This is a genomic window from Streptomyces sp. NPDC030991 (assembly GCF_055571235.1).
In genome coordinates, this window is sequence record NZ_JBVIFR010000027.1 from 57672 (window position 1) to 102306 (window position 44635).

Here is a 44635-nt window from a genome sequence, read left to right on the forward strand (position 1 = left end):
CGTGTCCCGGCGCCGGTAGTCGGCGAGCGGTGCCTCATGGGTGCCGGCGAGGGCCGCGCGCAGCCGTCCGGCCCGCTCGTCGTCGAGCCCGTGCGCCGCGCACAGCCCGGCGGCGCCCACCTCCAGGACCTCCCGGAAGCGCAGCACGTCCTCGATGTCCACGCCCCTGATCCGGCGCCGCAGCTCGTCCTCGCCGGCCGCGCCGGGACGCGGCAGCACGAACGTGCCGCCGTAGCGCCCGCGCCGCGACTCCACAAGACCCTGGTCCTGGAGGACCTTCAGCACCTCGCGCAGGGTGACCCTGCTGATGCCGAGCCGGTCCGCCAGCTCCCGCTCCGACGGCAGCCGTTCGCCCCCCGGCACCAGGCCGAGCCGGACGACCTGGAGGATCTGCTCCAGCGCCTCCTCGAAGCCGTTCCCCGCCCGTACCGGACGCAGTACCGTCCCGAGGCCACCGTCGGCGTCCGGGTGCGAACCGGGATCCGTGTGCGACATCTGGCCCCACCCCCTTCCCAAGCAATGGTTCTCCGCAATACCTTATGGCTCTCGGCCGACCCAAGGGACCCCAGGGGCCCAAGGAGGTTTTCCCGTGGCAGACCGCACACCCCCGCTCTCCGTGGAGGAGCTGCACGCCCTCGTCGCGGGCGGCGACATCGACACGGTCGTCCTGGCCTTCCCGGACATGCAGGGGCGGCTCCAGGGCAAGCGGTTCGCCGCCCGCTTCTTCCTCGACGAGGTCCTCCACCACGGCACCGAGGGCTGCAACTACCTCCTCGCCGTGGACGCCGAGATGAACACCGTCGAGGGCTACGCCATGTCGTCCTGGGACCGCGGCTACGGCGACTTCGCCATGCGGCCCGACCTGACCACCCTGCGCCGCGTCCCCTGGAACGAGGGCACGGCCATGCTCATCGCCGACCTCGCCTGGGAGGACGGCTCACCGGTCGTCGCCGCGCCCCGCCAGATCCTCCGCCGCCAGCTGGAGCGCCTCGCCGAGCTCGGCCTGAGCGCCCAGGTCGGCACCGAGCTGGAGTTCATCGTCTTCAAGGACACCTACGAGCAGGCATGGGACGCGAACTACCGCGGCCTGACCCCGGCCAACCAGTACAACATCGACTACTCCGTCCTCGGCACCGGCCGGATCGAGCCGCTGCTGCGCCGCATCCGCAACGACATGACGGGCGCGGGTCTCACCGTCGAGTCCGCCAAGGGCGAGTGCAACCCCGGGCAGCACGAGATCGTCTTCCGCTACGACGAGGCCCTCGTCACCTGCGACCAGCACGCCATCTACAAGACCGGCGCGAAGGAGATCGCCGCCCAGCAGGGCGTCTCGCTCACCTTCATGGCCAAGTACAACGAGCGCGAGGGCAACTCCTGCCACATCCACCTCTCGCTCACCGACAAGGACGGCACGAACGTCATGGCAGGGCCCGACGGGATGTCCGAGGTCATGCGCCACTTCCTCGCTGGACAGCTCGCCGCCCTGCGCGACTTCTCCCTCCTCTACGCCCCGCACATCAACTCCTACAAGCGGTTCCAGCCGGGCTCCTTCGCCCCGACCGCCGTCGCCTGGGGCCACGACAACCGCACCTGCGCCCTGCGGGTCGTCGGCCACGGCCGCTCGCTCCGCTTCGAGAACCGCCTCCCCGGCGGTGACGTCAACCCGCACCTGGCCGTCGCCGGCCTGATCGCCGCCGGCCTGCACGGCGTCGAGCACAAGCTCGAACTCCCCGACGCCTGCCGGGGAAACGCCTACGACGCCGGCTACGAGCACGTCCCCACCACACTGCGCGAGGCCGCCGAGCTGTGGGAGAACAGCCCCGTCGCCCGGGCCGCCTTCGGGGACGAGGTCGTCGCCCACTACCGCAACACGGCGCGGGTCGAACTCGACGCGTTCGACGCCGCGGTGACCGACTGGGAGCTGCGCCGCTCCTTCGAACGCATGTGAGGACCCCGCCGTTGCACCCGCCTCTGCAGGTACTGAACCCGGCGACCGAAGAGGTCGTCGCGACCGTCCCCGCCGCCGCGGCCGAGGACATCGACACCGCCGTCGTACGGGCCGCCCGCGCCCAGCGCGCCTGGGCCGCCGCCGCCCCCGCCGACCGCGCCCGGCTCCTGCGCCGCTTCGCCGACACCGTCGACGGGCACGTCGAGGAACTCGCCCGTCTCGAGGTGCGCGAGGCCGGACACCTCATCGGCAACGCGCGCTGGGAGGCGGGCAACGTACGCGACCTCCTGCTCTACGCAGCCGGTGGCGCCGAACGCCTCAACGGGGCACAGATCCCCGCCCCCGGCGGCTGGAACGTCACCTTCCACGAACCGCTCGGCGTGGTCGGCGTCATCGCCCCCTGGAACTTCCCCATGCCGATCGCCGCATGGGGCACGGCCCCCGCGCTCGCGGCCGGCAACGCCGTGATCCTCAAGCCCGCCGAGACGACCCCGCTGACCGCTCTGCGCCTCGCCGAACTCGCCCTGGAGGCGGGCCTGCCCGAGGGCCTGTTCCAGGTCGTGCCCGGCCACGGGGGCGTCGCGGGCCGCGCCCTCGTCGACCACCCGGACGTCGCGAAGATCGTCTTCACCGGGTCCACGCGCACCGGCCGCGAGGTGATGGAGCGCTGCGCGGCCCGCGTCAAGCCGGTCACCCTCGAACTCGGCGGCAAGAGCCCCAACATCGTCTTCGCCGACGCCGACCTGCGCGGGGCCCTCGACCCGTTCTCGTTCCTCGACAACTCCGGCCAGGACTGCTGCGCCCGCACCCGCGTCCTCGTCCAGGAATCCGTCCACGAGGAGTGCGCGGCCCTGCTCACGGACGCGCTCGGCGCCGTCGTCGTCGGCGATCCGCTGGACGAGAAGACGCAGATGGGCCCCTTGATCTCCCGCCAACAGCTGGACCGCGTACGGCAGTTCGTGCCCGACACCGCGGCCGGTATCCGGGGCCACGCGCCCGCAGGACCCGGATTCTGGTTCCCGCCGACCGTGCTCACCGGCGAGGCGGCCGACTCCGCCGCGGCCACCGAGGAGATCTTCGGGCCCGTTGCCGTGCTGCTGCCGTTCACCGACGAGCAGGACGCGATCCGCCTCGCCAACGCCACCCCGTACGGCCTGGCCGGCTCGGTCTGGACCCGGGACCTGGGGCGCGCCCTGCGGGTGTCGGGCGCCGTCCGCGCCGGGAATCTGTCCGTCAACTCGCACTCCGCTGTGCGCTACTTCACCCCGTTCGGCGGCTCCAAGCAGTCCGGGCTCGGCCGCGAACTGGGCCCCGACGCGCTGACCGCCTTCACCGAGACCAAGAACGTGTTCATCAGCACGGAGGGGCCTTCCCTATGACGCAGGACATCATCTGCCGCCGCCTCGTCGGCCGCACCGCCGTCATCACCGGTGCCGGCAGCGGCATCGGCCTCGCCACCGCGCGCCGTCTCGCCTCCGAGGGCGCCCACGTCGTCTGCGGCGACCTCGACGAGACGTCGGGCAAGAAGGCGGCCGAGGAGGTCGGCGGGACCTTCGTCCAGGTCGACGTCGTCGACGCCGAGCAGGTCGAGGCGCTCTTCAGGACCGCCCATGACACCTACGGATCGGTCGACATCGCCTTCAACAACGCGGGCATCTCGCCGCCGGACGACGACTCCATCCTGACCACGGGCCTGGAGGCATGGAAGCGCGTCCAGGACGTCAACCTCACCTCCGTGTACCTGTGCTGCAAGGCCGCCATCCCGTACATGCGACGCCAGGGCAAGGGCTCCATCATCAACACGGCGTCGTTCGTCGCGCGGATGGGCGCGGCGACCTCGCAGATCTCGTACACCGCCTCCAAGGGCGGCGTCCTCGCCATGTCCCGCGAGCTGGGCGTGCAGTTCGCCCGCGAGGGCATCCGGGTCAACGCCCTGTGCCCCGGCCCGGTGAACACCCCGCTGCTCCAGGAGCTGTTCGCCAAGGACCCGGAGCGGGCCGCCCGGCGCCTCGTGCACATCCCCGTCGGCCGGTTCGCCGAGGCCGACGAGATCGCGGCCGCGGTCGCCTTCCTCGCCAGCGACGACGCCGCCTTCGTCAACGCCACCGACTTCCTTGTGGACGGCGGCATTTCAGGCGCCTACGTCACGCCTCTGTAGGGGACGCGTCAGGCAGGTGTACGGTCCCCTGACATGCGTAACAGAAATGTTGCCGCGTGGACCTCGGCCGTGGTCACCACTGTGGTGGCCGCGGCTCTCGTCTCCCCCGCGGCCGCCGCCACGTCCGCGCCCACCGCTTCCCGCGCCTGCCCCCAGCTGTCGAAGAAGCTGTCGTGGTACGGGAAGAACCGGGCCAAGCTTCAACGGATGATCGACGAACGGGGCAGCTGCGACGGGCACCGCGGCCCGCGCCCCGTCGCCGCGTTCGACTGGGACAACACCGTCTCCAAGAACGATGTCACCGACGCCACCATCGCCTGGTCCCTCAGGCACGACAAGATCCTGCGCCCCGCGAGCTGGAAGAAGACCAGCAAGTGGCTGACGGACGACGCCGACAAGGCGCTCACCGCCGCCTGCGGCACGGCCGTGCCCGTGGGCGCCCCGCTGCCGACCGCCAAGGACACCGACTGCACGGACGAGATCTTCAACATCCGTGAGTCCGGCAGGACGATGAGCGGCGCCGCCGCCTTCGCGGGCGACTGGAACCACCGCCGCACCGTGCCCCAGTACGCCTGGGTGCCGCAACTGTTCGCCGGGCACACCGTCCCCGAACTGGAGTCGTACGCGGCCGCCGCCCGCAAGGAGGCCCTCGCCGCGCCCGTCGGCGCCACCCGGAAACTGGGCACGCACACCATCCCCGGCTACGTCCGCTACTACGAGCAGCAGCGCGACCTGATCCGTACGCTCCAGAAGGCCGGCTTCGACGTCTACATCGTCTCCGCAGGCTCCGAGCCGGTGACCGAGGTCTGGTCGCGGGGCGTCGGCATCGACCGCGCCCACACCGTCGCGATCCGCTCCGTCCTCGACCACAAGGGCCGCATCACCACGTACAACGAAGGCTGCGGCGGGGTCCCCGTGAGCCAGGGCGAGGCCATCCCGTACATCGACGGCAAACGCTGCTGGATCAACCAGGAGATCTTCCACGTCAAGGGCAAGTCGGCCTGGAGCAAGCAGCGTTGGGGCAAGCGCATCGCGCTCGGCGGCGGTGACGCCGACACCGACGTGACGTTCGTCGGCGACGCGACCGGCGCCCACCTCGTGCTCAACCGGAACAAGAACGAGATCATGTGCCGCGCCTACGACAACGCCGACGGACGCTGGGTCGCCAACCCGATGTTCATCGAGCCGCTGCCGCGCAGATCCGGCACGTACCCGTGCTCGACGGCCGCCTACAACCTGCCCGCGGGCGGATTCGGACCACTGTCGCGGGACGACGGTTCGGTCGTGCCCGATCAGACGGACTCGGTGTACTGAGTTTCCGGGCCCGGCCTACAGTGCCGGGATGAGCATGACGCCGCCGCCCGGCTGGTACCCGGACCCGCACGCCCCGGCCACCGAACGCTGGTGGGACGGGGCCGCGTGGACCCAGGACCGCAGAGCGCCGGCGCCGGTGGCCCCCGCGCCGTCGCGGGGGCCGGGCGGTGGCCGCGGGAAGGCCGTCGCCGTGGCCGCCGCCGGCATCGCGCTGGTGGCGGCCGCCGCGGCCGGGACCGTCATGGCCGTCTCCGGCGACGGCGACGGCGACGGGGGCGCGGCGGCGCACGACGGGCCGGCCGCCCGGTCCACCTCGGCGCCATCACCGCCCGGCACGAGCGCGGCGCCCACCCCGACCGAGGACGCCTCCCGCGTCACCGACCAGCTCAACGGCATCACCCTGCCCGTCGTCGACGGCTGGCAGAAGGCCGAGAACGTGTCCTCCGCCGACATTCTCCTGACCACACCGGGCACCTACACCTGCCCGTACGACGACGGCCTGTGCCGCCGCGGCACCGTCGCCACCCGCACCGTGACCGGCACGGACGCCGACGCGAACCCGCGCGACCTGGCGGGCGAGGACGTCTCCGCCGCCGCCGATCTCGCCTACGACACCAACGCCGTGGGGGAGCGGCCCTTCGGCGGCATGACGGCCCATGAGGTCGTCGCCGCGCGCCAGGTCGCGCGGTCGCCGGACGCGCCGGCTTCCTCGTCCGCTGGAAGGTCACGACGGCCGAGGGGCCGGGCGGCTACGTGCAGTCCGTCGTCTTCCCCTCCAGCGTCGGATCCCAGTCGCTCGTCGCCGTGCGCTGCACCCTCGACGTGGGCGGCGCCTCCCCGCCGCTCACCGACCTCGACACGATCGTGAAGGGCATCCGCCCGGTCGGCGCCACGGCCGGCGGCGGGGGAGTGGGCACCAGCCTCGGCCCGACCCCGTGACGGGCCCGGCGGGGCGGACGGCTCAGAGGAACGTGTAGCCCTCACCGCGGTACGTGGGCACGGTCGCGGTCACCTCATCGCCCGACACGAGGTGCAACGCCTCGAACCGCTCGCACAGTTCACCGGCCTTCGCGTGCCGGAACCACACCTTGTCGCCGAGGAGCAGATCGTCCGCGGCCGAGCCGAGCAGCGGCGTCTGCACCTCGCCGGGCCCCTCCTGGGCGTCGTAGCGCAGCCCCTCCGGCAGGTACGGCACCGGCAGCCGGTCGGCGCCCGGCGCGCCCGACGCCGGATACCCGCCGCCCAGCACGGTCACGACACCGACGCCCGGCCTGCGCACCACCGGCTGGGCGAACAGCGCCGCCGGACGGCCGCTGAACGACGTGTAGTTGTCGAAGAGACGCGGCACGTACAGACCCGACCCCGCGGCGATCTCCGTCACCGCCTCCTCGGCGGCGGTGTGCTGCACGCTCCCGGTCCCGCCGCCGTTCACGAACTCCAGGTCCGGCGCCACCGCACGCACGGCCCGCACCACCTCGGCGCGCCGCACGGCCAGCTCCTTGCGCGCCGCCGCCTGCATCAGCCGGATCGCCCGCGACCGCACCGGACGCCCCGCCAACGCGTCCCCGACCCCGGCCACATGGCCCTCGTACGCCATGATCCCCACCAGCCGGAACCCGGGCCTGCGCGCCACGGCCCGGGCCAGCTCGGCCAGTTGGGCGGGGGTGCGCAGCGGGGAGCGCAGGGCGCCGATCCGCACCCGCCCGCCGAGGACCTGCCACGACGTGTCGAGCTCCAGGCAGACCCGGATCTCCTCGCGGCCCCCGTCCCGGGCGTCGTCGATCAGCCGCAACTGCGCGGGATCGTCGACCATCACGGTCACGGCGCCCGCCAGTTTGGGGTCGTGCGCCAGCTCGGCGTAGCCGGCCCGGTCCGCCGACGGGTACGCGAGAAGCACGTCATCGAACCCGGACCGCGCCAGCCAGACGGACTCCGCCAGCGTGAACGACATGATCCCGGCGAACCCGTCCCTGGCCAGCACCCGCTCCAGCAGGGCCCGGCACCGGACGGACTTGCTGGCCACCCGGATCGGCTTCCCGGCGGCACGGCGCAGGAGGTCGTCGGCGTTGGCGTCGAAAGCGTCCAGATCGACGACTGCCAGGGGGGCGTCGAGGTGTGCGGTGGCCCGGTCGAAGCGGGCCCGGTCGGCGGCGCGCGGTGTCATGAGCGAAGACTGCCAGACCCGATTACCGCAGGGTAGAGGGACGATCCGGGCAGATCGGCCGGGGCCGTGGACCGCCGGGCCCGGTCCATGGCCAGGCCCGTTAGAGTGACGCGCACGCAGGCTGAGGAAACGGGGAGGCATGAGCACGGAAGCCCGACGTGTCCCGCCGCGTCCCTCGACGCCCCCGCCGCCGGCCGCCCCGCCCCGCCCGGTCCGGCCGCCCGGCCCGCAACTCCGGGACGGCGTACCTCCGTTGCCCGCGACGCCGCCCCCGCCGGCCCCCTCGTCCCGCCTGCCGGACACGCCCCCTCCCGCCGCCACGCCCCCCAGGGGCACGCCCGCGGGCCCTCGCGCGACGCCGGCGCCCCGGGCCGTGCCGCTCCCGCCCGAGGCGATACCCCCCAGCAGCGCGGGGAACGGCACGGCACCCACGCCCGTGCCGCCCACCGCCCCCCGAGCCACCCCTCTCCCGCCCGAGGCACCGTCCCTCAGGGGCGCGAGTGGCCACGACGGCGCACCACCCGCGCACCCGCCCGTGACCCCCCACGGCGCAGTGGCGCACCTGAACGAGACCACCACCCGCCTGCGCCCCGTCCCGCCGGCCCCGCCTACGACGCCCCCGGCCCCCCGGCGGACCCCCGGCACTGTCGACCTCACCCCGCTCCCGGGCTCGGCCGGGCGGCCCTTCGTACGGTTCGCGCGCCCCGAGCACTACGACGACCGCACGGCCCGCCTGCGCCCCGTCGGCGCCCGGCTGCGCCCGCGCGCCGCCGCCGCGGTGGCCTGCCTCGTCCTCGGCCTCGGACTGATCGGCGGCGCCGCGACCGGCACCCTGCTCACCGGCGACGACGGCGAGGGCACCGTCTCCGCGCAGAGCGCCTACCGGGACGCCGCCGAGCTGTGGCACGGCATCCCCGTCGACCAGCTCTTTCCCCGCACGCTCAAGGGAGAGGGCGCGGGCCCCGGCGGCGCCGACCGCACCTGGACCCGGATCGGCGTCGCCCCCGACAGCGGCTGCCGGAAGGCCTTCGACCCGCTCCTGGCCAAGGCGCTGCGCCCGGCCGGCTGTCTGCGCCTGCTGCGGGCCACCTACACCGACGCCACGCAGAGCAGCGTCACCACCGTCGGCCTGCTGTTCACCAGCGCCGACGCCGAGGCGGCCAAGGCGCTGCGGACCCGCTTCACCGACGAGGGCCTCGACGCCCGCGCGGACCTCGTGCCTCGCCCGTACGCCGTGCCGGGCACCGTGGCCGCGCACTTCGGCGACGCCCAGCGCGCCTCCTGGTCCATCAACGTCCTGACCGACGCCCCGGTCATCGTCTACGGGGTCTCCGGCTTCGCCGACGGCCGTACCGTCGCCGACCCCCTGCCCGCCGCCGAGGCGATGAAGCCGGGCGCCACCGCCGCCCCCGCCCAGGCCGGACTCGGCCACGAGGCCCAGGGCATAACCGACCGGGTCGAACGGGCTCTGCGCAAGGCCGTCCAGAAGTCCACGGAGCAACCGTCATGAACCGCCGCCACCGGATCGCCGCCCTCGCCGGCGCCGCCTCCCTCACCCTGCTCCCGGCCGCCGCCGCGCACGCCGACTCGGTCCGCGCCCAGCAGTGGGGCCTCGCGGCCCTGCACACCGAGGAGGCCTGGCGCACCACCAAGGGCAAAGGCGTCACCGTCGCCGTCCTGGACACCGGCGTCGACGACCAGCACCCCGACCTCACGGGCAACGTCCTCGCGGGCAAGGACCTCATAGGGTTCGGCGCCGGCCGCGGCGACGACCACTGGGCCCGCCACGGCACCGCCATAGCCTCCATCATCGCCGGCCACGGGCACGGCACGGCGGGCGGCGACGGCGTCCTGGGCATCGCCCCCGAAGCGAAGATCCTGCCCGTCCGCGTCATCCTGGAGGATGGCGACCCCGCCCGCGCCAAGGCCCGCGAGAGCCGCGGCGACGCCCTCGCCGAGGGCATCCGCTGGGCCGCCGACCACGGCGCCGACGTCATCAACCTCTCCCTCGGCGACGACTCACCGACCGCCCACGCCGAGGCGGGCGAGGACGAGGCCGTCCAGTACGCGCTGGAGAAGGGCGTCTCCGTCGTCGCCTCCGCGGGCAACGGCGGCAAGAAGGGCGACCACATCTCCTACCCGGCCGCCTACCCGGGCGTCATCACGGCCACCGCCGTCGACTCCGCGGGCAACCGCGCCTACTTCTCCACCCGCCGCTGGTACGCCACCCTCGCCGCCCCCGGCCGCGGCATCGTCACCGCCGACCCCGACCGCCAGTACTACTCGGCGTGGGGCACAAGCGCCGCCTCCGCGTTCGTCTCCGCCGCCGTCGCCCTGGTCCGCGCCGCACACCCGGGGCTGAGCCCCGCGCAGATCAAACAGCTCATGGAGGAGACGGCCCAGGACCCGCCGAGCGGCGGCCGCGACGACTCGCGCGGCTTCGGCATGGTCGACCCGGCCGCCGCGATCCGCGCGGGCGGGCAGCTGGAACCGCGGGGCCTGACCTCGGCCGCGTACGGCGAGAAGTACTTCGGGCCCGGCCCGGACGACCCCGACGACAACGGCCCGGCCGGCTGGGTCGCCCCCGTCGCGTACGTCCTCGGGGCGTTGCTGCTCGGCGCGGCCGTCCACCTGTGGCGCGGCCACCGGCTCAGCCGGCGCCGCTGACCACCCGGACCGCGGCCTTCGCCACGGCCTCCACGAGCGCGATCCCGGCGTCCTTGGTGGCGCTCCCGCGGGAGACCACGGCCACCAGGTACTGCCTGCCGTCGACGCTCACCCGCCCGACGCTGTTGATCACCCACAGGCCGGTGGTGCTCCGCCGCAGCCACCCGTTCTTCAGCTCGGCATCCGATGCCCCGGCCGCCGAGACGCCCCACGCCTGATCGCTCTCGACGTTCCCCATCAGCTCCCGCACGTACCCCCGCGACGCCGCGCTCAGCACGCTGTCCCCGACCCCGAACACCTGCTTGAGCAGCGCGAGTTGATCGGCCGCCGTGGTCCGGGTCAGCCCCCACAGCGGCCCGTCGCCGCCGCTGGTCCCGGCCAGCCCGAGCCGCTCGTTCGCCGCGTCGAGGCCGTCCGCCCCGCCGATGGTCCCCCACAGCGCGGTCGTCGCCGCGTTGTCGCTGCGCTCGATCATCGCGGTGGCGTACGTCTTCTCCTGCGCGGTCAGCGCCCGGCCCTCGTCCTGCGCCCGCAGCAGCAGCACGGCCAGCACGTCGACCTTCACGATGCTCGCGGTGTCGTACGTCCCCCCGCCCGTCGCGTACGTCGCGCTCGTCCCGGCCGCCACGTCGAGCACGGCCACGGAGACCTCGCCGTCCTGTCCGTCGGCCGCCGCCCGCACGGCCTCGGCGAGCCGGGCGCCCGGCTCCGCGGTGGGGGAGGGGGACGGCGACCCGGCGGACACGGAACCTCCATCGGCGGCGGCCTTCGACACGAGGGCAGTCGCGTCGTGCGCCTGCGCCTTCACGTAGACCGTAGTGCCGGCGGTGGCCGCGACGAGCACCGCCGAGGCGACGGCCGATCGGACGAGGGGGTGCCGACGGCCGGTACGTGCCCGGCGCCGACTGGTTCCGTGGGACATGCCGCGATGGTGCGGCGCCCTCCTGTGGGGAACATGAGCCGCACCCCAGGGTCCGCTGAGAACCCGGGCCCGGCCGCTCGGTAGGGTCGGTGAACGTGGCGAACAAGAACATTCCCGACCCCGGCTTCTCCGACGACGACGGCACCGCGGACCCGCGTCTGGCCGAGGCCCTGGCCGCGTGGGAGCAGGACCGCGAGGCCCACGGCCCGGTCCTGGAGGCGCTGAAGGGCGCCCGCCTCCTGGTCCCGGTCGTCGCGGTCCTGGGCGAGGTCGAGGAGGACGAGAACGGCCTGCGCCGCGAGAAGACCAGCGACATGGCGGTCCCGACGCTCAAGGCCGGCAGCCGCACCGCGCTGCCCGCCTTCACCTCCACCCGCTCCCTCGCGCTGTGGGACCCCGAGGCCCGCCCGGTCGCCGTCCCGCTCCACCAGGCGCTCCAGGCCGCCGCCCACGAGAAGGCGGACACCGTCGTCCTCGACCTCGCGGGCCCGGTCCCGTACGAGATCACGGGCGCCGCGCTCTACGCCCTCGCCGAGGGCCGCACCACCACCGACCCGCTGGCCGACCCGGCGGTCACCGGCGCCGTCCGCGCCGCGGTCGCCGCCGAGCCCGCGGTGCTCCGCGCCCACCTGGGCCCCGGCCCGGCCGACGGCGTGCTGGCCCTGGTCATCGAGGACGGCACGGACCCGGCGACCGCGGCCAGAGCCGTGGCCGGGCGCATCGCCGCCGACGAAACACTGAGGGCCCGCCTGGTGCGCGGCCTCGACCTGGCACTCCTGCCGGCCGAGGCGACGCCTCCCGGCGAGCCCTTCTACGTACGTGTGTGAACAGGGGCTAGCCGTACACGGCCCCCGTGTACTTCTCGCCCGGGCCCTGCCCCGGCTCGTCCGGCACGATCGAGGCCTCGCGGAACGCCAGCTGGAGCGACTTCAGGCCGTCGCGCAGCGGGGCCGCGTGGAACGAGCTGATCTCGGTCGCGCTGCCGTCGAGCAGTCCGGCCAGGGCGTGGATCAGCTTGCGGGCCTCGTCGAGGTCCTTGTGGGCGTCGCCCTCCTCGGTGAGGCCCAGCTTCACCGCGGCGGCGCTCATCAGGTTCACCGCGACCGTCACGATGACCTCGACGGCGGGCACCTCGGCGATGTCGCGGGTCAGCGCGTCGTAGTCGGGGTTCGCGGGGGAGGCGGGAGCAGGGGCTGCGGGGGTGGCGTCACTCATGCCCCCACGATATGCCGCCCCCGCACCCGGTTGGGCGCACCCCCCAAGTGCTGCTAACCTTGTGTAACGACCGGCCGGAGACCCACGTCCATGACGCGAGTGACCGGCCCACAAGTGGAGGCTCCGATCTCCCACCTGACTGCCCTGGCGGGCGGCGGGTCACCGGTCAGACGGTCCCCATCGTTCCGTACGGACGATGGAACCGTCCGAGTTTGCGCCCCGCGGTCCACTGTGGCGGTGCTCCGGTAGTTCTTTGGAGCCCCGCGCGTGTACCGTCCGGGGCATTTTTTGTGTTCCGGCGCGGTTGGTAGTCATCAGAAGATACGCGGCGGCCCGCCAGGCCGTCGTGTGGTGCTAACCGAGGAGGATCCATCAGCGCCGAGCCCCGCATCAACGACCGGATTCGCGTTCCCGAAGTGCGTCTTGTCGGTCCCAGCGGCGAGCAGGTCGGGATTGTTCCGCTTGCCAAGGCCCTTGAGCTCGCTCAGGAGTACGACCTCGACCTGGTCGAGGTGGCGGCGACAGCCCGTCCGCCCGTCTGCAAGCTCATGGACTACGGCAAGTTCAAGTACGAATCGGCCATGAAGGCCCGTGAGGCGCGCAAGAACCAGGCGCACACGGTCATCAAGGAGATGAAGCTCCGGCCGAAGATCGACCCGCACGACTATGACACCAAGAAGGGTCACGTCGTTCGGTTCCTCAAGCAGGGCGACAAGGTCAAGATCACGATCATGTTCCGTGGTCGCGAGCAGTCCAGGCCGGAGCTCGGCTACCGACTGCTCCAGCGTCTCGCGAACGACGTCGAGGACCTCGGGTTCATCGAGTCGAACCCGAAGCAGGACGGCCGAAACATGATCATGGTTCTCGGCCCGCACAAGAAGAAGACCGAGGCCATGGCCGAGGCCCGCGAGGCGCAGGCCGCCCGCAAGGCCGACGCGAAGGCCAACCCCGGCAAGTCGCAGAACCTCGCCGAGGACCCGTCTTCCGAGGACGGCGGTGAGGTCGGCGCCGAGGACGGTGTCGAGGTCCCCGCCGAGGCGTCCACCGAAGCCCCCGCCGAGGCTCCTGCCGAGGCATGATCCGGCGGCGTACAGCCTGTGCGCCTCGGATATCCACTGACACAACTGACGTTCCACCGCGGCCGGTTCGAGCCCATGGCACGAACCGGCAGGGAACGCCACTGACGAGGAGAGAACGGCGCTATGCCGAAGAACAAGTCGCACAGCGGTGCCAGCAAGCGCTTCAAGGTCACCGGCTCCGGCAAGGTGCTCCGTGAGCGCGCCGGCAAGCGCCACCTGCTCGAGCACAAGTCGTCGCGGCTGACGCGCCGCCTCACCGGCAACGCCGAGATGGCCCCGGGCGACGCCAAGAAGATCAAGAAGCTTCTCGGCAAGTGACGTCCGGCGCCTCGGCGCCAGGCACGTCCAGTCCGGGACCTATTCGAATTCGGGTCGGGTGAGTCCAACCCCGGCCCCGCTACAAGGAGTAAAAAGTGGCACGCGTCAAGCGCGCGGTAAACGCGCACAAGAAGCGTCGGGCGATCCTCGAGCAGGCCAGCGGCTACCGCGGTCAGCGTTCGCGTCTGTACCGCAAGGCCAAGGAGCAGGTCACCCACTCCCTGGTCTACAACTACAACGACCGCAAGAAGCGCAAGGGCGACTTCCGTCGGCTGTGGATCCAGCGCATCAACGCTGCGGCCCGCCAGAACGGCATGACGTACAACCGCCTCATCCAGGGTCTGAACGCCGCCAACATCGAGGTGGACCGCAAGATCCTCGCGGAGCTGGCCGTCAACGACGCCAACGCGTTCGCCGCGCTCGTCGAGGTCGCGCAGAAGGCCCTGCCGTCGGACGTCAACGCGCCGAAGGCCGCCGCCTGAATCGCCGGTTGATCTGTGCTTCGGACCCGTAGGCCTGTCGGTCTGCGGGTCCGAGTGCGTCTGCCCCTGTCCGTCGTTCGCGGTCATCCCGCCGTGATGGTTGCTCGCGCCCCGCGGCGGAGCCGCAAACAGACACAGCCCCGCGCCCCTTCAGGGCGCTTTTCTCCTAGGTGAGTCCTATGGTTGCCGCTCCTGAGCTGATCTCCCCCAAGTCCTCCCGTGTCTTTGCCGCCCGGCGGCTGGCCAAGCGGAACTTCCGGGGCAAGGAGCGGCTGTTCCTCGCCGAGGGCCCGCAGGCCGTGCGGGAGGCCGCCGCGCACGGGGCGCTCGTCGAGATGTTCACGACCGTCGAGGCCGCCGAGCGCTACGCCGACATCGTCGCCGAGGCCCGCGGCGTCGACGCCCGGGTGCACCTCGCCGACGAGGAGGTCATCGCCGACATCTCCACGACCGTGACGCCGCAGGGGCTCGTGGGCGTCTGCCGGTTCCTGGACACGCCGTTCGAGGAGATCCTCGCGGCCCGGCCGAAACTCGTCGCCGTCCTCGCCCACGTACGCGACCCCGGCAACGCCGGGACCGTGCTGCGCTGCGCCGACGCCGCGGGCGCCGAGGCCGTCGTCCTCACGGACGCCTCCGTCGACCTCTACAACCCCAAGGCCGTCCGCGCCTCGGTCGGCTCGCTCTTCCATCTGCCGGTCGCCGTGGGCGTCCCCGTCGAGCAGGCCGTCGCCCGGCTGAAGGAGACCGGCGTACGCATCCTCGCCGCCGACGGGGCCGGCACCGACGACCTCGACGACGAGCTGGACAAGGGCACCATGGGCACCCCCACCGCCTGGGTCTTCGGCAACGAGGCGTGGGGCCTGCCCGAGGAGACCCGCGCCCTGGCCGACGCCGTGGTCCGCGTACCCATCCACGGCAAGGCCGAGAGCCTCAACCTCGCGACGGCCGCCGCCGTCTGCCTGTACGCCTCCGCCCGCGCCCAGCGCGCCCCCGGCGGATGCCGCCGTTGACCGCCCCCGGCGCGTGCGTGTCCGCGCGCTCTCCCCGCGTCACCGGTGACTGGTCGTCAGTCACCCACGACTAGTAGGGTGGCGCACTCGGGGCCCACTGTGCCGTTTCGAGAGGTGGGGTACGGGGAGATGACGGTCCGCACCAGCAGGACAGCAGGGGTGAGCACGCCCCCCGGGGCGCCCACGCCCGGTCCCGCCGGTCCCGGTCTGCACCCCGACGACCTGCCCGACGGACTCGTCGTCGCCGACGAGAGCGGCCACGTCGTCAGCTTCAACCTCGCCGCCGAGCGCATCACCGCCGTCCCCGCCGCCCGCGCCCTCGGCGCGCCGCTGGAGCGCGCCCTGCCCCTGGAGGACCTCGAAGGCCGGCGCTGGTGGCAGCTGACCGACCCGTACGGGGGCCTCGCCACCCGCGTCGGACAGCCCGAGCGGAACCTGCTGCTGCCCGGCGGCCGGGAGGTCCTGGTGACCGCGCGCTATGTGCGCAGCCGCCCCACAGGACCCGTGCGCCGCGTCATCGTCTCGCTCCGCGACACCGAGGCCAGGCGCCGCACCGAGCGCAGCCACGCCGAGCTGATCGCCATCGTCGCCCACGAACTGCGCTCGCCGCTGACCTCGGTCAAGGGGTTCACGGCGACCCTGCTCGCCAAGTGGGAGCGGTTCACGGACGAGCAGAAGCGGCTGATGCTGGAGACCGTCGACGCCGACGCGAACCGCGTGACGCGGCTGATCACGGAGCTGCTCGACATCTCCCGGATCGACTCGGGCCGGCTGGAGCTGCGCCGCCAGCCCGTCGACATCGGCGCCGCCGTCTCCCGGCACATCCAGGCGCACGTCGCCGCGGGGCAGTCGGCCGAGCGGTTCCTGCTGCGGGTGGAGCAGCCGCTGCCCGACCTGTGGGCCGATCCGGACAAGGTCGACCAGGTGCTGAGCAACCTGCTGGAAAACGCGGTGCGGCACGGCGAGGGAACCGTCACCATCGACGTGGAGCCCTCCACGACGGCCAGGGAGTCGACCTCGGTCACCGTCAGCGACGAGGGCCCCGGCATCCCGGAGGAGTCCATGAACCGCGTCTTCACCCGCTTCTGGCGGGGCAGCAAGCGGGGCGGCACCGGGCTCGGCCTCTACATCGTCAAGGGCATCGTCGAGGCCCACGGCGGGACCATCACCGTCGGACGGGCGCCCGGGGGCGGCGCCAGGTTCCGATTTACGTTGCCCGTGGCGGCGCCGGCGTACCTCAGCGCCTGAAGCATCGGCCCCACGGGCTCATTCGCACACGTCAGCCCCCGGTAGACTCGTTCTTTGGCACATTGCGTCTCCACGTCAGGGACGGTTCGTCAGCGAAGTCGGGACGGGTCGTGGACGGGGCCATCCGCCAGCCAATCGGAAGTACGGGAAGAGATGTCGGCACCGAACAAGTCGTACGACCCTGTCGAGGTCGAGGCACTGAAACCGGAAGAGATCGAGCGCGTGCGGGACGAGGCGCTCGCCGCCTTCGCCGCCGCGGACTCGCTCGACGCGCTTCAGGAGGCCAAGGTCGCGCACACCGGCGGCACGTCGCCGCTGTCGCTCGCCAACCGTGAGATCGGCGCGCTGCCCCCGCAGGCCAAGGCCGCGGCCGGAAAGCTCGTCGGGCAGGCCCGCGCCGCCGTCGGCCGGGGCCTCGCCGCCCGCCAGGCCGAGCTGGAGGCGGAGCGCGACGCGCGCGTCCTGGTCGAGGAGGCCGTGGACGTCACACTGCCCTACGACCGCACCCAGGCCGGCGCCCGCCACCCGCTGACCACCATGATGGAGCGCGTCGCGGACGTCTTCGTATCCATGGGGTACGAGATCGCGGAGGGCCCCGAGGTCGAGGCGGAGTGGTTCAACTTCGACGCCCTGAACTTCACGCCTGACCACCCGGCGCGGCAGATGCAGGACACCTTCTTCGTCCAGGGCCCCGAGGGCACGACGGGCGACGAGAGCGGTGTCGTGCTACGGACGCACACCTCGCCGGTGCAGGCCCGCGCGATGCTCGACCGCGAGCCGCCCGTCTACATCGTCTGCCCCGGCCGCGTCTACCGGACCGACGAGCTCGACGCCACGCACACCCCGGTCTTCCACCAGATCGAGCTGCTCGCCGTGGACGAGGGCCTCACCATGGCCGACCTGAAGGGCACCCTGGACCACATGGTCAAGGCGCTCTTCGGCGACGACATGAAGACGCGGCTGCGGCCCGCCTACTTCCCGTTCACCGAGCCGTCCGCCGAGATGGACATGGTCTGTTACGTGTGCCGCGGCGAGTCCGTCGGCGATCCGGACCGGCCCTGCCGCACCTGCGGCAGCGAGGGCTGGATCGAGCTGGGCGGCTGCGGCATGGTCAACCCGCGCGTGCTGACCGCGTGCGGCGTCGACCCCGAGAAGTACAGCGGATTCGCCTTCGGGTTCGGCATCGAACGGATGCTGATGTTCCGCCACAACGTCGAAGACATGCGAGACATGGTCGAGGGTGACGTCCGTTTCACCCGGCCGTTCGGGATGGAGATCTGATGCGGGTCCCGCTTTCCTGGCTGCGGGAGTACGTCGACCTCCCCGCCACCGAGACCGGCCGTGACGTGCAGACCAAGCTGGTCGGCGTCGGCCTCGAGGTCGAGACCGTCGAGCAGCTCGGCGCCGACCTCAAGGGCCCCCTCGTGGTCGGCCAGGTGCTGACCATCGAGGAGCTTGAGGGCTTCAAGAAGCCGATCCGGTTCTGCACCGTCGACGTCGGCACGGTCAACGGCACGGGTGAGCCGCAGGAGATCGTCTGCGGCGCCCGGAACTTCCAGGTCGGCGACAAGGTCGTCGTCGTGCTGCCCGGCGCCGAGCTGCCCGGCGGCTTCGCGATCGCCGCGCGCAAGACGTACGGCAAGACCTCGCACGGCATGATCTGCTCCACCGACGAGCTGGGCATGGGCGACGACGGCACGCACGGCATCATCGTGCTGCCGCCGGAGCACGAGGTGGGCACCGACGCCATCGAGCTGCTCCAGCTCGTCGACGAGGTGCTCGACATCGCCGTCACGCCCGACCGCGGCTACTGCCTGTCGATGCGCGGCATCGCCCGCGAGACGGCCACCGCGTACGGGCTGCCGCTGCGCGACCCGGCGCTCCTGGACGTCCCCGCCCCGAACGCGCACGGCTACCCCGTGCGGGTCTCCGACCCGATGGCCTGCGACCGCTTCACGGCCCGCACGGTCACCGGCCTGAGCCCCGAGGCCCGGTCGCCGATCTGGCTGCAGCGCCGCCTGCAGAAGGCCGGCATGCGCCCGATCTCGCTCGCCGTCGACGTCACGAACTACGTGATGCTGGAGCTCGGCCAGCCGCTGCACGCCTACGACCGCTCCCTGGTCCAGGGTGCGATCGGGGTGCGCCGCGCGCTGCCCGGCGAGAAGCTCAAGACCCTCGACGGCGCCGAGCGCACCCTCGACGCCGAGGACCTCGTCATCACCGACGACCGCGGCCCGATCGGCCTCGCCGGTGTGATGGGCGGCGCGAACACGGAGATCGCCGACCACCCGGACCACGCCGAGAGCGCCGGGACCAGCGACGTCGTCATCGAGGCCGCGCACTTCGACGCGATCACCATCGCCCGTGCCTCGCGCCGGCACAAGCTGTCCTCCGAGGCGTCCAAGCGCTTCGAGCGCGGCACCGACCCGCAGGCCACGGCCGCCGCGGCGCAGCGCGTCGTCGACCTCCTCGTGCTGCTCGCCGGCGGCACCGCCGAGCAGGGCGTCACCGAGGTCATCGCGCCGGGCGCGCCGCGCACCATCACCATTCCGGCCGACCACCCGGACAAGGTGGCGGGCGTCGCGTACGGCCGCGAGACCGTCGTGCGCCGCCTCCAGGAGGTCGGCTGCGACGTCTACGGGCAGGACGCTCTCACGGTCACCGTGCCGTCCTGGCGCCCCGACCTCACCGACCCGAACGACCTGGCCGAAGAGGTCATCCGGCTGGAGGGCTACGAGAACCTGCCCTCCACCCTGCCGAAGCCCCCGGCGGGCCTCGGCCTGACCGAGCGGCAGCGCACCCACCGCCGCGTCGGCCGCGCCCTGGCCGGGGCCGGTTACGTGGAGGCGCTGAGCTACCCCTTCATCGGGGAGAGCGTCCTCGACCAGCTGGGCCTGGAGAAGGACGACCCGAAGCGCCGCGTCGTCACCCTCGTCAACCCGCTCTCCGACGAGGAGCCCGCCCTCCGTACGACGCTGCTGCCGGGCCTGCTGTCCACGCTGCGCCGCAACGACGGGCGCGGCAGCCACGACCTGGCCCTCTTCGAGACCGGGCTCGTCTTCCACCCCCAGGACGAGCTGGGCACCGCGACCCGGCTGCCCGTCGACCGGCGGCCCACCGCCGAGGAGATCGCGTCCCTCACGGCCGCGCTCCCCCGTCAGCCCCGGCACGCCGCGGTCGTCCTCGCCGGCGCCCGCGAGCAGACCGGCTGGTGGGGCAAGGGCACCCCGGCGACCTGGGCCGACGCCGTCGAGGCGGCGCGCACCGTCGCCCACGAGGCGGGCGCCGAACTCGCCGTGGAGCAGGGCCAGTACGGCCCGTGGCACCCCGGCCGGTGCGCCGCTCTGTACGTCACGGTCGACGGGGTCAGGACCCTTGTGGGCCACGCCGGTGAGCTGCACCCGCGCGTCGTGAAGGCGTTCGGGCTGCCGGCCCGCACCAGCGCCATGGAGCTCGACCTGGACCTCGTGGAGCAGGCGAGCGCCGGGGTCGTGCGGGCGCCGCGGATCTCGACGTTCCCGGTGGCCACCCAGGACGTCGCCCTCGTCGTCGACCGGGATGTCCCGGCCGCGTCGGTGGAGAGCGCGCTGCGCGCGGGCGCCGGTGAACTCCTGGAGTCCATCCGCCTGTTCGACGTGTACGAGAACGCGGAGCAGCTCGGTGAGGGCAAGAAGTCGCTCGCGTACGCGCTGCGCTTCCGCGCCGCCGACCGCACCCTGACGGTCGAGGAGGCCAGCGCCGCCCGCGACGCCGCGGTCGCCCGGGCCGGCGAGAGCGCGGGCGCGGTGTTGCGCGGCGCGTAACGGCGCAGGCGGACGGCGGGCAGGAGCCTGTCGAGGGGCGTATCCGGAGCACCGGGTGCGCCCCTCACTCGTTCGGGTGAGGGAGTCTCATGTTCCGGCCCGGGCGGGGCAGGGGTCGTAAGGATCGATCCGCCGCCGGGCCGGCCGGCGACTGCGCTGAACAGGGCCGAGGGGGCCGTCGGCATGATGGGTATCAAGACGAGGGCGCCCACCCGGGCCTTTCGCACGTCGTTGCGCACCGCCGTGCGCGCACGCCTTCCCCGGGTCGCGCGCGTCGCCCCGGAGCGCGTCCGGCACGTGCTGATACTCGGCCTGCCCACGGTCTGGGGCGCGATCGCCGTCACCTACGAACTGACCTGCCCGTTCGCCCGGCAGGACAGCCTGGGTGCGCGGATCGTGAGCAGTGCCGTCTTCTTCGTGGTGGGCACCGGGCTGATCCTGCACGTACGGCAGGGGTTGCTGCGGGAGTTACGGGACGTCAAGGCCGTGGCGGGCGCCGCCCAGTCCGTCCTTCTGCGGCCGCTGCCGCCGCGGCTCGACGGGCTCGCCCTCGCCGCGCACCAGCTCTCCGCCGACCGGGCCGCCAGCATCGGCGGCGACCTGTACGACGTCGTCGCCACCGACCACGGCGTCCGGGTGGTCATGGGCGACGTCCGCGGGCACGGCATCGGCGCGCTCGCCACCGTCGGCGCCGTCCTCGGCAGCTTCCGGGAGGCCGCCCACGACGAGGACGAACTCGGCCGCGTACTGCGGCGGTTGGAGCGGGCCCACGCCCGGCATCTGCGCCAGCGCTCACGCGACGAACACCCCGCCCTCTCCGGGAGGGAGCCCGAGAACCCCCTTGCCGAGGAGTTCGTGACCGTACTGCTCCTGGAGATCCGGCAGGACGGCGCGGTCCACGCCCTCAACTGCGGCCACCCCTGGCCGTATCTGCTGCGGCCGGGCGCGAGCCCCTGCGCCGAGCCGATGACCGGCGGCGACCCCATGCCGCCGCTCGGCACGTTCCCGCTGCCCGCCGAGCTCACGCCCGTGCGGTGCGGACGGATCCTGCCGGGGGAGGGGCTGCTGCTGCACACCGACGGCATCGAGGACGCCCGCGACGCGCATGGCCGGTTCTTTCCCCTCCAGGCCGAACTCACCGAGACGGTGCGCCGCCGGACCGTCGTGCCGAAGACCGTGATCCGCGCCGTGTACGCCGGGCTCCTCGGCCATGTGGGCGGGCCGCCGAGCGACGACGCGGCGCTGCTCGTGCTGCGCAACGACCGCAAGCGAGTGCCTGTCCAGCACGGGGAGCCCGTGGCGCGTACCGCGCACAGGGTTCTCTGACACCGCGCGGAGAGGGGACGTCGTCCGCCCGCCGCGGAGTGGTGGGCAGGCGAGCGGGCGGACGACGCGGGATCGGGCCGCCGTCTGTACGAGGGGGAGCCGACGGCCCGGCCGGCCTCTTGCGAGGCAGTTCAGTCAAGCGGGAGGAAACCGGCCACAACAGAGTGCACGACGCCCGGAGTTGAGCATTCCGGTCACACCCCGTGTGAAGCCACCCGGACTAGGCTTGTCCTACCGAGCCAACGGAGGGCATCCATGCAGCCCAACACCCTGCTCGACGCGATACTCGACGAAGCCGGGATCTCCCACGCGGGCCTCGCCGCACATGTGAACCACGCGGGCAGGGCCCGTGGTCTCGCACTCCGCTACGAACACACCGCCGTGGCCCGCTGGCTGAAGGGCCAGCGACCACGCGGCCAGGTCCCCGACCTGATCTGCGAAGTGCTCACGGGACGCCTCCAGCGGCACGTCACCCTCGACGACATCGGCCTCGGCATCCCCGGCGAACCGGCGGCCCCGCACACCTCCTCGCTCTCCGGCTTCGTGGAGCGGGCCACCGCGCTGTGGCGCTCCGACGAACAGCAGCGGCGGCACATCCTCGACGCCCCCGCCGTCACCGGCACCCCCGCCGTGATGCCCGTGTGGGAGTGGGAGAACCCGCCGGAGGACACCGACGTCTCGCGCGGCGGGCGCCATCTGGTCAGCCCCGCCGACATCGAGATGATGCGCTCGGCCCGCACCCACTACGAGCAGATGTACCGCAAGGCGGGCGGCATCGCGACCCGGATCAGGATCGTCGGTTTCCTCAACACCGAGGCGACGCCGCTGCTGCGCGGCGGCTACACCGACGCCACCGGCCGCCAGCTGCACCGGGCCACCGGCGGGCTGGTCGCCATCGCCGGCATCTGCGCGTACGACTCCGACGCGCACGGCCTCGCCCAGCGCTACTTCCACCAGGCCCTGCGCCTGGCGAAGGCCAGTGGGGACAGGGGGCTCGGGGCGTACGTCATAGCGCTCCTGGTCAACCAGGCGCTGCACATGCGCGAGCACCGCCAGGCCGTCGCCTTCGCCGAGGCCGCGCTGCGCGCCGCGGGCCGCCACATCACCCCGGCGCTCGCCTCCGACCTGTACGCGATGCAGGCGAAGGCGTACGCCCACCTCGGCGACGGTACGAGCGCCCTGGAGTGCATCCGGCGTGCCGAGTCCGCCGCCGACCGCATCCGGCGCGGACACGAACCGGACGAGACGGGGTACGTGCAGCCCGGGTTCGTCAACGTACAGGTCGCGGAAGCCCTGTTGAGCCTCGGCGACTACGCGGGGGCCAGGGAGCACGCCACCGAGGCCGTGCACACCCCGGCGCACGACCGGGGCCGGGTGCACCGGCTCGCCGTGCTCAGCCAGATCCAGCTCAGACAGGGCAACACCGAGCAGGCCGTGGCCACCGCCGTGGAGATGGCCGAGGCCGCACGGGGGATGGAGTCCCAGCGCCTGCGCGACAGACTCCGGGCGGTCCGCGAGCACCTGATGCGCAGCGGCTGTGCCGGCACGGCCGAGGCCGCTGAACTCATCGACGGGGCGCTGCGCGTACCACTCTGATTCGAGCCCTTGCCACGACGCCTGAGGACGCCACTGCTGCGATATTGCCAGCAACTCGGCGGAAGGTGGCAGAACCGTGCAGTGGACGAAACAGAACGAACAAACTGTGTACGAAAACCGGTGGTTCACCGTCAACCTGGCGGACGTCGAACTACCGGACGGCCGGCACCTCGACCACTTCCTGATCAAGCTGCGGCCCGTCGCGGTCGCCACGGTGGTCAACGAGGCCAACGAGGTGCTGCTGCTGTGGCGGCACCGCTTCATCACGGACAGCTGGGGGTGGGAACTCGCGGCAGGCGTCGTCGAGGACGGCGAGGACATCGCGTACGCGGCCGCCCGAGAACTGGAGGAGGAGACCGGCTGGCGGCCGGGACCGCTACGGCACCTGATGAGTGTCGAGCCGTCCAACGGACTCACGGACGCCCGGCACCACATCTACTGGACCGACGAGGCAACGTACATCGGCCACCCCCAGGACGACTTCGAGTCGGACCGCAGGGAGTGGGTCCCGCTCAAACTCGTTCCCGACATGATCGCTCGTGGAGAGGTCCCGGCCGCCAACATGGCGGCCGCGTTACTGCTCCTGCACCATCTCAAGCTCGGCTAGCGTCTCCCGCACGCTAGCGCCCGAGCGCCTGCCATATCGCTATGGCCAGTGCTCCGACCGCGGTCAGCGCCGCAACCGCGGGCAAGGGCCAGCGGTTGTGCTCCAGCGCGCTGATCCGCGAGCTCAGGTCGTCGTGATCCTTGACGGTCTGATCGTCGCGGTGAGCGAGCAGAGCCAGTTGACCGTCGATACGGGTCAGTCCTACCTCGAAGACGCGGCGTAACTCTGCGAGTTCTTCCGGGACCACGGGATGCTCCGGGTCGGTGGTCACTGAACCGCTCCTTTCCGTAGTCATCACATCCCTTTGTGCACACAGGAAGTCAACTCGCCTGGTGGACGCGGCGGGAGCGTGTGCGAAAGGCATATGCGAGTAAGCCGCGCACTCCCCGTGCGAACGCAGTGGGCCCGGTGCTCCGAAGAGCACCGGGCCCACCTGCGAACACGGAGTGTGATCGGGCGCAGGGACGGTCAGGCGTAGGTGTAGAAGCCCGAGCCGGTCTTGCGGCCGAGGCGCCCGGCGTCGACCATGCGCTGGAGGAGCGGGGGAGCGGCGTACAGCGGCTCCTTGTACTCGGCGTACATCGAGTCCGCGATGGAGGCGATCGTGTCGAGACCGATCAGGTCCGAGAGCTTGAGCGGGCCCATCGGGTGGGCGCAGCCCAGCTCCATGCCGTTGTCGATGTCCTCGCGGCTGGCGATGCCGGACTCGAACATCCGGATGGAGGAGAGCAAGTACGGCACGAGCAGCGCGTTGACCACGAAACCCGAGCGGTCCTGGGCGCGGATGGCATGCTTGCCGAGGATCTTCTCCACCAGGGACTGGGCGCGGCTGATGGTGCCCTCGGACGTGGTCAGCGCCGGGATCAGCTCGACGAGCTTCTGCACCGGTGCCGGGTTGAAGAAGTGGATGCCGATCACGTGGTCCGGGCGGGACGTCGTCACGGCCAGCTTCACCAGCGGGATGGAGGAGGTGTTCGAGGCGAGGATCGCGTCGCGGCGGGTGACGACCTGGTCGAGGACCTGGAAGATCTCCGTCTTGACCTGCTCGTTCTCAACGACCGCCTCGATGACGAGGTCACGGTCGGCGAACTCGCCCAGATCGGTGGTGAAGGTGAGCCGCTCCTGCGTCTCCGCCAGCTCCTCCTCGGTGATCTTGCCGCGCTCGGCCGCCTTGGCGAGGGAGTTGAGCAGCCGGGTACGGCCGATCTCCAGGGCCTCCCCGGTGGTCTCGGCCACCATCACGTCCAGGCCGCTGCGGGCGCAGACCTCTGCGATCCCGGCGCCCATCTGGCCACAGCCCACCACGCCGACGCGTGTGATGTCAGTCAAGGTGTCCGTCACCTCGTGCCTTTCGCTGTTCGTCCGGGGTCGCCGGCAGCCAGCTTCCTCCCGGGTCTTTCGGATCTGCACGTTACCCCGTAGACATGGGAGGGGTGGAGGCCGGGTTAACGGCTGTTCATCAAGGCCACCACCGTGGCACAGGATCCAGAGGGGAACCATGGGACGTATCTCACGCCGGGCGCTCACGATCGGGGCCGCGCTCGCCCTGGCCGGAATGACCGCGGGCGACGCCGTCGCGGGCGGCCCCCGGCACCGCGGCCGCCACCGCCACGAGATGCGCGGCATGTGGCTGGCCACGGTCGCCGGCCGGGACTGGCCCTCACGCCCCGGGCTGGGCGCCGCCGAGCAGCGGGCCGAACTGCTCGCGCACCTGGACACGGCGGTCCGCCGCCGTCTGAACGCGGTGATCTTCCAGGTGCGGCCCACCGCCGACGCGCTGTGGCCGTCCCCGTACGAGCCGTGGTCGGCGGTGCTGACCGGCACCCAGGGCAAGGACCCGGGCTGGGACCCGCTGGGCACCGCCGTGACGGAGGCGCACCGCCGCGGCCTCGAACTGCACGCCTGGTTCAACCCGTACCGCGTCGCCAACCACACCGACCCGGGCCGCCTGGTCCCCACGCACCCGGCGCGCGTCCACCCGGAGTGGGTCGTGCCGTACGGCGGGAAGCTGTACTACAACCCCGGCCTGCCGGAGGTCCGGCGCTTCGTGCAGGACGCGATGCTCGACGCCGTACGCAGGTACGACATCGACGCCGTCCACTTCGACGACTACTTCTACCCCTACCCGGTCGCGGGCCAGAGCTTCGACGACGACGCGGCGTACGCGGCGCACGGGGGCGGCTTCCCGGACCGGGCGGCCTGGCGGCGCGACAACATCGACCGGCTGGTACGGGAGACGGCACGCCGCATCAAGCAGGTCAGGCCCCGGGCGAGGTTCGGGATCAGCCCGTTCGGGGTGTGGCGCAACCGGGCGACAGACCCCGCGGGGTCGCAGACGACGGCCGGCGTGCAGACCTACGACGACCTGCACGCGGACACCCGTAAGTGGGTGCGCGAGCGGTGGATCGACTACATCTGCCCGCAGGTGTACTGGAACATCGGCTTCGCCGCCGCCGACTACGCGAAGCTCGTGCCGTGGTGGGCGGCGACCGTCCGCGGGACCGGGGTGAGCCTCTACATCGGTGAGGCCCTCTACAAGGCGGGCGACCCGGCGCAGCCCGCCGCGTGGCAGGACCCGGCCGAGCTGTCCCGGCACCTGCGCTACGCGGACACGTTCCCCGAGGTCCGCGGGCACGTCTTCTTCTCCGCGAAGGAGGTCGGGCAGGACAGGACCGGCGCCATGGCGCGGGTCGTCGCGGAGCACTACGGCGACTTCGGCCGTCCGGCCGGTCAGGGGGCCTGATCAGTCCGGTCGGCCGACGACGGGCCGCACGACGGCGTCGGGGCCCGGCGACATGATCGCCTCGTGGCCGTCCTCGAAGCGGACGCGGAAGGGCGGCCCGCCGTCGCTGCCGAGGACTTCGGTGATCTGGGCCGTCCGGTCGCGCTGACCGACGATCCGGCCGTGCACCAGGAGCCGGTCGCCTACGGTTGCGTGCATCAGGAGTGACCTCCTCGCCGTGTCCGTGATTTTTCGGCAAGTCTACGGCCGGACACGGGAGTTGATACCCCGCTCGGCGGCTCAGCCGCGGGCGTGCTGGGTGACCGCGATGCACACGAGGACGGCGACCGCGGTGAGCGGCGCCGCGACCGGCAGCTCCTCGCCCAGCAGGAGCACCGACCACACGAGCGTCAACACCGGCTGGGCGAGCTGGAGTTGGCTCGCCTTCGGAATGCCGATCAGGCCCATGCCCTTGTACCAGACGACCAGGCCGAGAAATTGCGAGCCCGCCGCCACCCAGAGCAGGCCCGCGACCGCGTGCCCGGTCAGCCGCACGGGCTCCTGCGCCAGCGCGACCGCCGAGCCCGCCACCGCGAGCGGCAGGCACAGCACCAGCGCCCACGCGATGACCTGTCATCCCGGCATGACCCCGGCGAGCCGCCCGCCCTCGGTGTAGCCGGCCGCGCAGACCAGCAGCGCGCCGAACAGGTACAGGTCGGCCCGGGTGAGGGCGCCGCCGCTCTGCTGCACCGTGAACGCGATCACGGCGGCCGCCCCCGCGCACGCCGCGATCCAGAAGGCGCGGGAGGGCCGGGCCCCGGTGCGCAGCGAGGAGAACACGGCCGTGGTCAGCGGCAACAGCCCCACGACGACCGCCGAGTGCGCGGTCGTCGCCGACCGCAGGGCGAGCGTGGTCAGCATCGGGAAGCCCAGGACCACACCCGCTCCGACGACCGCGAGCCCGGCCCAGTGGCGCCGCCCGGGGACCGGTACGCGCAGGGCGAGCAGGGAGGCGCCCGCGATGACGGCCGCGAGCACGCTGCGGACACTCACCAGCGACCAGGGCCCGAACCCTTCGAGGCCCCAGGCCGTGGCGGGAAAGGTCAGGGAGAACGCGACGACGCCGAGAGCGGCGAGCACCGTACCGGGGGCGGCCGGGCCACGGGCGGGCCTCGCCGCCGACGCCGGAGCGGGGGCGGTCCGCTCGGCCACTGCTATCGCATCTGCTTCGGTAGCGCTATTCTCAATCCTCATGCATGAGCGTAGCAGTGTGAGTGAGCTGGTGAAACAGTTGAAGGGCGAGCTTGACCGCTACTCACCCGGTGAGAAGCTGCCCTCCAGCCGGGCACTCGTCGAGCGGTTCCGGGTCAGCCCGGTGACCGTCTCGCGGGCGCTCGCCCGGCTCACCGGCGAAGGGCTCGTGGTGACCCGGCCCGGCGCCGGCGCCTTCCGCGCCGCGCCGCGCGCGGCAGCCCCCGCGGGCGACACGTCCTGGCAGGAGGTCGCCCTGAGCGCCGACTCCGCCGCGGACCCGGTGCCGCGCGCGGTCGACGCCTCCGGAGTGCTGGTCACGCTGGCCGCGTCACCGCCCGGCGTCATCGAGTTCAACAGCGGCTACCTGCATGAGGCGCTCCAGCCCGTCGGCGCGATGGCCGCCGCGCTCGCCCGCGCGGGCCGCCGTCCCGGCGCCTGGAACCGGCCGCCCGTCGACGGGCTGCCCGAACTGCGCGAGTGGTTCGCCCGCTCCATCGGCGGCGCGACCACGGGCGCCGAGGTGCTGATCACGTCGGGCGGCCAGTCGGCGCTGGCCACGGCGTTGCGGGCGCTCGCCCCGCCCGGCGCTCCCGTCCTGGTCGAATCGCCGACGTACCCCGGCATGCTGGCGATCGCGCGCGCCGCGGGTCTGCGCCCCGTGCCGGTGCCCGTCGACCGGGACGGCGTCCGCCCCGAACTGCTCGCGCGGGCCTTCGAGGCGACCGGGGCCCGCCTCTTCGTGTGCCAGCCGCTGTTCCAGAACCCGACCGGCGCGGTCCTCTCCGTCGAGCGCCGCCCGGAGGTCCTGCGCATCGCGCGCGAGGCCGGGGCGTTCGTCGTGGAGGACGACTTCGTACGCCGCCTCGCGCACGACGACGCGGGCCCGCTGCCGCGCCCCCTGGCCGCCGACGACCCCGACGGCGTCGTCGTGCACGTCTCCTCCCTCACCAAGGCGACCTCGCCGAGCCTGCGCATCGGCTGCCTCGCCGCCCGCGGCCCCGTCCTGGAGCGGCTGCGCGCCATCCAGGTCGTCGACCACTTCTTCGTGCCGCGCCCCTTGCAGGAGGCCACGCTGGAACTCGTCGGGTCCCCGGCGTGGCCGCGCCATCTGCGCACGGTGGCGGCGGAGCTGAGGAGCCGCAGGGACGCCCTCGCCACCGCTCTCGCCCTTCGGTTCCCCGAACTGTCGGTGCCGTACGTCCCGGTGGGCGGCTACCACCTGTGGGGCCGGCTGCCCGACGGCACGGACGAGCGCCGGATCGTGGAGGGAGCCCTGCGCGCGGGCGTCGCGGTGGCCCCCGGCCGGGCGTACTTCGCGGCCGAGCCGCCGGCCCCGTACCTCCGGCTGAGCTTCGTGGCGGTGGCCGGGGCGGCGGAGATCACCGAGGGGGTGCGCCGGCTCGCCGAGGCCGGCGGCGAACTGCTGCCCGGGCCCCTGGAGTCTCGGGCCCGGCGGTAGTCCGTCGTCAGGAGCAGATCCTTCGCCGGTCCCCGCACCCGCCACACCGTCCGCCAGCGATCGGCGTCGTACACCTCGAACTCGCCCCGGTAGAGGTCCGCCGAGCAGGGGTGGTCCGCGAGGTGGCGGCCCTCGCGCAGATCCAGGCCGTGGAAGAACCGGCCGTCGGCGAAGTGGACGGCGGCGGTGCCGGGCGGATCACTGGGCAGATAGCGCAAGGTCCGCTCGGCGGGGCGCGCCACCCCGCGCCACTCGAACGTGCCCGACTCGACGTGCAGCAGCTCTCCGCCGCCTTGCGCCGTGAACTCCGTGGCGCCGGTGAAGACGCCGGTCACCTCGTCCGCCAGGTCCCGCACGCTCCGCTCCACGCGCCAGCTCCCGGCCAGGAACACGAACACGTCCGGAACCGGACAGAGTTCCCTCGTCACGCACACCACTCCCGTACACCTCTGCGCGAACCGTTGACGCGCCTGCCACCGCTTCCTATCTTGCCGTTCGGAGTTTAGGACGACGCACGAAATACCGAACGACCGGACGACCGGACCAGGGAGTACGCATGACGCGTGGACGACGCAGGCGCTGGAGAATCGGGCTCGGGGCCGCGGTGGGCTCCCTGCTCGCCGGGACAGCCGTGCTGCCGTCGTCGGCCGCCGACGCGGCCGACGTCACCGAGGCCGCCGATTACGCGGTCACGGTCGACCCGGGCCGCACGGGCGCGACCATCGACGACTCCATGTACGGCGTCTTCTTCGAGGACATCAACCGGGCCGCCGACGGCGGGCTCTACGCCGAGCTGGTGCAGAACCGCTCCTTCGAGTACACGACCGCCGACAACGCGGCCTACACCCCGCTCACCGCGTGGACGACCAGCGGGACGGCCCGCACCGTCGACGACGACGGCCGGCTGAACGCCCGCAACCGCACCTACCTCGCGCTCGGCGCGGGAGCGTCCGCCACCAACTCCGGCTACGGCACCGGCCTCACCGTCCGCAAGGGCGCGACCTACGACTTCTCGGTCTGGGCCCGCGCCGACTCCGCGCTCACCGTCACCCTCGCCGACGCGGACGGCACACTGGCCGCGCCCAGGCGGGTCACGGCGAAGGGCGGCTGGGCCAAGTACACGGCGACGTTCACGGCGAGCCGCGCCAGCACGACCGGCCGCCTCTCCGTCACCACCACGCGGGCCGCCGCCCTCGACATGGTCTCCCTCTTCCCCCGGGACACCTACAAGGGGCGGGCGAACGGCCTGCGCAAGGACCTCGCCGAGAAGATCGCCGCCCTGGAGCCCGGCTTCGTGCGCTTCCCCGGCGGCTGCCTCGTCAACACCGGCTCCATGGAGGGCTACGACGCCGCCTCCGGCTACCAGCGCAAGCGCGCCTACCAGTGGAAGGACACGATCGGCCCGGTGGAGCAGCGCGCCACCAACGCCAACTTCTGGGGCTACAACCAGAGTTACGGCCTCGGCTACTACGAGTACTTCCAGTTCTCGGAGGACGTCGGCGCGATGCCGCTGCCCGTCGTGCCCGCCCTCGTCACCGGCTGCGGCCAGAACCGGGCCGTCGACGACGACGCGCTGCTGAAGCGGCACATCCAGGACACGCTCGACCTCATCGAGTTCGCCAACGGGCCCGTGACGAGCGAGTGGGGCAAGAAGCGCGCCGCGATGGGCCACCCGAAGCCCTTCCACCTCACCCACCTCGAAGTGGGCAACGAGGAGAACCTGCCCGAGCAGTTCTTCGCCCGCTTCAAGGAGTTCCGCGCCGCCATAGCCGCCAAGTACCCAGGTGTCACCGTCATCTCCAACTCGGGCCCCGACGACAGCGGCTCCGTCTTCGACGCGGCGTGGAAGCTCAACAAGGACGCCGACGTCGACATGGTCGACGAGCACTACTACAACAGCCCGCAGTGGTTCCTCCAGAACAACGACCGCTACGACTCCTACGACCGCAACGGCCCGAAGGTCTTCCTCGGCGAGTACGCCTCGGGCGGCAACACCTTCGCCAACGCCCTCTCCGAAGCCGCGTACATGACGGGGCTCGAACGCAACGCGGACGTCGTCGAACTCGCCTCCTACGCGCCGCTGCTCGCCCGCCAGGACACCGTCCAGTGGCGGCCCGACATGATCTGGTTCGACGACCGGAAGGCGTGGGGCTCCGCCGACTACGAGGTGCAGAAGCTGTTCATGCGCAACGTCGGCGACCAGGTCGTCCCGTCCACCGCCACGCACACCCCCTCGACGACCGCGCCCATCACCGGCGCCGTCGGCCTGTCGACCTGGGCGACCAGCGCGGCCTACGACGACGTGCGCGTGAGCGGCGCCGACGGCACGAGCCTGCTGAGCGACGACTTCAGCGACGGCGCAGGGCGATGGACCCCGTCCGGCAGCGGTGACTGGAGCGTCCAGGACGGCAGTTACGTCCAGTCGGACGAGACCGCCGAGAACACCCTGGTCACCGCGGGCGACCCGGCCTGGCACGACTACGACCTGCACGTGAAGGCCACGAAGAAGTCCGGCAAGGAGGGCTTCCTCGTCGCGTTCGGCGTCAAGGACACCGGCAATTACTACTGGTGGAACCTGGGCGGCTGGAACAACACCCAGTCCGCCGTCGAACAGGCCGTGAACGGCGGCAAGTCGACACTGCTCACCAAGGCCGGCTCGATCGAGACCGGACGCGCCTACGACATCGACGTCAAGGTGCGCGGCCGCCAGGTGACCCTCTACCTCGACGGCCAGGAGTGGGGCTCCTTCAAGGACGACAAGCCCGCCGAACCCTTCCGCCAGGTCGTCACACGCGACAAGAAGACCGGCGACCTGATCGTCAAGGTCGTCAACGCGCAGGACGCCCAGGCCCGTACGACGGTACGGCTCGGCGGCGCGAAGGTCGCGAAGTCCGCGGCCGTGACCACGCTCGCCGCGGCGCCCGACGCGGAGAACACCGCGACCGAGACCCCGGTGAAGCCGGTGACCTCGACCTTCGGCGGGGTCGCGGACACCTTCACGTACACGTTCCCGGAGAACTCGGTGACCTTCCTGAGGATCAAGAAGCGCTGACCTCCCGGCGCGAGCGGGCGGCCCGGACCCTCCTCGGCGGGGTCCGGGCCGCCCGCGCACCCGGCACCGGTCAGCCGTTCACGAACTTCATGCTGCCGTCGTCGTAGCGGGCGCCCGCCACCGAGCCCGCGGGAGCCGCCGCGTCGATCGCCGCGAGATCCTCGGCCGAGAGCTCCAGCGTGGCGGCCGCGACGTTCTCCTCCAGGTACGCCGTGCGCCGCGTCCCCGGGATCGGCACCACGTCGTCCCCCTGGTGCTGCACCCACGCCAGCGCCAACTGCCCGGCCGTGACCCCGTGTTCGGCCGCGAGGGCCTCCAGGCGGGTGACGATGGCGAGATTGCGCTCCAGGTTCCCGTCGGCGAACCGCGGCTGGCCGCGCCGCATGTCCCCGTCCTCGAGACCCGCCGTCGACTTGTAGCGGCCCGTGAGGAAGCCCCGGCCGAGCGGCGAGAACGGCACGAGCCCGATACCCAGCTCCCGGCAGGCCGGCAGCACCTCGGCCTCCACGTCCCGGGTCCACAGCGAGTACTCGCTCTGCAGCGCCGCGATCGGATGCACCGCGTACGCGCGGCGCAGGGTCTCCGGGCCGGCCTCCGAAAGGCCGAGGTGGCGGACCTTGCCCTCCTTCACCAGCTCGGCGAGGGCGCCCACGGTCTCCTCGATCGGCACCCCGCGGTCCACCCGGTGCACGTAGTACAGGTCGATGTGCTCGACGCCGAGCCGGCGCAGCGACGCCTCGCACGCCTGACGCACGTACGCCGCGTCACCGCGGATCACGGTCTCCCCGCCGAGCTCGTTCGTGAAGCCGAACTTCGTGGCCACCACCGCCCGCTCGCGCCGTCCGGGGGCCGCGAGGGCCCGGCCGATCAGCTCCTCGTTGTGCCCCGCGCCGTAGAAGTCGGACGTGTCGAGCAGGGTGACGCCCAGGTCGAGCGCGTGGTGGAGCGTCCTGATGGACTGCGCGTCGTCGGGCGTGCCGTACGCGTGGCTCATGCCCATACAGCCCAGGCCCTGGGCGGAGACCGTGAGCGAGCCGAGGCGGCGCGTGGGAAGGTGGTCGGTCATGAGTGCTGCCTCCGGTGACGGCGTCGGAATCGGACGTGCACCCGAACGCTATGACCTGGAGCGCGCTCGAGGTCAAGGACCCTCGCCTCCTCCTTGATTGCATAAACGTACACACGCACGTATAGTCATGCCCTCAAGGAGGAGGGTTCCATGGCGGTACGTGCTGCAGTGGCGGGAGCGAGCGGATACGCGGGCGGGGAAGTCCTGCGCCTGCTGCTCGCCCACCCCGAGGTGGAGATCGGCGCCCTGACGGGCAACTCGAACGCGGGACAGCGGCTCGGCGCGCTCCAGCCGCACCTGCGCCCGCTCGCCGACCGCGTCCTCCAGGAGACCACCCCCGCGGTGCTCGCCGGGCACGACGTCGTCTTCCTGGCGCTGCCCCACGGGCAGTCCGCCGCCGTCGCCGAGCAGCTCGCGACCGACGTCCTCGTCATCGACATGGGCGCCGACTTCCGGCTGAAGGACGCGGGGGACTGGGAGAAGTTCTACGGCAGCCCGCACGCCGGTACCTGGCCCTACGGGCTCCCCGAACTGCCGGGCGCACGCGCCGCGTTGACGGGGACCAGGCACATCGCGGTCCCCGGCTGCTACCCGACCGCCGTCTCCCTCGCGCTGTTCCCCGCGTACGCGGCGGGCCTCGTCGAGAGCGAAGCCGTCGTCGTCGCCGCGTCCGGTACCTCGGGCGCGGGCAAGGCGGCCAAGCCCCACCTCCTCGGCAGCGAGGTCATGGGGAACATGTCGCCGTACGGCGTCGGAGGCGGGCACCGGCACACCCCCGAGATGATCCAGAACCTCAGCGCGGCCGCCGGTGAGCGGATCTCCGTCTCCTTCACGCCGACGCTCGCCCCGATGCCGCGCGGCATCCTCGCCACGTGCAGCGCCAAGGCCAAGGACGGCGTCACCGCCGAGACGCTCAGGGCCGTGTACGAGAAGGCGTTCGCCGACGAGCCGTTCGTCGACCTGCTGCCCGAGGGCCAGTGGCCCGCGACGGCCGCCGTGTACGGGTCGAACGCCGTGCAGATCCAGGTCGCCCACGACGAGGCCGCCGGACGCGTCATCGTCATCAGCGCCATCGACAACCTCACCAAGGGCACCGCGGGCGGAGCCCTGCAGTCCATGAACATCGCCCTCGGTCTCGACGAGACCACCGGGCTCACGACGATCGGAGTCGCTCCGTGAGCGACGCACACGCGGCCGCCGGGCCGCGGACGACCACGACGACCACGACGACCACGAAAGCCGCGCCGCTGTGCCGCGCGGGCGACAGCGACATCAGCTGCTTCCGCAGCGGGGCGAACGAGGAGACACCGTGAGTGTGACGGCAGCCAAGGGATTCCAGGCCGCGGGCATCGCCGCCGGGATCAAGGAGAGCGGCAACCCGGACCTGGCCCTCGTGGTCAACCGCGGTCCCCGCCTGGCCGCCGCGGGCGTCTTCACCTCCAACCGCGTCAAGGCCGCCCCGGTCCTCTGGTCCGAGCAGGTGCTCAAGGGCGGCCTCGTCTCGGCCGTCGTCCTCAACTCCGGTGGCGCCAACGCCTGTACGGGGCCGAAGGGCTTCCAGGACACGCACGCCACGGCCGAGAAGGCCGCCGAGGTCCTCGGCCTGAACGCGGGCGAGGTCGCCGTCGCCTCCACCGGGCTCATCGGCGTCCTGCTCCCCATGGACAAGCTGCTCCCGGGCGTGGAGAGCGCGGCAGGCAAGCTCTCCGAGCACGGTGGCGAGAAGGCCGCCATCGCCATCAAGACGACCGACACCGTGCACAAGACCGCCGTGCGCGAGGGCGCCGGCTGGACCGTCGGCGGCATGGCCAAGGGCGCGGGCATGCTCGCGCCGGGCCTCGCCACCATGCTCGTCGTCCTCACCACCGACGCCGACCTCGACAGCGAGGTCCTGGACAAGGCGCTGCGCGACGCGACCCGCACTACCTTCGACCGGGTCGACTCCGACGGCTGCATGTCCACCAACGACACCGTCCTGCTGCTCGCCTCGGGCGCCTCGCAGGTCACCCCGGACCACGCCGAGTTCGCCGAGGCCGTACGCGCCGTCTGCGACGACCTCGGCCGCCAGCTCATCGGCGACGCCGAGGGCGCCAGCAAGGACATCAAGGTCGAGGTGGTCAACGCGGCGAGCGAGGACGACGCCGTCGAGGTGGGCCGCTCCATCGCCCGCAACAACCTCCTCAAGTGTGCCATCCACGGCGAGGACCCCAACTGGGGCCGCGTCCTCTCCGCGATCGGCACCACGAAGGCCGCCTTCGAACCCGACTGGCTGAACGTGGCCATCAACGGCGTCTGGGTCTGCAAGAACGGCGGCGTGGGCGAGGACCGCGACAAGGTCGACATGCGCTTCCGGGAGGTCGTCGTCACCGCCGACCTCGCCGCGGGCACCGAGACCGCGACGATCTGGACCAACGACCTGACCGCCGACTACGTCCACGAGAACAGCGCGTACTCCTCATGAGCCAGCCCACCGCGCGGAAGCACACCGCGCTCCCCAAGGCCCGCACCCTCATCGAGGCGCTGCCCTGGCTGACCCGGCACCGCGGCAAGACCGTCGTCATCAAGTTCGGCGGGAACGCCATGGTGGACGAGGAGCTGAAGGCCGCCTTCGCGCAGGACGTCGTCTTCCTGCACCACGCCGGGCTCAAGCCCGTCGTCGTGCACGGCGGCGGCCCGCAGATCAGCAAGGCCCTCGACAAGCACGGCATCGTCAGCGAGTTCAAGGCGGGCCTGCGCGTCACCACCGAGGACGCCATGGACGTCGTACGGATGGTGCTCGCCGGACAGGTCCAGCGCGAACTCGTCGGGCTGCTCAACCAGCACGGCCCGCTCGCCGTCGGCCTCACCGGCGAGGACGCGCACACCATCACCGCCACCAAGCACCAGCCCCGCATCGAGGGCGAGTTGGTCGACATCGGCCGCGTCGGCGAGATCACCGAGATCGACACCGGCGCCATCGAAGCGCTGCTCGCCGACGGCCGCATCCCGGTCGTCTCCTCGATCGCCCGCTCCCAGGACGACCACCATGTCTACAACGTCAATGCTGATACGGCGGCTGCGGCACTCGCTGCTGCGCTGGACGCCGAGACGCTGATGGTACTGACCGACGTCGAGGGCCTCTACGAGGACTGGCCGCACTCCGACGAGGTCATCAGCAGGCTCACCGCCACCGAACTGGAGAAGCTGCTCCCGGAGCTGGCGAGCGGCATGGTCCCGAAGATGGAGGGCTGCCTGTACGCCGTACGCAACGGAGTGCACACCGCCCGCGTCATCGACGGCCGCGTCCCGCACTCGATCCTGCTGGAGATCTTCACCGACGAGGGCATCGGCACGATGGTCGTGCCGGACGCAGAGGCAGAGGGGGAAGGCAACTCATGAGCTCCAACCAGGAGTTGACGTCGCGCTGGCAGGGCGCCCTGATGAACAACTACGGCACCCCGCGGCTGCCCCTGACCAAGGGTGCCGGCGCCCGGCTGTGGGACGCCGACGGCAAGGAGTACCTGGACCTCGTCGGCGGCATCGCGGTCAACGCGCTGGGCCACGCCCACCCGGCGATCGTCGAAGCGGTCAGCACCCAGATCGGCTCCCTCGGCCACGTCTCGAACCTCTTCATCGCCGAGCCGCCCGTCGTACTCGCCGAGCGGCTGCTCCAGCTCTTCGGCCGGGACGGCGCCGTCTACTTCTGCAACTCCGGCGCCGAGGCCAACGAGGGCGCCTTCAAGATCGGCCGGCTCACGGGCCGCACCCACATGGTCGCCACGACCGGCGGCTTCCACGGCCGGACCATGGGCGCCCTCGCCCTCACCGGCCAGCCCGGCAAGCAGGACGGCTTCACGCCGCTCCCCGGCGACGTCACCCACGTCCCGTACGGGGATGTGGACGCGCTCCGGGCCGCGGTCACCGAGGAGACGGCCTTCGTCATCATCGAGCCCGTCCAGGGTGAGAACGGGGCGGTCGTGCCGCCCGACGGCTACCTCAGGGCGGCCCGGGAGATCACCCGCGCGACCGGCACCCTGCTCGTCCTGGACGAGGTGCAGACGGGCGTCGGCCGCACCGGCCACTGGTTCGCGTACCAGGCGGAAGAAGGCATCGACCCGGACGTCGTCACGCTCGCCAAGGGGCTCGGCGGCGGACTGCCGCTCGGCGCGACCGTGGCGTTCGGCGAGGCGGCGAACCTGCTGAGGCCCGGACAGCACGGCACGACGTTCGGCGGCAACCCCGTCGCCTGCGCCGCCGGGCTCGCCGTCCTCGACACCATCGCCGCCGAGGGACTGCTGGCCAACACCAAGCGGATCAGCGCGCGGCTGACGGCCGGGATCGAAGCGCTCGGCCACCCGCTGGTCAGCCATGTCCGGGGCGCGGGCCTCCTGCTGGGTATCGTGCTCACCGGGCCGCGCGCACCCCAGGTGCAGCAGGCGGCCCAGGACGCGGGCCTCCTGGTGAACGCGCCCGCACCTGACGTCGTCCGGCTCATGCCCCCGCTGAACCTGACCGACGCCGAGGCGGACACGTTCCTCGCGGCGCTGCCCGGGGTCCTGGACGCGAGCACGGCCGACGGGGAAGCAGGAGCCTGAGGAATGGGACGACGACGATGAGCAGCAGCAAAGCAGAGCGCGCCGCGAACGACGAGCGGGCCGCCATCAACGCCGCGCTCGCCCACGGCCCCGCCGTGCCGCAGACGCGCACCGCGCGGCACCGGCGGATCGTGGACATCCTCAACCGGCAACCGGTGCGCTCGCAGAGCCAGCTGGCGAAGCTGCTCGCCGACGACGGACTCAACGTCACGCAGGCCACGCTCTCCCGTGACCTGGACGAGCTGGGCGCGGTCAAGATCCGCAACACCGGTGGCGAGCTGATCTACGCCGTGCCCAGCGAGGGCGGCTTCCGCACCCCGCAGGCCCCGCTCGGCGAGTCCGCCAAGGAGGAGCGCATGCGCCGCCTCGCCGGTGAGCTGCTCATCTCGGCGGAGGCGTCGGCGAACCTGGTGGTGCTCCGTACGCCGCCGGGCGCCGCCCAGTTCCTCGCCTCGGCCATCGACCAGGCCGAGCTGCACGTCATCCTCGGCACGATCGCAGGCGACGACACGCTGATGCTGATCAGCCGGGACCCGGCCGGCGGCCAGGCCCTCGCGGAACACCTGCTGCGCCTGGCACAGAACGACCACTGACCCCCGACCGCACCGCCGCGAGCGAGGCCCGCACCAGCTCGCCGTAGGGGCCGGTGCCGTGCAGCCCCGCGTACACGGCACGGGCGCCGAGCCGGCGCGCCGCCGTCAGGGTGTTGAAGCCGCCGCCCGCGTACAGGGCGGTGCGGGCGCTGCGGGCTCAGCCCTGTTCCGCGGTCCCGGCGGCTTCGGCGGCCTCGGTCTTCCGGGCGCGGTACGACATCCACGCCGCGACCAGCGCGCCCGAGACGTTGTGCCACACCGAGAACACGGCGGCGGGCAGCGCGGCCAGCGGGCTGAAGTGGGCCGTGGCCAGGGACGCGGCCAGCCCGGAGTTCTGCATGCCGACCTCGAACGCCATGGCGCGCGACGCCGGAGGTCCGAGCCGGGCGACCTTGCCGGCGCCGTAGCCGAGCGCGAGCCCGAGCCCGTTGTGCAGGACCACGGCGAGCAGCACCAGCGCGGCCGCCGACTTGATCGTCTCGGCGCTGCCCGCCACCACCACGGCCACGATCACCGCGATGGTCAGCGCGGACAGCCACGGCAGCGCGCCGAGCACCCGGTCCACGTAGCGGCCGAGCACCAGCCGCACGACCAGCCCCGCCAGCACCGGCAGCAGCACGGTCTTGAGGATGTCCGTCATCATCGACCCCGCGTCCACCGGCAGGTACGCGCCCGCGAGCAGCAGCGTCAGCGGCGGGGTGATCAGCGGAGCGAGCACGGTGGAGACCGTGGCGACGGAGACCGACAGGGCGACGTCGCCGCGAGCCAGGTACGTCACCACATTGGAGGCCGTGCCGCTCGGCGCGCAGCCGACGAGGATGACCCCGGCCGCCAACTGCGGGGACAGGCCGAGGGCATGGGCGATGACCCAGCCGAGGCCGGGCATGATCACGTAGTGCGCGACGAGCCCGAGCCCCACGGCCCAGGGACGCTGTGCGACGCCCTTGAAGTCGCTCAGGGTCATGGTCAGGCCCATGCAGAACATCACGACGCCCAGCAGGTAGGGCACGTTGGTGCCCCAGCCGGCGAAGGTGCCCGGCGTGGCGAGGCCGAGGGCGCCCGCGACGAGTACGAGTACGGGGAACACGGTGACCGCGAGCCGGGCCGCCCGGTCGGCGGACCCGCCGGCGCCGGGCGGCGTCTCGGGAGAGCTGGGGATCGTCTTTTCGGTTTCGCTGTGCACCGGGCGATGCAACGCCGTCCCCGTACGCGGACGCAACCGCGTCTCGGTATGTGGTCGGTACACGGGTGTCGCCCAGGGGTGTACGGGTGTCGCCCAGGACTCGCCCGGGGGCGCGCCCGCGCGGCGGAAGCGCTCAGTACCGGGTGAGGGCCGTGGCGCCGCCCGACGTCCCGATCGCGATGTGCGGCGCCCCGCCCGGCCGCGCCCACGCCAGGATCCGCCGCATGTCGGTCCTGGGCACGGAGACGCAACCGGCCGTCGCCGCCCGCCCGTTCACGTGCAGGAAGATCCCGGCGCCGCGGCCGCGCACCGGCCGGTGGTAGTTGAAGCCGATGACCAGCGCGTTCGCGTACTGCGCCGGATAGTCGGCGAGGCGCTCGGACTCGGCGGCGCGGCAGTCGCGCGGCCGCGGCTCGGTCCAGCGGTTGTAGGAGCGCGAGTCGTTGTCCTGGCACCACCAGGAGGAGCCGCGCACCCGGCGGTACGGCACCGAGGCGCCGCCCGGCGCCGCCGCGTTGCCGAACGCGAACGGCAGGTCGTACAGGCCGGTGGGGGTCGTGTTCGTGCCCTGCTTGCGCCGGGCCCCCTCGACGAGGCCCTTCGCGCCGAACCGGGCGGGCGCCGAACCGGCCTTCACCCAGCGCCCGTCGGCCCGCCGGTCCCACCAGGTGACGGTGCCGCTCGTCGAGGACGCGCGGGGTGCCTGCGCGGTGATCAGCTGGGTGCCGCCGCCCGTGTCCGCCATCCGGGCGGGCAGCGGAGCGGCGGCGGCCGGAGCGCTGGGCGCGGCGCCGAGCACGGCACAGACGGCGAAGGCGCTGGCGATACCTGCTCGTGAGGGACGCATGGCTCAGAACGTAGCGGGCGGCAGCGGCGACGGCAGCCCCGGTGGCCCGTCCAGGCCGGAGGTGATGCCCCGCCCGCCGGGATTGACGATTCATGCGGAACTCTGCATAATCATGCAGAGCGATACTGTGGTCCGTGTATGCGGTCCGTGCACGCGGTCGCACATCATCCGGCTTGAGGAGCAGAGCACGTGAGCAGCAACACCGGCGATGTCCGCCTCTGGGGCGGCCGGTTCGCCGACGGTCCCGCCGAGGCCCTGGCGAAACTCTCCGCCTCCGTCCACTTCGACTGGCGCCTCGCCCCCTACGACATCGCGGGCTCCCGGGCCCACGCGCGCGTGCTCCACAAGGCGGGGCTGCTCACCCAGGACGAGCTGGCCCGCATGACCGACGGCCTGGACCGGCTGGAGGCCGACGTCGCGGACGGCTCCTTCGTCGGCACCATCGCCGACGAGGACGTGCACACCGCCCTGGAGCGCGGCCTCCTGGAGCGCCTCGGCCCCGACCTCGGCGGCAAGCTCCGCGCGGGCCGCTCGCGCAACGACCAGGTGGCGACGCTCTTCCGGATGTACCTGCGCGACCACGCCCGGATCCTCGGCGGGCTCGTCGCCGACCTCCAGGAGGCCCTCGTCGGCCTCGCCGAGGCGCACCCGGACGTCGCGATGCCCGGCCGCACCCACCTCCAGCACGCCCAGCCGGTGCTCTTCGCCCACCACGTCCTCGCCCACGTCCAGTCCCTGTCCCGGGACGCGGAGCGGCTGCGGCAGTGGGACGAGCGGACGGCGGTCTCCCCGTACGGCTCCGGCGCTCTCGCCGGCTCCTCGCTCGGCCTCGACCCGGAGGCCGTCGCGGCGGACCTCGGCTTCGAGCACGGCTCGGTGGCCAACTCGATCGACGGCACCGCCTCCCGCGACTTCGTCGCCGAGTTCGCCTTCATCACGGCGATGATCGGCGTCAACCTCTCCCGGATCGCGGAGGAGGTCATCATCTGGAACACGAAGGAGTTCTCCTTCGTCACCCTCCACGACGCCTTCTCCACCGGCTCGTCGATCATGCCGCAGAAGAAGAACCCGGACATCGCCGAGCTGGCGCGCGGTAAGTCGGGCCGCCTCATCGGCAACCTCACGGGCCTGATGGCGACGCTCAAGGCGCTGCCGCTCGCCTACAACCGCGACCTCCAGGAGGACAAGGAGCCGGTCTTCGACTCCTGCGACCAGCTCGAAGTCCTGCTCCCCGCCTTCACCGGCATGATGGCCACGCTCACGGTCAACCGGGAGCGCATGGAGGAGCTGGCCCCGGCCGGCTTCTCGCTCGCCACGGACATCGCCGAGTGGCTGGTGAAGCAGGGCGTGCCGTTCCGCGTGGCGCACGAGGTCGCCGGCGAGTGCGTGAAGGTCGCCGAGGGCGAGGACAAGGAGCTCGACGAGCTCACCGACGAACAGTTCGCGAAGATCTCCGAGCACCTCACGCCCGAGGTCCGCACGGTCCTGAACGTGGCGGGCGCGCTGGCCTCCCGCTCCGGCCGCGGCGGCACGGCGCCGAGCGCGGTCGCCGTCCAGCTCGCCGAGGTCAAGCAGGATCTGACGGTGCAGCGGCATTGGGCCGACGCCAAGAAGTAGCGGCTGCTCGACGCGCAGGGCCCGGTTCGTCCGTACGTGGACGGGCCGGGCCCTGCGGCATGCCATGCCCGTACCTCCCATGACCCGAACGTACTCACAGTGGAAACCCTGGGTGAGGCGCCGCCCACCTGAGTGGCGGACGGGCCGGGAGGGAAGCGCCGGTGAGACGTTGATGTCTCATCTGGGTTACTCTCGTCTCATGTCTGTCGATCGCGACCAGGTGCTGCGCAGCGCCGCCGCCCTCCTCACCCGCAGGTCCACGGCGACCATGGACGAGGTCGCCCGGGCCGCCGGCATCAGCCGCGCCACCCTGCACCGTCAGTTCGCGGGCCGCGACGCCCTCGTCCGCGCCCTGGAGGACCTCGGCATCCGCGAGTGCGAGGCGGCGCTCGACCGGGCCCGCCTCGACGAAGGCCCGGCCGAGGGCGCGCTGCGCCGGCTCATCGCCGAGATAGAGCACGCGGCCCCGCTGCTCGCCCTCCTCGTCACCGAGGCCCAGCTCTTCGAGGGCGACGGGCAGAACGTGGGCTGGGACCGGCTGGACGCCCGGATAGCGGCACTGTTCCGGCGCGGCCAGGAGACGGGCGAGTTCCGCATCGATCTGACCCCCGCCTGGCTGACCGAGGCCCTCTACGGCCTCATCGGCAGCGGCGCCTGGGCCGTGCAGGACGGCCGCGTAGCGGCCAAGGACTTCTCATTCATGATCGCCGAGTTGCTGCTCGGCGGCGCACGACGGAGCGTGGAACCATGATCAGCACGAAGCAGCGCACCCCGGCGACGGAGGTGGTGTCGCGCCCGGGACGGTGGCTCGCCCTCTCCGTCCTCGTGCTCGCGGTGCTGCTCGTCGCCGTGGACGCGACCGTCCTCGGCCTCGCGACCCCGTACATCAGCGAGGACCTGAAGCCGTCGGGCACCCAGCTGCTGTGGGTCGGCGACGTCTACTCCTTCGTCATCGCCGGTCTCCTCGTCTCCATGGGCAGCCTCGGCGACCGCATCGGACGCAAGAAGCTGCTCCTCGTGGGCGCCGTCGCGTTCGGCGCGGTCTCGGTCCTCAACGCCTACGCCACGACACCCGAGTTGATGATCCTGGCCCGCGCCCTGCTGGGGGTGGCGGGCGCGACGCTGATGCCCTCGACCCTGGCCCTGATCCGCAACATCTTCCACGACCCGCGCGAGCGTTCGCTGGCCGTCGGCATCTGGGGCGCCATGGCGTCGGCGGGCGCGGCGGTCGGCCCGGTGGTCGGCGGCTTCCTGCTCGAACACTTCTGGTGGGGCTCGGTCTTCCTCATCAACCTGCCCGTGATGGCGGTCCTCGTCGTGGTCGGCGTCAAGCTCATCCCCGAGTCGAAGAACCCGGTCCCCGGGCCGTGGGACCTCATCAGCGTCGTGCTCTCCCTGCTCGGCATGATCGGTGTCGTCTACGCGGTGAAGGAGGCGGCGGCGCACGGTTTCCGCTGGGACGTCGCGGCGTCGGCCGTCATCGGGGTCGCCGCGCTCGCCTGGTTCGTACGGCGACAACTCACCCTCGCGTCGCCGCTGTTGGACATGCGCCTGTTCCGCAACCGCGGCTTCTCGGGAGCGGTCCTGGCCGACCTGCTGACCGTCCTCGGACTGTCCGGGCTCGTCTTCTTCCTGTCCCAGTTCCTCCAGCTGGTGCAGGGCAGACGGCCGTTCGAGGCGGGGATGGCCGAACTGCCCGCCGCCATCGGCGCGGTGGCCGCCGGGCTGGTCGCCGGAGTGGTGGCGCGCCGCTTCTCGGTGCGCTCCGTCGTCGCGGGCGGCCTCGCCGCCGTGGGCGTCGCCCTGGCCGCGCTCACGACGCTGAGCCAGGACACGGGGTACCCGCTGCTCGGCGCGGTGCTCCTGATCGTCGGTGTCGGCGCCGGGTTCTCGTTCACGGTCACCGCGGACGTGATCCTCTCCAGCGTCCCCAAGGAACAGGCGGGCGCCGCGTCGGCGGTCTCCGAGACGGCGTACGAACTCGGCGCGGCCCTCGGCATCGCCCTGCTCGGCTCGATCGTCACGGGCGTCTACGCGGGCTTCACGGCGCCGCCCGGCACCCCCGCGGACGTCGCCTCCGCGGCCCACGAGTCGCTGGGCGGCGCGGTCGAGGCGTCCTCGTCCCTCCCGGCCCCCCGGGCGCACGAGCTGTTGACCTCGGCGCAGACGGCCTTCGTGGACGGGCTCCAGGTGGCGGCGGGCATCGGCGCGGCCGTCCTGCTGGCGACGGCCGTCGTGGCCTGGTTCCTGCTCAGGGGCGAGCGCCTGGAGAAGTAGGCCCATCACCTGGAGAAGCAGGCGCGAAACAGGCCGGGCCCGGGGGGGGGGGGGGGGGGGGGGGGGGGGGGGGGGGGGGGGGGGGGGGGGGGGGGGGGGGGGGGGGGGGGGGGGGGGGGGGGGGGGGGGGGGGG

The 44635-nt window shown here is 72.5% G+C and carries 39 protein-coding genes and 3 pseudogenes (1 of these 42 running past the window's edge); 30 read left to right on the forward strand and 12 right to left on the reverse strand.

Features of this window, described 5'->3' with window-relative positions; all coding sequences use genetic code 11:
- Window positions 1-495 carry the 5' portion of a FadR/GntR family transcriptional regulator gene (locus tag ACZ45E_RS34795; protein ID WP_468228930.1) on the reverse strand. 249 nt of this gene lie to the left of the window's left edge, so 495 of the gene's 744 nt are visible here — the first part of the coding sequence; the start codon lies at window positions 493-495; its stop codon lies beyond the left edge, outside the window.
- Between the two features lie 94 nt (window positions 496-589).
- Between ACZ45E_RS34795 and ACZ45E_RS34800 the strand changes: the two genes are divergently transcribed.
- The 5 genes from ACZ45E_RS34800 to ACZ45E_RS34820 are packed head-to-tail and all read left to right on the forward strand — an operon-like array spanning window position 590 to window position 6288.
- Window positions 590-1948: a glutamine synthetase family protein gene (locus ACZ45E_RS34800; RefSeq protein ID WP_468228933.1), complete on the forward strand. Its 1359-nt coding sequence runs from the start codon at window positions 590-592 to the stop codon at window positions 1946-1948.
- A gap of 11 nt (window positions 1949-1959) precedes the next feature.
- Window positions 1960-3327: an aldehyde dehydrogenase family protein gene (locus tag ACZ45E_RS34805; RefSeq protein ID WP_468228936.1), complete on the forward strand. Its 1368-nt coding sequence runs from the start codon at window positions 1960-1962 to the stop codon at window positions 3325-3327.
- Window positions 3324-4106: a 3-oxoacyl-ACP reductase gene (locus ACZ45E_RS34810; RefSeq protein WP_468228939.1), complete on the forward strand. Its 783-nt coding sequence runs from the start codon at window positions 3324-3326 to the stop codon at window positions 4104-4106. Before ACZ45E_RS34805 ends, ACZ45E_RS34810 begins: the two co-directional genes overlap by 4 nt.
- Before the next feature lie 33 nt (window positions 4107-4139).
- Window positions 4140-5420, forward strand: coding sequence for an HAD family hydrolase (locus ACZ45E_RS34815; protein ID WP_468228941.1), 1281 nt, complete (start codon window positions 4140-4142; stop codon window positions 5418-5420).
- A 28-nt stretch (window positions 5421-5448) separates the two neighbouring features.
- The gene (locus tag ACZ45E_RS34820; protein ID WP_468228944.1) at window positions 5449-6288 is read left to right on the forward strand and encodes a DUF2510 domain-containing protein; all 840 of its coding nucleotides are present in this window, start codon (window positions 5449-5451) and stop codon (window positions 6286-6288) included.
- 93 nt (window positions 6289-6381) lie between these two features.
- Here ACZ45E_RS34820 and ACZ45E_RS34825 read toward each other — a convergent pair whose 3' ends face one another.
- Window positions 6382-7584, reverse strand: a complete 1203-nt coding sequence (locus ACZ45E_RS34825; RefSeq protein ID WP_468228947.1) for an amino acid deaminase/aldolase — start codon at window positions 7582-7584, stop codon at window positions 6382-6384.
- A 553-nt stretch (window positions 7585-8137) separates the two neighbouring features.
- Here ACZ45E_RS34825 and ACZ45E_RS34830 point away from each other — a divergent pair.
- Both ACZ45E_RS34830 and mycP read left to right on the forward strand, forming a co-directional pair.
- The gene (locus ACZ45E_RS34830; protein ID WP_468228950.1) at window positions 8138-9094 is read left to right on the forward strand and encodes a hypothetical protein; all 957 of its coding nucleotides are present in this window, start codon (window positions 8138-8140) and stop codon (window positions 9092-9094) included.
- Window positions 9091-10251: a type VII secretion-associated serine protease mycosin gene (gene mycP / locus ACZ45E_RS34835; protein WP_468228953.1), complete on the forward strand. Its 1161-nt coding sequence runs from the start codon at window positions 9091-9093 to the stop codon at window positions 10249-10251. The genes ACZ45E_RS34830 and mycP overlap by 4 nt, the downstream gene beginning before the upstream one ends.
- Here mycP and ACZ45E_RS34840 read toward each other — a convergent pair.
- Window positions 10235-11173, reverse strand: a complete 939-nt coding sequence (locus ACZ45E_RS34840; RefSeq protein ID WP_468228957.1) for a serine hydrolase — start codon at window positions 11171-11173, stop codon at window positions 10235-10237. The genes mycP and ACZ45E_RS34840 overlap by 17 nt on opposite strands.
- Window positions 11174-11268: 95 nt before the next feature.
- On the opposite strand from ACZ45E_RS34840, the gene ACZ45E_RS34845 reads away from it, so the two are divergent.
- Complete coding sequence (locus tag ACZ45E_RS34845) at window positions 11269-12000, forward strand: SseB family protein (RefSeq protein WP_468228960.1); 732 nt, start codon at window positions 11269-11271, stop codon at window positions 11998-12000.
- Between the two features lie 7 nt (window positions 12001-12007).
- On the opposite strand, the gene ACZ45E_RS34850 is transcribed toward ACZ45E_RS34845, so the two are convergent.
- Window positions 12008-12388: a DUF1844 domain-containing protein gene (locus tag ACZ45E_RS34850; RefSeq protein WP_468228963.1), complete on the reverse strand. Its 381-nt coding sequence runs from the start codon at window positions 12386-12388 to the stop codon at window positions 12008-12010.
- 346 nt (window positions 12389-12734) lie between these two features.
- Between ACZ45E_RS34850 and infC the strand changes: the two are divergent.
- From infC to ACZ45E_RS34900, 10 genes and pseudogenes are all read left to right on the forward strand, one after another.
- A pseudogene (infC, locus tag ACZ45E_RS34855) lies at window positions 12735-13467 on the forward strand (translation initiation factor IF-3).
- A gap of 123 nt (window positions 13468-13590) precedes the next feature.
- Window positions 13591-13785: a 50S ribosomal protein L35 gene (gene rpmI, locus ACZ45E_RS34860; RefSeq protein ID WP_007829094.1), complete on the forward strand. Its 195-nt coding sequence runs from the start codon at window positions 13591-13593 to the stop codon at window positions 13783-13785.
- A gap of 95 nt (window positions 13786-13880) precedes the next feature.
- Window positions 13881-14267, forward strand: coding sequence for a 50S ribosomal protein L20 (gene rplT / locus ACZ45E_RS34865; RefSeq protein ID WP_468228967.1), 387 nt, complete (start codon window positions 13881-13883; stop codon window positions 14265-14267).
- Window positions 14268-14446: 179 nt separating this feature from the next.
- Entirely contained in the window at window positions 14447-15277 is an 831-nt protein-coding gene (locus ACZ45E_RS34870; protein ID WP_468228970.1) for a TrmH family RNA methyltransferase, read from the forward strand.
- Window positions 15278-15406: 129 nt separating this feature from the next.
- Window positions 15407-16525 (forward strand): sensor histidine kinase, encoded by a 1119-nt coding sequence (locus ACZ45E_RS34875; protein ID WP_468228973.1) that lies wholly within the window; start codon window positions 15407-15409, stop codon window positions 16523-16525.
- 153 nt (window positions 16526-16678) lie between these two features.
- Window positions 16679-17806 (forward strand): phenylalanine--tRNA ligase subunit alpha, encoded by a 1128-nt coding sequence (gene pheS, locus ACZ45E_RS34880; protein WP_468228976.1) that lies wholly within the window; start codon window positions 16679-16681, stop codon window positions 17804-17806.
- Window positions 17806-20328: a phenylalanine--tRNA ligase subunit beta gene (pheT, locus tag ACZ45E_RS34885; protein WP_468228979.1), complete on the forward strand. Its 2523-nt coding sequence runs from the start codon at window positions 17806-17808 to the stop codon at window positions 20326-20328. Before pheS ends, pheT begins: the two co-directional genes overlap by 1 nt.
- Window positions 20329-20511: 183 nt before the next feature.
- A complete protein-coding gene (locus ACZ45E_RS34890) occupies window positions 20512-21654 on the forward strand; it encodes a PP2C family protein-serine/threonine phosphatase (RefSeq protein ID WP_468228982.1) in 1143 nt (380 codons plus the stop codon).
- Between the two features lie 255 nt (window positions 21655-21909).
- On the forward strand, window positions 21910-23250 hold the full coding sequence (locus tag ACZ45E_RS34895) for a tetratricopeptide repeat protein (protein ID WP_468228985.1): 1341 nt from the start codon (window positions 21910-21912) through the stop codon (window positions 23248-23250).
- A gap of 76 nt (window positions 23251-23326) precedes the next feature.
- Window positions 23327-23857 carry an NUDIX hydrolase gene (locus ACZ45E_RS34900; RefSeq protein ID WP_468228988.1) on the forward strand — a complete coding sequence of 177 codons (531 nt, stop codon included), beginning with the start codon at window positions 23327-23329 and terminating at the stop codon, window positions 23855-23857.
- A gap of 13 nt (window positions 23858-23870) precedes the next feature.
- Here the strand turns inward: ACZ45E_RS34900 and ACZ45E_RS34905 are convergent, their stop codons facing one another.
- Both ACZ45E_RS34905 and ACZ45E_RS34910 read right to left on the reverse strand, forming a co-directional pair.
- Window positions 23871-24128, reverse strand: coding sequence for a hypothetical protein (locus ACZ45E_RS34905; RefSeq protein ID WP_468228990.1), 258 nt, complete (start codon window positions 24126-24128; stop codon window positions 23871-23873).
- Window positions 24129-24325: 197 nt separating this feature from the next.
- Complete coding sequence (locus tag ACZ45E_RS34910) at window positions 24326-25186, reverse strand: 3-hydroxybutyryl-CoA dehydrogenase (protein WP_468228993.1); 861 nt, start codon at window positions 25184-25186, stop codon at window positions 24326-24328.
- A 169-nt stretch (window positions 25187-25355) separates the two neighbouring features.
- Between ACZ45E_RS34910 and ACZ45E_RS34915 the strand changes: the two genes are divergently transcribed.
- Window positions 25356-26600, forward strand: coding sequence for a glycoside hydrolase family 10-like protein (locus ACZ45E_RS34915; RefSeq protein ID WP_468228995.1), 1245 nt, complete (start codon window positions 25356-25358; stop codon window positions 26598-26600).
- Here ACZ45E_RS34915 and ACZ45E_RS34920 read toward each other — a convergent pair whose 3' ends face one another.
- Window positions 26601-26798: a DUF1918 domain-containing protein gene (locus ACZ45E_RS34920; protein WP_468228997.1), complete on the reverse strand. Its 198-nt coding sequence runs from the start codon at window positions 26796-26798 to the stop codon at window positions 26601-26603.
- 81 nt (window positions 26799-26879) lie between these two features.
- Window positions 26880-27833 (reverse strand): annotated as a pseudogene (locus ACZ45E_RS34925) (DMT family transporter).
- On the opposite strand from ACZ45E_RS34925, the gene ACZ45E_RS34930 reads away from it, so the two are divergent.
- Complete coding sequence (locus tag ACZ45E_RS34930) at window positions 27832-29292, forward strand: aminotransferase-like domain-containing protein (protein WP_468229000.1); 1461 nt, start codon at window positions 27832-27834, stop codon at window positions 29290-29292. The pseudogene ACZ45E_RS34925 and the gene ACZ45E_RS34930 sit on opposite strands and share 2 nt — an antisense overlap.
- Here the strand turns inward: ACZ45E_RS34930 and ACZ45E_RS34935 are convergent.
- Window positions 29283-29720: pseudogene (locus ACZ45E_RS34935) on the reverse strand (DUF6314 family protein); the annotation flags it as partial. The gene ACZ45E_RS34930 and the pseudogene ACZ45E_RS34935 sit on opposite strands and share 10 nt — an antisense overlap.
- Window positions 29721-29848: 128 nt before the next feature.
- Between ACZ45E_RS34935 and ACZ45E_RS34940 the strand changes: the two are divergent.
- Entirely contained in the window at window positions 29849-32344 is a 2496-nt protein-coding gene (locus ACZ45E_RS34940; RefSeq protein ID WP_468229003.1) for an alpha-L-arabinofuranosidase C-terminal domain-containing protein, read from the forward strand.
- A 70-nt stretch (window positions 32345-32414) separates the two neighbouring features.
- On the opposite strand, the gene ACZ45E_RS34945 is transcribed toward ACZ45E_RS34940, so the two are convergent.
- A complete protein-coding gene (locus ACZ45E_RS34945) occupies window positions 32415-33410 on the reverse strand; it encodes an aldo/keto reductase (protein ID WP_468229006.1) in 996 nt (331 codons plus the stop codon).
- 150 nt (window positions 33411-33560) lie between these two features.
- On the opposite strand from ACZ45E_RS34945, the gene argC reads away from it, so the two are divergent.
- The 6 genes from argC to ACZ45E_RS34975 are packed head-to-tail and all read left to right on the forward strand — an operon-like array spanning window position 33561 to window position 38577.
- Window positions 33561-34589 carry an N-acetyl-gamma-glutamyl-phosphate reductase gene (argC, locus tag ACZ45E_RS34950; RefSeq protein ID WP_468229009.1) on the forward strand — a complete coding sequence of 343 codons (1029 nt, stop codon included), beginning with the start codon at window positions 33561-33563 and terminating at the stop codon, window positions 34587-34589.
- Window positions 34586-34723: a hypothetical protein gene (locus ACZ45E_RS34955; RefSeq protein ID WP_468229012.1), complete on the forward strand. Its 138-nt coding sequence runs from the start codon at window positions 34586-34588 to the stop codon at window positions 34721-34723. The genes argC and ACZ45E_RS34955 overlap by 4 nt, the downstream gene beginning before the upstream one ends.
- Window positions 34720-35871 carry a bifunctional glutamate N-acetyltransferase/amino-acid acetyltransferase ArgJ gene (argJ, locus tag ACZ45E_RS34960; RefSeq protein ID WP_468229013.1) on the forward strand — a complete coding sequence of 384 codons (1152 nt, stop codon included), beginning with the start codon at window positions 34720-34722 and terminating at the stop codon, window positions 35869-35871. Before ACZ45E_RS34955 ends, argJ begins: the two co-directional genes overlap by 4 nt.
- Window positions 35868-36788, forward strand: a complete 921-nt coding sequence (argB, locus tag ACZ45E_RS34965; protein WP_468229016.1) for an acetylglutamate kinase — start codon at window positions 35868-35870, stop codon at window positions 36786-36788. The genes argJ and argB overlap by 4 nt, the downstream gene beginning before the upstream one ends.
- A complete protein-coding gene (locus ACZ45E_RS34970) occupies window positions 36785-37984 on the forward strand; it encodes an acetylornithine transaminase (RefSeq protein WP_468229019.1) in 1200 nt (399 codons plus the stop codon). Before argB ends, ACZ45E_RS34970 begins: the two co-directional genes overlap by 4 nt.
- Window positions 37985-38001: 17 nt before the next feature.
- Complete coding sequence (locus tag ACZ45E_RS34975) at window positions 38002-38577, forward strand: arginine repressor (protein ID WP_468229021.1); 576 nt, start codon at window positions 38002-38004, stop codon at window positions 38575-38577.
- 157 nt (window positions 38578-38734) lie between these two features.
- Here ACZ45E_RS34975 and ACZ45E_RS34980 read toward each other — a convergent pair whose 3' ends face one another.
- Window positions 38735-39736: a bile acid:sodium symporter family protein gene (locus tag ACZ45E_RS34980; protein ID WP_468229042.1), complete on the reverse strand. Its 1002-nt coding sequence runs from the start codon at window positions 39734-39736 to the stop codon at window positions 38735-38737.
- Window positions 39737-39893: 157 nt separating this feature from the next.
- Window positions 39894-40607 (reverse strand): L,D-transpeptidase family protein, encoded by a 714-nt coding sequence (locus ACZ45E_RS34985; RefSeq protein ID WP_468229024.1) that lies wholly within the window; start codon window positions 40605-40607, stop codon window positions 39894-39896.
- A gap of 189 nt (window positions 40608-40796) precedes the next feature.
- On the opposite strand from ACZ45E_RS34985, the gene argH reads away from it, so the two are divergent.
- The 3 genes from argH (at window position 40797) to ACZ45E_RS35000 (ending at window position 44501) form a co-directional block, all read left to right on the forward strand.
- Entirely contained in the window at window positions 40797-42224 is a 1428-nt protein-coding gene (gene argH, locus ACZ45E_RS34990) for an argininosuccinate lyase (protein WP_468229027.1), read from the forward strand.
- 199 nt (window positions 42225-42423) lie between these two features.
- A complete protein-coding gene (locus ACZ45E_RS34995; protein WP_468229030.1) occupies window positions 42424-42975 on the forward strand; it encodes a TetR/AcrR family transcriptional regulator in 552 nt (183 codons plus the stop codon).
- The gene (locus ACZ45E_RS35000; protein ID WP_468229032.1) at window positions 42972-44501 is read left to right on the forward strand and encodes an MFS transporter; all 1530 of its coding nucleotides are present in this window, start codon (window positions 42972-42974) and stop codon (window positions 44499-44501) included. The genes ACZ45E_RS34995 and ACZ45E_RS35000 overlap by 4 nt, the downstream gene beginning before the upstream one ends.
- Window positions 44502-44635: the final 134 nt, after the last annotated feature.

Coding starts and splice junctions, on each gene's coding strand:
- argB (WP_468229016.1), top strand. CDS start 35,868: ATGAGCCAGCCCACCGCGCGGAAGCACACCGCGCTCCCCAAGGCCCGC.
- ACZ45E_RS34810 (WP_468228939.1), top strand. CDS start 3,324: ATGACGCAGGACATCATCTGCCGCCGCCTCGTCGGCCGCACCGCCGTC.
- ACZ45E_RS35000 (WP_468229032.1), top strand. CDS start 42,972: ATGATCAGCACGAAGCAGCGCACCCCGGCGACGGAGGTGGTGTCGCGC.
- ACZ45E_RS34820 (WP_468228944.1), top strand. CDS start 5,449: ATGAGCATGACGCCGCCGCCCGGCTGGTACCCGGACCCGCACGCCCCG.
- ACZ45E_RS34895 (WP_468228985.1), top strand. CDS start 21,910: ATGCAGCCCAACACCCTGCTCGACGCGATACTCGACGAAGCCGGGATC.
- ACZ45E_RS34945 (WP_468229006.1), bottom strand. CDS start 33,410: ATGACCGACCACCTTCCCACGCGCCGCCTCGGCTCGCTCACGGTCTCC.
- ACZ45E_RS34850 (WP_468228963.1), bottom strand. CDS start 12,388: ATGAGTGACGCCACCCCCGCAGCCCCTGCTCCCGCCTCCCCCGCGAAC.
- mycP (WP_468228953.1), top strand. CDS start 9,091: ATGAACCGCCGCCACCGGATCGCCGCCCTCGCCGGCGCCGCCTCCCTC.
- ACZ45E_RS34915 (WP_468228995.1), top strand. CDS start 25,356: ATGGGACGTATCTCACGCCGGGCGCTCACGATCGGGGCCGCGCTCGCC.
- ACZ45E_RS34870 (WP_468228970.1), top strand. CDS start 14,447: ATGGTTGCCGCTCCTGAGCTGATCTCCCCCAAGTCCTCCCGTGTCTTT.
- ACZ45E_RS34930 (WP_468229000.1), top strand. CDS start 27,832: ATGCATGAGCGTAGCAGTGTGAGTGAGCTGGTGAAACAGTTGAAGGGC.
- rpmI (WP_007829094.1), top strand. CDS start 13,591: ATGCCGAAGAACAAGTCGCACAGCGGTGCCAGCAAGCGCTTCAAGGTC.
- ACZ45E_RS34890 (WP_468228982.1), top strand. CDS start 20,512: ATGATGGGTATCAAGACGAGGGCGCCCACCCGGGCCTTTCGCACGTCG.
- argC (WP_468229009.1), top strand. CDS start 33,561: ATGGCGGTACGTGCTGCAGTGGCGGGAGCGAGCGGATACGCGGGCGGG.
- ACZ45E_RS34975 (WP_468229021.1), top strand. CDS start 38,002: ATGAGCAGCAGCAAAGCAGAGCGCGCCGCGAACGACGAGCGGGCCGCC.
- ACZ45E_RS34970 (WP_468229019.1), top strand. CDS start 36,785: ATGAGCTCCAACCAGGAGTTGACGTCGCGCTGGCAGGGCGCCCTGATG.
- ACZ45E_RS34920 (WP_468228997.1), bottom strand. CDS start 26,798: ATGCACGCAACCGTAGGCGACCGGCTCCTGGTGCACGGCCGGATCGTC.
- ACZ45E_RS34825 (WP_468228947.1), bottom strand. CDS start 7,584: ATGACACCGCGCGCCGCCGACCGGGCCCGCTTCGACCGGGCCACCGCA.
- ACZ45E_RS34815 (WP_468228941.1), top strand. CDS start 4,140: ATGCGTAACAGAAATGTTGCCGCGTGGACCTCGGCCGTGGTCACCACT.
- ACZ45E_RS34840 (WP_468228957.1), bottom strand. CDS start 11,173: ATGTCCCACGGAACCAGTCGGCGCCGGGCACGTACCGGCCGTCGGCAC.
- ACZ45E_RS34875 (WP_468228973.1), top strand. CDS start 15,407: ATGACGGTCCGCACCAGCAGGACAGCAGGGGTGAGCACGCCCCCCGGG.
- pheS (WP_468228976.1), top strand. CDS start 16,679: ATGTCGGCACCGAACAAGTCGTACGACCCTGTCGAGGTCGAGGCACTG.
- ACZ45E_RS34940 (WP_468229003.1), top strand. CDS start 29,849: ATGACGCGTGGACGACGCAGGCGCTGGAGAATCGGGCTCGGGGCCGCG.
- ACZ45E_RS34995 (WP_468229030.1), top strand. CDS start 42,424: ATGTCTGTCGATCGCGACCAGGTGCTGCGCAGCGCCGCCGCCCTCCTC.
- pheT (WP_468228979.1), top strand. CDS start 17,806: ATGCGGGTCCCGCTTTCCTGGCTGCGGGAGTACGTCGACCTCCCCGCC.
- ACZ45E_RS34985 (WP_468229024.1), bottom strand. CDS start 40,607: ATGCGTCCCTCACGAGCAGGTATCGCCAGCGCCTTCGCCGTCTGTGCC.